Source organism: Pseudomonas sp. 2FE, assembly GCF_005503735.1.
Taxonomy (GTDB): Bacteria; Pseudomonadota; Gammaproteobacteria; order Pseudomonadales; family Pseudomonadaceae; genus Aquipseudomonas.
Window position 1 is genome coordinate 113717 of the sequence record NZ_SCMO01000006.1, and the last position, 57671, is coordinate 171387.

Consider the following 57671-nt stretch of genomic DNA (forward strand, 5'->3'; position numbering starts at 1 on the left):
AGGCGCATGCCGCGGATAACCGTCGGCATAACCGCAACTGACAGTGCCTATCCGCGATGGCCGCCGCGCGACCCAGCCGGCACCGTAGCCGACACTCTCGCCAACCGCGACGTCGCGCAGGCCGATCAGTTGCGCGGTCAGGCTCATGGCCGGGCGCAACCCCAGCTCCTTGGCCGTCAGCTCGGCAAAAGGCGTGGCGCCATAGAGCATGATGCCCGGCCGCAGCCAATCCATATGCGCCGCCGGGATGGTCAGGATGGCGGCCGAGTTGGCCAGCGAGCGCTGCTGGAAATCCAGATCGAGCAGATCGAGGAAGGCCTCCACCTGCTGCTCGGTGAGCGGATGACCGCGCTTATCGGCACAAGCGAAATGACTGAGCAGATTGAGCTCGGCGACCTGCGTCGCGCCAGCCAGACGCCCATGCCAATGTCGCAGCCGATCAGCCGTAAAACCCAGCCGGTGCATGCCGCTGTCGAGCTTGAGCCAGACATTCAGCGGCCCCGGTAGCTGCGCGGCGAGCAAGGCCTCGGCCTGCTCCGCCCCCTGCACCACCACATCCAGCGCCAGCTGCGCAGCGGCCTGGTACTCCGCCGGCTCGAAGCAGCCCTCGAGCAACAGGACCCGCGCCTCGGCATTCACCAACCGCACCTCGGCCGCCTCTTCCAGGCAGGCCACCGCAAAGCCATCGGCCTCCGGCAGGCTGCCGACCACCTCGCGCACACCATGCCCATAGGCATTCGCCTTGACCACCGCAAACGCCTCACGCCCCGGCGCGCAGCGCTTGGCGAGCGCGTAGTTATGGCGAATGGCAGCCAGATCGATGGTGGCGATTAGAGGGCGCATGGAGGGAAGTCCTTGAAACGAAGAAGACAGGATGCACTAGGTGGAATCCCGGCTCGCCGAACCGTAGCGAGCGCCACCCAGGCAAGAAGCCCGGAGCGTAGCAACCGCAGTGGACTTAATGTCCATGAGGATGACTCACTACGCTCGCCCTTCGGGCCGCCCTCTGGGCGTTCAACGGCCAGAGGCCATTGTGCGAGCACCGCGCGACACAGCCTGGGTGACGCGCAGTAGGTTCGGGCCGGTGATTACTCGTTGTCGTCGAAATTGTAGCTGCCTGGGGCAAGATTCTCGAAGCGGGTGTACTTGCCGAGAAACGCTAAGCGGATAAAGCCGATCGGGCCGTTCCGCTGTTTGCCGATGATGATTTCGGCAATGCCCTTGTGCTCGGTCTCCGGGTGATACACCTCGTCGCGGTAGACGAACATGATCACGTCGGCGTCCTGCTCGATCGCACCGGACTCACGCAAGTCGGAGTTTATCGGACGCTTGTTCGGCCGCTGCTCCAGCGAGCGGTTGAGCTGCGACAGGGCCACTACCGGGCAGTTGAACTCTTTGGCCAGGGCCTTCAAGGAGCGCGAGATCTCGGAAATCTCGTTGGTCCGGTTGTCACCGCCGGAACCCGGGATCTGCATCAGCTGCAGGTAGTCGATCATGATCAAACCCACCTCACCATGCTCGCGGACGAGCCGGCGGGTACGCGCGCGCATTTCCGAGGGGCTGATGCCGGCGGTGTCATCGATGAACAGCTTGCGGTCATTGAGCAGGTTGACGGCCGAGGTCAGGCGCGGCCAATCGTCGTCGTCCAGCTGCCCGGAACGCACCTTGGTCTGATCGATGCGCCCCAAGGAGGAGAGCATCCGCATCATCAGCGATTCGCCGGGCATCTCCAGGGAGTACACCAGCACCGCCTTGTCGCTACGCAGTACGGCGTTTTCCACCAGATTCATGGCAAAGGTGGTTTTACCCATCGACGGACGGCCGGCGACTATGATCAAGTCGGCCGGCTGCAGGCCGCTGGTTTTGTCATCGAGATCGGTGTAACCGGTGGACAGGCCCGTGATGCCGGCGCCGGTATTGAACAAGGTATCGATACGATCGATGGCCTTGGTCAGCAGAGCGTTGACGCCGACCGGGCCGCCGGTTTTCGGTCGCGCTTCGGCGATCTGGAAGATCTGCCGCTCGGCCTCGTCGAGAATCTCAGCCGCCGCCCGGCCTTGCGGATTGAAGGCGCTGTCGGCGATCTCGTTGCTGATGCCGATCAACTGGCGCAGGGTGGCCCGCTCACGGACGATCTGCGCATACGCCTTGATGTTGGCCACCGACGGGGTGTTCTTCGCCAACTCACCGAGATAAGCGAGGCCGCCGGTCTGGGAAGTCTGCCCTTCCTTGTCCAGCTGCTCGGACAAGGTCACGACGTCGAACGGCTGATTGTGGTCGGCCAGTTTGGCGATGGCGCGGAAAATCAAACGGTGGTCATGCCGATAGAAGTCACCGTCGGACACCTGGTCCAACACCCGCTCCCAGGCGTTGTTGTCGAGCATCAGGCCACCGAGCACGGCCTGTTCGGCCTCGATGGAGTGCGGCGGCACCTTGAGGGCGGCGGTTTGCAGATCGTACTGCTCGGGGGCGGAGATATCGTTCATGGCCACACGGAATCAGGGGTACAGAAAGACAAAAGGCACGACTCCGCTCACGCGGGGCCGTGCCCGATGTTAACCGCCCGGCACTCGAGGTGCTAGGCGATTGGTGTTGCTTAGGCAGCCACCACGATAACGCGGACGGTTGCTTCAACGTCGGAGTGCAGGTGCACAGCAACGTCGAACTCGCCAACATTACGGATAGTACCGTTCGGCAGACGAACTTCGCTCTTCGCCACTTCCACGCCAGAGGCGGTCAGGGCATCGGCGATGTCGTGAGTACCGATCGAACCGAACAGCTTGCCTTCGTCACCGGCGGTGGCGGTGATGGTCACCTCCAACTCAGCCAGTTGGGCGGCGCGAGCTTCAGCAGAAGCTTTCTTGTCTGCAGCCAGCTTTTCCAGCTCGGCGCGACGCACTTCGAACGCAGCAACGTTCGCAGCGGTAGCGGCGGTGGCTTTGCCTTGCGGCAGCAGGAAGTTACGGCCGTAACCGGCCTTAACGTTCACCTTGTCGCCCAGGTTGCCCAGGTTGGCGATTTTTTCCAGCAGGATGACTTCCATTTGGGTCTTACCTCTTAACTTTTAACCTTCACCGTTCGCAGGGCCGGCGCCGTTCTTGCGCGCCAGGCGTCCGCGAAAATCAATCAGACTGTCGACAATGGCCAATACCACGAGTAACGGATAGATCAACTGCATAAACAGCAGCAGGGTTACGTACAACCCGACCAGCCAGAACTTGCCTAGTCGCCCTTCAGCCACCAGCCCATGCAACAAGGCCAGCCCGGCGAACGCCAACGGCACGCTGCACAACGGTGTCAGCATCGCCAACTGCGACCCCAGACTGGGCCCCAGCAACATGCTCACCAGCAGCAACATCGCCAGCGGTGACGGCAGTCGCAGCGCGCGAAACTCGCGGCCAAAACCACCAGGGTTATACAACGCCGCCTGCCAATAACGCCCAAGCATCAGGCATAGCAGGCTGACGATCTGCAGCACAGCTGCCAACAATCCGGTCAGTACAGGCGCCAGCAAGGCATCCAGATGCGCTCGCTCATCCACCGATAACTGCTGGTGGAGCTCACCGAGTGCTTGTGGCAAGAGTTTCTGCAACTCCCCCACCAGCGCCTCGATGAATTCGCGGAACTCCGCACCCAAGACCAAGCCATACACCAGGCCTAAAGCCACGCTGCAAAGCAGCACACGAGTCCAGGACTGGCCGGCGCGCAACAACAACGCCAGCCCCAGCGACCCGAGCAGCACCAACAAGGTGCGCGGCTCGCCGAAATACCACCAGACCAAAGCCGGTAGCAGGGCCCAAACCAGGATGCCAACGGCATCGCTCAGACCGCGCCGCAGCAGCACCAGGCAACCTGCGGCAGCACTTAACCAGAACAGCAGCGGCAACGCCGCGGAACCCACCACTACGAGAGTGGCCTGCATGCGACCGCGCATGATGAACTCAGCTAAGGCGCGCATGCGATCTATCCCTTACTTCTTGTCGACCGTCCGGTCTCAGCGGCCGTGGCTGTCGGTGTAGGCCAGCAGGGCCAGGAAGCGGGCGCGCTTGATAGCGGTGGCCAGCTGACGCTGATAACGAGCCTTGGTACCGGTGATACGGCTAGGAACGATTTTGCCGGTTTCGGACACATAGGCTTTCAGAGTGTTGAGATCTTTGTAATCGATCTCCTTCACGTCTTCAGCGGTGAAACGGCAGAACTTACGACGACGGAAGAAACGTGCCATGAGAGTGGCTCCTCAATAGATCCGTGGATTACTCGTCAGCGTTATCGCTGTCGCTGTTGTCACTGTCATCGCCATCGACGGAGTCAGCGCTTTCAGGACGATCACGACGCTCGCGGCGCTCGCTACGATTTTCCTCAGCCTTGAGCATCTCGGACTGGCCGGTTACGGCTTCGTCGCGACGGATGACCAGGTTACGGATCACGGCATCGTTGTAACGGAAGTTGTCTTCCAGCTCAGCCAGGGCCTTGCCGGTGCACTCAACGTTCAGCATCACGTAGTGAGCCTTGTGAACATTGTTGATTGCGTAGGCCAGCTGACGGCGGCCCCAATCTTCCAGGCGGTGAATTTTGCCGCCGTCTTCTTCGATCAGCTTGGTGTAACGCTCAACCATGCCGCCGACTTGCTCGCTCTGGTCCGGGTGAACCAGAAAGATGATTTCGTAATGACGCATAAATGCTCCTTACGGGTTGTAGCCTGCCGCCAAAAGCGGTCAGACAAGGAGTGAATGACACTGTGTGTCTTGCCGAACTGAAAGGCACATAAGCGCCTGCCGTCACGGCAAGGGGCGCCATTCTAGAGAAGGGCCCTGGGCCGCGCAAGGCAATTGGTGATTATTTGAACAGCAGGCTCAGGCTAGACCAGGGCTTTGGAGCCGCCCTGACCTAGCCTCGAACAGACTTACTTCGGTGCCTTGGCGCGACGCTGACGCATGGCCTCGAACAGGCAGACGCCCGTGGCGACAGACACGTTGAGGCTGCTGACGCTACCGGCCATCGGCAGACGCACCAGGTAATCGCAATGATCGCGAGTCAGCCGGCGCATGCCCTTGCCTTCGGCACCCATGATCAAGACGGTCGGGCCGGTCATATCCTGCTGATAGAGCTCCTGCTCCGCCTCGCCCGCCGTACCGACCACCCACAGACCGCGCTGTTGGAGTTTTTCCAGGCTGCGCGCCAGATTGGTCACGGCCACCAGCGGGATCACCTCCGCCGCGCCACAAGCCACCTTGCGCACCGTGGGATTGAGGGTGGCCGACTTGTCTTTCGGCACGATCACCGCCAAAGCCCCCGCCGCATCGGCCGTACGCAAGCAGGCACCGAGGTTGTGCGGATCGGTCACGCCGTCCAGCACCAGCAACAACGGCGGGCCTTCGGCGCGATCCAGCAGCTCCTCGAGCATCGCCTCGCCCCACACCTGGCTGGGGCTGACCTCCGCCACCACGCCCTGATGCACACCCTCGACCCAGGCATCCAGCTCACGGCGCTCGGCCTGGCCTACCGACACACGCGATTGCGCCGCCAGCTCGATCAGCACCTGTACGCGCGGATCATTGCGACCCTCCGCCAGCCAGATCTGCTTGACCCGCTTGGGGTGATGGCGCAGCAGCGCCTCTACGGCATGCACGCCGTAGATTTTTTCCAACTGACTCATGACTTGGCCTTAGGTTTACGCGCCCCGCCGCTCTTCCCGGCGGGCGCAGAGCCGGACTTGGCCGGCCCTTTACGATGACTGCTTGGCTTGCCCGGCTTGGCTCCGTTTTTGGCTGGCGCGGCAGCACCCGCCTTAGCCTTGCCTGAGCGACCGCCGCCCTTGGCCTCGGCCAGCAGCGCCTGCTTCACCTCACGGCTTTTTCTCACATCGGTATTGGCCAGGAGCGCATCGCCCTGGGCCGAGGCGGTCTTCTCCGCCCGCTCGCGACCGCCTTTAGCGGCAGGCGCAGCGCCACGGCCCTTACGACCGATCGGCGCATCCATCACGCTTTGCGCCAGCTCGAAGTCGATCTTGCGCTCGTCCAAATCGACGCGCATCACCCGCACGTCGACACTGTCGCCCAGACGGAAGCTGCGCCCCGTACGCTCGCCAGCCAGGCGATGATGGACCGGGTCGAAGTGGTAGTAGTCGCCCGGCAACGCCGTGACATGCACCAGACCCTCGACGTAGATGTCTTTCAACTCGACGAACAGACCAAAACCGGTCACCGCGGTGATCACGCCCGGGAAGGTCTCGCCGACGCGATCTTTCATGAACTCGCATTTGAGCCAGTTCACCACATCGCGCGTGGCCTCATCCGCGCGCCGCTCGGACAACGAGCACTGCTCGCCCAGTTGCTCCAGCGCCGGCTCGTCGTAGGGGTAGATCCGCGCCTTCGGAATCGTCATCGCGCCTGCGCGCTTAACGTGTGGTGTATCGGCCTTGGAGCGAATCACGCTGCGAATCGCACGGTGGGTCAGCAAGTCCGGATAGCGGCGGATCGGCGAAGTGAAGTGGGTATAGGCCTCGTAATTCAAGCCAAAGTGGCCCTGGTTGTCGGCGCTGTACACCGCCTGGCTCAGCGAACGCAGCATCACCGTCTGAATCAGGTGATAGTCCGCACGCTCGCGAATGCTCTCGAGCAAGGCCTGGTAGTCCTTGGGCGACGGGCCTTCTTTGGCCTTGCCACGGTGCAAGGACAAGCCGAGCTCGGTCAGAAAGGCCTTCAGCTTCTCCAGGCGCTCTGGCGGCGGGCCGTCATGCACGCGATAGAGTGCGGGGATTTCGTGCTTCTTGAGGAACTCTGCGGTGGCCACGTTGGCGGCCAGCATGCACTCCTCGATCAGCTTGTGCGCATCGTTACGCGTGGTCGGACGGATTTCCGCGATCTTGCGGCCCGAGCCAAAGATGATGCGGGTTTCCTGGGTCTCGAAATCGATGGCCCCACGCTCGTGGCGCGCCGCCAGCAACACCTGATAGAGCGAATAGAGCTGCTTGAGGTGTGGCACGACGTCCGCGTACTCGCTACGCAGTTGCTTGGCTTCAGCGCTTTTCGGCTGCTCCAGGATCGCGCTGACCTTGTTGTAGGTCAGCCGCGCATGGGAGTGGATCACCGCCTCATAAAACTGATAGTCGGTCATTTTGCCGGTTTTCGAGATGGTCATCTCGCAGACCATGGCCAGCCGATCGACCTGCGGATTCAGCGAGCACAGGCCATTGGACAGCTGCTCCGGCAACATTGGCACCACGCGCTCGGGGAAATACACCGAGTTACCGCGTACCTGGGCCTCTTCATCCAGAGCCGAGGCGATTTTGACGTAGTGGGAAACGTCGGCGATGGCCACATATAAGCGCCAGCCACCGGAGAACAGGCGCCAATTGCTGCCGTTCTTCTCGCAAAACACCGCGTCGTCGAAGTCGCGCGCATCTTCACCGTCGATGGTGACAAACGGCAGATGACGCAGATCGACACGCTTCTCCTTGTCTTTCTCTTCGACCTCCGGCTTGAGCTTGGCGGCTTCTTTGAGCACGACCTCCGGCCACACATGGGGGATGTCGTAGCTACGCAGCGCGACGTCAATCTCCATCCCCGGCGCCATGTAGTTACCCACCACTTCGACCACATCACCCTGGGGCTGGAAGCGCGGGGTCGGCCAGTGGGTGATTTTCACCTCAACGAACTGACCCTGTTTGGCGTTGGCGTTACGCCCCGGCGTGACCAGCACTTCCTGCTGGATCTTCGGATTGTCGGCAACCACGAAGCCGATGCCGCTTTCTTCGTAGTAGCGACCGACGATGCTTTCATGGGCCCGGGCAATCACTTCGACAATCGCCCCCTCGCGGCGACCACGCCGATCGAGGCCGGAAACTCGCGCCAAAGCACGGTCGCCATCGAATACCAAGCGCATCTGCGCAGGGCTCAGGAACAGGTCATCGCTGCCGTCGTCGGGGATGAGGAAGCCGAAGCCATCGCGATGGCCACTGACGCGACCGAGGATCAGATCGAGCTTGTCCACCGGCGCATAGGTGCCGCGGCGGGTGTAAATCAACTGGCCATCGCGCTCCATCGCACGCAACCGACGACGCAGGGCCTCCAACTGCTCTTCAGTGGTGAGGCCAAATTCTTCCACCAGTTGCTCGCGGTTCGCCGGCGAGCCGCGATCGGCGAGGTGCTGCAGAATCAGCTCGCGACTGGGGATGGGGTTTTCGTATTTTTCCGCTTCACGGGCGGCCTCGGGATCGAGGGATTGCCAATCGGCCATTAGAGAGAGTTCGCCTTATCTATATAAAGTATTTTTGCCATGCGCCTATTGAAGCGCGAAAACGCTATCTTGGTCTGCCCGATGGCATGAATAAAGTTTTTTTTCACATCAGGGGTTTACAACCTTTCAGCTGGTCCGTATATTTCGCGCCCACAACGACGGCAAACGTTGTTGTAGTTGAAAGTAGATGAGCAATCAACGAAATCAACGCCCAGGTGGCGGAATTGGTAGACGCACATGGTTCAGGTCCATGCGGTGGCAACATCGTGGAAGTTCGAGTCTTCTCCTGGGCACCAATTACATACCAAGGATCTACCAATCCTTGGAAACAGAGAAACCGGCCTAGTGCCGGTTTTTTTGTGCCCGCGAATCGACACAGCACTTGCACACCTCCGCCGAAACGACCCTACGGCAATATCGCCCCACAAAAAACCGAGCACCTGCAAAGCCTCGCCAGCCTGCGCGACAGCCCCCTAAAACGACAAAGGGCCGCACATGGCGACCCTTTGTCAGATTACAGCACTCAGGCGAACGGATGACGCAGCACTATGGTCTCGTTGCGATCCGGGCCGGTGGAGATGATGTCGATCGGCGCGCCGACCAACTCCTCCACACGCTTGATATAGGCCCGCGCATTGGCCGGCAGCTCATCCAGGCTCTTCGCCCCCAGCGTCGACTCGCTCCAGCCCGGCACCTCCTCGTACACCGGCTGCAGGCCGATATAGCTGTCAGCATCGGTCGGCGCATCGATCACGGCACCGCGCTCATTCTTATAGCCGACACAGATGCGGATAGTCTCCAGACCATCGAGCACATCGAGCTTGGTCAGGCACAGGCCGGAAATGCTGTTGATTTCGATCGCGCGACGCAGGATGACCGCATCGAACCAGCCGCAGCGACGTGCACGGCCCGTGGTCGCACCGAACTCATGACCACGCTTGGCCAGGAAAGCGCCCACCTCGTCGAACAGCTCGGTCGGGAACGGGCCAGAACCAACCCGGGTGGTGTAGGCCTTGGTGATGCCGAGAATGTAATCCAGATACATCGGGCCAAAGCCGGAGCCGGTGGCGATGCCGCCGGCGGTGGTGTTGGAGCTGGTGACGTAGGGGTAAGTACCGTGGTCAATATCCAGCAGCGAGCCTTGAGCCCCCTCGAACATGATGTCCTTGCCGTCACGACGCAGGTCGTGAAGCACAGCCGTCACGTCAGCCATCATCGGCCTCAGCAGCTCGGCATATTCCATGCACTCATCCAGGGTTTTCTGGAAGTCGATCGCCGGCTCTTTGTAATAGTTGACCAGCACGAAATTGTGATAATCGAGCAGCTCGCCGAGTTTGGCGGCGAAACGCTCGCGGTGGAACAGATCACCGATGCGCAGGCCGCGCCGGGCCACCTTGTCCTCGTAAGCCGGGCCGATACCACGGCCGGTGGTACCGATCTTGGCTTCGCCACGGGCTTTCTCGCGCGCCTGGTCCAGCGCCACGTGATAGGACAGAATCAACGGGCAAGAAGGACTGATACGCAGGCGCTCACGCACCGGCACACCTTTTTCTTCCAGCTTGATGATCTCGCGCATCAGCGCATCCGGCGCGACTACCACGCCGTTACCGATCAAGCACTGCACGCCTTCGCGCAAAACGCCAGACGGAATCAGGTGCAGCACAGTCTTCTCGCCGTCGATCACCAGGGTATGACCCGCGTTGTGACCGCCTTGATAACGCACCACGGCAGCGGCATGCTCGGTTAGCAGATCGACGATCTTGCCTTTGCCCTCATCACCCCACTGGGTGCCCAGGACTACGACATTCTTACCCATAACACTTGTCCTCTTCGCGGAAGCTTGATGCCGGCCGCGGCCGGCGGAAAAACTTAAGAAGCCAGCGGCACGACCTGCCAGCGCCCATCATTCAGCACCAACTGACGATCACAGCCGGCCTCGTGCGCAGCAGCCACATCCTGGCCAGGCAGCGCTTGAACCACACGGGAATTCTCGCTACGCAGCCGCTGCACGGCTTTCCATAGATAGAGATCATGGTTGTCCGGCGCCCAAATACCCGCGGCCGGCTCATCCAGCTCCATTTGCCCCAGGCTCACCAGGGTTTTCAGATCAGTGGAAAAGCCTGTCGCCGGGCGCGCCCGACCGAAATCCGCACCGATATCATCATAGCGACCACCCTGAGCGATCGACTGACCGACCCCCGGCACGAATGCCGCGAACACCACGCCGGTGTGGTAGTGATAGCCACGCAGCTCGCCGAGATCAAAATACAGCGGCACTTCCGGATAACGGCGGCTCAGCGTATCGGCGATGGCGATCAGATCATCCAGCGCGGCATGCACCTCATCCGGCGCCTCGACCAGACAAGCCTGAGCCAGATCCAGCACATCGCGATCACCGCAAAGCTCTGCCAGCGCACGCAACATCTTCCTCAGTTCGGACGGTAAAGCCTCGGTCAGCGCAGCCACTTCATCGACGGCCTTGCGCTGCAGCGCATCAAACAGTTGCTGCTCGACCTCGCCAGAAAGACCGGCTGCACGCGCCAGACCGCGGTAGATACCGACATGCCCCAGATCGATATGCACCTCCGGCACGGCAGCCTGCTCGAGCATTTCCAGCAGCAGGCTGATGACTTCAACGTCACTGGCCGGACTGGCATCGCCATACAGCTCGGCGCCCAACTGGATCGGGCTGCGCGAGGTGGTCAGGGCCCGCGGCTGAGCATGCAGAACGCTCCCCGCGTAGCAGAGGCGACTCGGCCCCTCACGCCGCAAGGTATGCGCATCGATACGCGCGACCTGTGGCGTGATATCGGCACGAAAGCCCATCTGCCGACCGGTCTGCGGATCGATCACCTTAAAGGTGCGCAGATCCAGATCCTGACCGGCGCCAGTGAGCAGCGATTCGAGGTATTCGATATGCGGCGTAACGACGAACTCATAGCCCCAGCGCTGGAATAGATCCAGGACCTGGCGGCGCGCCGCTTCAATGCGCGCCGCTTCCGGCGGCAGTACTTCTTCGATGCCATCTGGCAGCAGCCAGCGGTCTACCGTTGCCATTTCGCCATTCCCCTCTTGATCCGGGCGGCGAGCCGTTAGGCTCTAGTGAAGCCAATATAGGAGGGCCGTTCCCAGCAGCATGCTGGCTAGCCCGATTAGGCGCAGGTGGCGATCAGGCAGCTGCAACAACTGCGTGAACGTCTCGCGCCAACCTCGTGGATAAAGGAAGGGCAGGATGCCTTCCAGCACCAGCAACAGACAAAACGCTATGCCGAGTTCCTGCCACATGATTCCCACAGACGCAAAAAAGCCGGGATTTTCCCGGCTGGCCTATGATAACACGTTTCCTTAATCGGTCACCCCGGCGGACGACTGGCGCCCGCCGGAGCACTGATTACGGTTTGGACTTTTCCAGGTAGCGGAAGAAGTCGCTACTCGGGTCCAGCACCAGTACATCACGCTTATCCGCAAAGCTTTCACGGTAGGCGCGCAGGCTGCGATAAAACGCATAGAACTCCTGATCCAGACCGTAAGCCTTGGCGTAGATGGCTGCCGCCTTAGCGTCACCGTCACCGCGCGTCTCTTCCGCCTCACGGTAGGCTTCAGCCAGGATCACGCGCTTCTGCCGATCGGCGTCAGCACGAATACCCTCAGCCAACTCCTTACCCTTGGCGCGATGCTCACGGGCTTCACGCTCACGCTCAGAGCCCATGCGATCGAATACGCTGCGGTTAACTTCTTTCGGCAGGTCGATGGCCTTAACCCGCACATCCACCACTTCGATACCCAGCTCGCGCTGCGCCGCTTTGTTAAGGGTCGCGGTCACGTCAGCCATCAACGCATCACGCTCACCCGACACCGACTCGTGCAGGGTGCGCTTACCAAACTGGTCACGCAGCGAGGCTTCAAGGCGGCGCGACAGCCGCTCATCCGCAATCTGCTTAAGACCAGAAGTCGCGGTATAGAAACGCTCGGCGTCCAGCACTCGCCATTTGGCGAAGGCATCGACCATCAACGCCTTCTTCTCCAGAGTCAGGAAACGCGAAGTGGAGGAGTCGAGCGTCATCAGCCGGGCATCGAACTTGCGCACCTGGTTGACGTACGGAACCTTCGCATGCAGGCCAGGTTGCACGTCTGCCTGGACGATACGACCAAACTGCAACAGCACCGCGCGCTCGGTCTGAGCGACGATATAGAAGCAATTCCAAGCGACCAGCGCGACTACCACGCCGACAATCAGGGCGATCAGCGATTTATTGCTCATCAGCGAGTCTCCCTCGAACGCAGATCACGCTGCTGCAGCTCAGCACTCACGCGTGACCCCAGATCGCCACTCGCGGCGCTCGCAGGAACACTTGGAGCGGCAGTGCCACGGCTATCGATCATCTTATCCAGCGGTAGATAGAGCAGATTGTTCTGCCCCTGCTCGCCAGTCACCAACACCTTGCTGGTATTACTCATCAGCTCTTGCATGGTATCCAGATACAGACGCTCACGCGTGACGTCCGGCGCCTTGCGGTACTCGGCAACCAACTTGCTGAAGCGGTCGGCCTCACCGGTGGCGCGGGACACCACTTCATCGCGGTAACCGCTGGCGTCTTCGATCAAGCGCTGAGCCTGACCGCGGGCCTCGGGCACCACACCATTGGCGTAGGTTTCCGCCAGATTGCGCTCGCGCTGTTCGTCTTCACGGGCACGAATCACGTCATCGAAGGCTTCCTGCACTTCACGCGGCGCCGCGGCGCTCTGCAAGTTCACCTGGGTCACGGTGATACCGGTTTTATAGGTATCCATGAAACGCTGCAGGCGCTCCTTGACCTCGCTGGCCATCAGCTCACGACCTTCGGTCAGCACCTGATCCATCGCCGTGGAACCCACCACGTGGCGCACGGAGCTGTCCGTAGCCTGCTGCAAGCTAACTTCCGGCTGGTCAACGTTAAGCACGAAGTCCTGCAAGTTGCTGATCTTGTACTGCACAGTGAGCGGGACTTCGATGATGTTTTCATCTTCGGTGAGCATCTGCCCCTGCTTGCTGTAAGCACGCTCGCGGGTGACGTTCTCCTGATACTTACGATCAATCGGCGGGAAATAGAAATTCAGGCCCGGGCCGACCGTTTCGTAGTACTTGCCGAAGCGCAGCACAACGGCCTGCTCCTGCTCATCCACGACATAAACGGCGCTATACAGCCAAACAGCAGCCAGCAACCCCAGACCGATGGCGAGCAAGCCGAAGCCACCACCACTGCCCAAGCCGTCCCCGCCGCCACGTTTCTTACCGCTGCCGAACAGCCCATTCAGGCTTTCCTGCAACTTGCGGAAGGCTTCGTCGAGATCAGGCGGCCCCTTGCGGTCGCCGCCTTTGCGCCCACCCCAGGGATCCTGATTGTTCGAGTTGCCACCCGGCTCATTCCAAGCCATAGCGCTCTCCATACTGATAAAGCAAAGACGCACCCACGGCACGCCCGCCAATGCTACAGATGCCGGTCACTAGCAGCAAAGCCGCAGTCGCAGGCTTTATTGCAAAGTGTGTTGCTCGAGAAACTCTGACGGTTGCCAGCCTTCGCGACTGATTAACCGATGTAGCTCAACCCGCGGCACGCGAATCGCCAGCAGGCTACCGCCCTCCTCGTCATGCCCTTCGCTTTGCACAACACCCAAAGCAAAAAATTGTGCCCGCAGCCTACCAAGACGCTGCGGCAAACACAGGGTGCCGACAAACAAATCCTCACCCAGCAATTCGGCAATCGCCTGACGCAACAAATCCAGCCCCCGCCCATCACGAGCCGACAGCCAGACTCGCTGCGGTTTACCTTCGGCATCACGCTGAATCTGCGGCTCTACGCCTTCGAGCAGATCCAGCTTGTTGTAGACCTCGAGAATCGGCAGAGCTTCGGCGCCGATCTCGGAGAGCACCGCCATGACCTGCTCGATCTGCTGCATGCGCTCCGGCTCATGGGCGTCGATCACATGCAACAGCAGCTCGGAGTTGCTCGACTCTTCCAGGGTAGCGCGAAAGGCCTCGACCAGCTTGTGCGGCAGATGACGGATAAAGCCCACGGTATCGGCCAACACCACCGGCCCCAGATCATCTAGCTCCAGACGACGCAGAGTGGGATCAAGCGTCGCGAAGAGCTGGTCGGCGACGTAAACCTCGGACGCGGTCAGCGCATTGAACAGCGTGGACTTGCCGGCGTTGGTGTAGCCCACCAGAGAAACCGAAGGAATATCCGCACGCTTACGCCCGCGCCGCGCCTGCTCACGCTGGCTGCGAACCCGCTCGAGCTTTTGCTTGATCTGACGGATGCGCACACGCAGCAAACGGCGGTCGGTTTCCAGCTGAGTTTCACCTGGGCCGCGCAGACCAATACCGCCTTTCTGCCGCTCCAAGTGAGTCCAGCCGCGCACCAGCCGGGTACTCATGTGATCCAACTGGGCTAACTCAACTTGCAGCTTGCCCTCATGGGTACGTGCGCGCTGAGCAAAAATATCGAGAATCAGCCCGGTGCGATCAAGCACGCGACACTCGAACACGCGTTCGAGGTTGCGTTCCTGACTGGGCGTGAGGGTGTGATTGAAAATCACCAGATCGACCTGCTCAACCTTGATCAGGTCGCGTAACTCATCGACCTTGCCACTGCCGATCAGGTATTTAGCGGTCGGCCGATGACGCGGTACGCTAATAAACGCCACCGTGTCCGCACCCGCTGAAAGCGCTAGTTCCTGAAACTCCTGCGGATCTTCGCGCGCCTCGGGATCCTGGCCGTCCAGATGAACCAGGATCGCCCGCTCACCCCCTTCATGACGCTCGAAGAACAAGGCAGCCTCCTATCAGGCGTTACCTGGCTCGGCTTCGGCTTGCTCGCCTTCAGTCGCGCTAGGCAGACGAACCGGACGGCTCGGCACTACAGTGGAAATGGCGTGCTTGTAGACCATCTGGCTGACAGTGTTCTTCAGCAAAATCACAAACTGGTCGAAGGACTCGATCTGGCCTTGTAGCTTGATGCCGTTAACCAGATAGATCGAAACCGGTACGCGTTCCTTACGCAGGGTATTGAGGTAAGGGTCTTGTAGCGAATGCCCTTTTGACATGTGCCGCACTCCTTTGTGGGTCAATAGTTGTAGTAATAAAAAGTACATGACTTATGCCGTCTCCCCCCAAGGATAGACGGCTACAAGCAAGGTCTCAGTTCAATATGGAGACCGATGCCAAGTATTTCAAGGCGCGTGGCAGATTGTCGCAAGCCAGGCTGTCCAACCAATGTAGATCAGACCAGCTACGCAGCCAGGTGAACTGCCGCTTGGCCAATTGCCGCGTGGCAATGATGCCGCGCTCGACCATCTCCGCCCGATCTAGGTTGCCATCCAGATAATCCCAGACCTGGCGATAGCCCACCGCGCGAATCGCCGGCAAGCCCGCATGCAGGTCACCGCGCTTGCGCAGGGCTTCGACCTCTTCGATAAAGCCCTGTTCCAACATCAGCTGAAATCTTTCGGCGATACGCGCATGCAGCACCTGGCGCTGCGCTGGCGCTATCGCCAAGCGCGCCACAGTATAAGGCAATTGTTCGCGGCCTGATGCGTCTAAACCGGAGTTTTGCCCAGCCTGACGCTGACGATGTGCAGTCATCGTCAAGCCGCTGACACGAAAGACTTCCAGTGCACGGGTCAGTCGCTGCGGATCATTCGGATGGATACGCGCCGCCGATTCCGGGTCGACCGCCGCCAGCTCGCGATGCAGCGCCTCCCAGCCCTCGACTGCAGCGCGCGCCTCCAGCTCGGCACGCACCTGCGGATCGGCACCCGGCATATCCGCCAAGCCTTCCTGCAACGCCTTGTAATAAAGCATGGTGCCGCCGACCAACAACGGAACCCGCCCTCTGGCCGTGATGTCCGCCATGGCCGCCAGGGCATCGGCGCGGAACTCGGCGGCCGAATAGCGCTCAGCCGGGTCACGGATATCAATCAGGCGATGAGGAAACTCCGCCAGCAGCTCTTTCGACGGTTTGGCCGTACCTATATCCATACCCCGGTAGATCAACGCCGAATCGACACTGATCAGCTCGCAGGGCAAGACGCGGCTCAGCTCGATGGCCAAATCGGTTTTGCCGGCCGCGGTCGGGCCCATCAGAAAGATCGCCGGAGGTAGGCGTTCAGCTATCAAAATTGCTCTCTAAGCGTCGTGAGCGCCGGCCAGGCAAGGCAAAAATCGGCGAGGAAGCGGAGTTTACAGCCAGTAAATGAGCATTCCGAGCCGATTTTTAACGCCGCATGGCCAAGCGCAACAGCTTAGGGAGCAATTTTAGCGACCACGCAGGAAAAGTTTGTCGAGATCGTCCATGCCCAGCTGCGTCCAGGTCGGCCGACCATGGTTGCACTGGCCGCTGCGCTCGGTGTGCTCCATATCGCGCAGCAGAGCGTTCATCTCCGGCAAGGTCAAACGCCGGTTGGCACGTACCGCGCCGTGACAGGCCATAGTGCCGAGCAGCTCATTGAGATGCGCCTGAATGCGGTCACTGGTGCCATATTCCAGCAGATCGGCCAGCACATCGTGCACCAGGCGATTGGCTTCCGCCTGCTTGAGCAATGCGGGGATCTGGCGAATCGCCAGGGTTTCCGGACCGAGACGCTGCAACTCGAAGCCCAAACGCTGGAACCAGGCGCCGTGCTCTTCGGCGCAATCCGCCTCGCGCTGGCTGACCGCAATCGACTCGGGCACCAGCAAGGGCTGACCGCTCAAGCCCTCGCTGGCCATGGCGATCTTCAAGCGTTCGTAAGTGATGCGCTCATGGGCCGCGTGCATATCGACCAGCACCAGCCCCTGGGTGTTTTCGGCGAGGATATACACGCCTTTCAGTTGGGCCAGGGCATAACCGAGTGGCGGCACATCGCCCTGGCCGTCCGGCAAAACTGCCGCAGGCGCCCCCGCCAGCGGCGAGAAAAACTCCCGGTAAGCGCCCTGCGCCTCAGCCGCCGGCAAGCTCTGACCAGGCCGCGGGGCCGAATAGCCGCCAATTGGCGCGCGCCAGGTCGACTCGGATACCGGTCGCTCCAGCACATTGGCCGCCAGGCTCATCTCGTTCTGCGGGCCGAACTCCCCTGCCGCCTGACCGGTCGGCCGCAACATGCCCGCCACGGCTGCCGGCGCCGCCAACTGATCTTCCGGGCGCACCTCGCCGAGGGCGCGATGCAAGGTGCCGTAGAGGAAGTCATGCACCATGCGCCCGTCGCGGAAGCGCACTTCATGCTTGGTCGGGTGCACGTTGACGTCGACGACCGCCGGATCGATCTCAAGAAACAGCACAAAGGTCGGATGGCGACCATTGAACAGCACATCGCGATAAGCCTGGCGCACCGCGTGGGCGACCAGCTTGTCGCGCACCATGCGGCCATTCACATAGAAATACTGTAGATCCGCCTGGCTGCGCGAGAAGGTCGGTAAGCCGACCCAGCCCCACAGGCGCAAGCCGTTACGCTCGATTTCGATCGGCAGCGCCTGCTCCAGAAAAGCCGGCCCACAGACGGCCGCCACCCGCCGCGCACGACTGGCCTCATCCGGCGCCTCGTGCAGCGCCAGCACGTTTTTACCGTTATGCCGCAGATGAAAGGCCACATCGAAGCGCGCCAGGGCCAGGCGCTTGATGACTTCCTGCAGGTGGTCGAATTCGGTTTTCTCGGCGCGCAGGAACTTGCGCCGCGCCGGGGTGTTGAAGAACAGATCGCGCACTTCCACCGAGGTGCCGACCGGGTGCGCCGCCGGCTGCACCCGTGGCGCCATGTCACGCCCTTCGGTTTCCACCTGCCAGGCCTGGTCCGCCCCGGCGGTACGCGAGGTCAGGGTCAGGCGCGCCACCGAGCTGATCGAGGCCAACGCCTCGCCCCGAAAGCCCATGCTCATCACCCGCTCGAGGTCTTCCAGCTCACGAATCTTGCTGGTGGCATGGCGCGCCAACGCCAGCGGCAGATCGTCGGCGGCAATGCCGCCACCGTCATCGCGCACCCGCAGCAACTTGCTGCCGCCCAGTTCGACATCCACCTCGATGCGCTTGGCGCCGGAATCCAGACTGTTCTCCAGCAACTCCTTGATCACCGAGGCGGGCCGTTCGACCACTTCACCGGCGGCAATCTGGTTCGCCAGCCGCGGGCTCAGCAGCTGGATACGCGCCTGCTCTTTCATCGAGGGCTCATGGCTGCTCATGGCTGCGCCGCCAATGCAGTCGCCGGGATCTGCAGATTCTGGCCGACCTTGATGCTGTCGGACTTCAGGCCATTGGCACTGCGCAACGCCGGCAGGCCGACCTGGTAGCGTTGCGCAATCAGCGCCAGGCTCTCGCCCGAGCTGACCACATGCTCGCGCGGCCCCGGGGCAATCTTGCCCTCATCACGCAACCAGGCGATGTAGGTCCCAGGTGGCGGATTTTGCTGGAAGAACTGGCGGATGCCGCTGTGAATCGAACGCGCCAAGGACTGCTGATGGCCGCCCGCCGCCAGTTTCAGGGCCTCGTTAGGGTTGGAAATAAAGCCGGTTTCCACCAGGATCGACGGAATATCCGGCGACTTCAGCACCATAAATCCGGCCTGCTCCACCCGACGCTTGTGCAGCGGGGTAACCCGGCCCAAGTTGCTCAGCACCTTCTGCCCAACGTTCAAGCTGGAGGACAACGAGGCGGTCATCGACAGATCGAGCAACACGCCAGCCAGCATGCGGTCTTTGTCGTCCAGGCTGACGTTACCGGCGCCACCGATCAGGTCGGAGCGGTTTTCACTGTCGGCCAGCCAGCGCGCGGTTTCTGACGTCGCACCACGATCGGACAAGGCGAACACCGAGGCGCCGAACGCCGAGGCACGCGGCGCGGCATCGGCATGGATGGAGACGAACAGGTCGGCACCTTTCTTGCGCGCAATCTCGGTACGCTTACGCAGCGGAATGAAGTAGTCGCCGGTGCGCACCAGCTCGGCGCGAAAGCCTTTGTCGGCATTGATCTGCCGCTGCAGCTCTTTGGCGATGGCCAGCACCACGTCTTTCTCACGCGCGCCTTTCGGGCCGAGCGCGCCAGGGTCTTCGCCGCCGTGCCCGGCGTCGATGGCGATGACGATCTCGCGCTTGCCGCTCGGCAATGGCGTCAGCTTAGGTGCCGCCTGGGTCGGCGAGACTGGCACCGCGGGCGCGCTGGCGGTCGTCGTCGAAGGCAGATTGGGCGCACTGTCGGCGCCCTGGTCGAACAGGTCGATCACCAGGCGGTCGCCGTATTGCTGATTGGGCGCCAGGCTGAAGCTTTTCGGGGTAACCGGCGCCGAGAGGTCGATCACGATGCGCAGGTCGGTCGGCGTCCGCTGCGCAGAGCGCACGCTGGTGATCGGGGTATTGGCGATAGACAGCTGTTCCAGCTTGGTCGCCAGCTGCGCCCCGTTGACATCGATGACGATGCGGTTCGGTGCGGTCAGGGTAAATACGCTGTGCTGCACCGGGCCGGACAAGTCAAATACCAGCCGAGTGTTATCCGGCGCCCGCCACAGCCGCACACCGCGGATATCCGCGGCGGCAAAAACGTCGGCGGCCAACGCCATAAGCAGCACACCCACCCCGGTAATCAGCGCGCGCATGCGCATACCCAACCCCACTCTCTTATTCATGTCCTATGGTCAAGGCGGCACACCAGGCCTCGCCGCGCACGTTTTGTGGCGCCAAGCGCAGCAAACGGCCGTCTTCTTGCGGGGTAATGGTAATGGTCAGGTCAGCCTTTGGCAAAACGCCAGCCCCTCGCTGCGGCCATTCGATCAGACAAAGAGCATCGCCCTCGAAATAATCACGGATGCCGAGAAACTCCAATTCCTCTGGATCGGCCAGCCGGTACAGATCGAAGTGAAAGGCCCGTAGATCGCCGAGTTCGTAAGGCTCGACCAGGGTGAAGGTCGGACTCTTGACCGCGCCGACATGCCCCAGACCACGAATAATCCCGCGTGACAGGGTGGTTTTACCGGCCCCCAGATCGCCGTGCAGATAAATAATCCCGCGACCACCGGTCGCCTGGGCGATTCGCGCGCCCAGCACCAGCATCGTGGCTTCGTCCGCTGCATACAGGGTTAGTTCAGACAAGGCGACTGTTCCTCTAGTAACTGACGAATGACCGCGATCAAGTCGCTGGCGGCCAGCCCGCGGCCCTGCGCCCCGAGACGCTCACCGGCCGTGGCGTGCAGCCAGACCGCCAGGCTCGCGGCCTCGAACGCCGGCAAACCCTGGGCCATCAAGGCGCCGATCAACCCGGCCAAGACATCCCCCAGGCCGGCGCCGGCCATGGCCGGATGGCCGCGATCGCACAGCCCCAGCCGCCCGTCCGGCGCGGCGATCAGGCTGCCGGCGCCTTTGAGCACCGTGACTGCCGCGTATTTTTGCGCCAGCGCCCGCGCCGCGGCGGGGCGATCGGCCTGCACCTCGGCAGTCGAAATGCCCAACAAGCGCGCCGCCTCGCCCGGATGCGGGGTGATGATACTGTCCGCGGGCATCGGCAGCGCTCCCGCCGCCAACAAGTTCAGCCCATCCGCATCCCAGACCTGTGGCCGCGCACAATTCGCCGCCACCGATAACAGACTGCGCCCCCAGGCGCCCTGGCCCAAACCGGGGCCCACCACCAGCACCTGCGCGCGCGCGGCCAGGCCCAGCAATTGATTGGCCGAAGCCACCCCCAGGCTCATCAGCTCCGGCCGCCGCGCCAGCGCGGCGGGCACATGCTCCGCCCGCGTCGCCAGGGACACCAGCCCCGCACCACTGCGCAACGCGCTTTCTGCCGCCAGCAGGGCCGCACCACCCAGCCCGTGATCGCCACCGACCACCAGCAGATGGCCAAACTGGCCCTTGTGCGCAGTACGCCGACGCGCCGCTAGCCGCGGCAGATTGCCCGGGGCTAGGCGCTGCGCCTGGGTGGGCGCCTGCGCCACGAGCTGCGGGTCCGCCTGCAAATCATCGAACACCAGCTCGCCGACCAACCCTGGCGCATCGCCGGTAAACAGGCCGATCTTCAAGCCGACAAAGCTCACCGTCAGCTCCGCGCGCACCGCCACCCCCAGTTCGCGGCCGGTATCGGCGCAGAGCCCCGAGGGCAGATCCAGCGCCAGCACCGGCAAACCGCTGGCATTCAGCAGACGGATCGCCTGGGCATACGGTTCGCGCACCGCGCCGCGCAGACCGGTGCCGAGCAAGCCGTCGACCAACACGCCGGTCAGTTCGGCGCACTCGCTCCACGGCTGAATCGTCACCCCGGCCTGGCGTGCCGCATCCCGCGCCGACGCTGCGTCGCCCGCCAGCTGCGCCGGGTCGCCAACCGCCAGCAGCTGTACGCGCCAGCCGGCACGCATGGCCAAGGCCGCCAGCAGATAAGCATCGCCGGCGTTATTGCCGCGCCCGGCTAATACCGTCACCACCTCGGCCGCCGGCCAGCGTCGGCGCAGCGCCCGCCAGGCCGCATGGGCAGCACGCTGCATCAGCTCGAAGCCGGGCGTACCGGCGGCGATCAGGCGCGCATCGAGGTCGCGCACCTGGGCGGCGCTATATAAAGCAGTCGGAAAAGCGTCGTGAGAATGCGGCATGCGTCGGTCGGCTCAGATGTCTGGCAGAATTATACCTACCTCCGCCCCGGTTTCCTGTTCGAATGTCCACCTCCCCGCTCGATCTCGCCGCGCTCGCCCAGTCGATCAAAGACTGGGGTCGAGAGCTGGGCTTTCAACAGGTCGGCATTGCCGGGCTGGATCTGGCCGAGCACCAGGCGCATCTCGAACGCTGGCTGGCCGCCGGCTATCAGGGCGAGATGGACTACATGGCCGCCCACGGCAGTAAACGCTCGCACCCGGAGGAACTGGTGCCCGGCACCTTGCGGGTGATCTCGCTGCGGATGGATTACCTGCCCGGCGACACGCTGATGGCGCAGCGTCTGGGTCAGCCGGAGACCGCCTACGTGTCGCGCTACGCGCTGGGCCGCGACTACCACAAGCTGATTCGCAAGCGCCTGCAACAACTGGCCGAGCGCATTCAGCAGGCGATTGGCCCGTTCGGTTATCGGGCCTTCGTCGACAGCGCCCCGGTGCTGGAAAAAGCCATCGCCGAACAGGCCGGGCTCGGCTGGATCGGCAAGAACACCCTGGTGCTTAACCGCCAAGCCGGCAGCTATTTCTTTCTCGGCGAGCTGTTTGTCGACCTGCCGCTACCGGTTGATCCGGCACACGGCAGCGAACATTGCGGACGCTGCAGCGCCTGCCTGGACATCTGCCCGACTGCCGCCTTTGTCGGCCCTTATGTGCTGGATGCACGGCGCTGCATCTCCTACCTGACCATCGAGCTGAAGGGCCCGATCCCAGCGGAGCTGCGCCCGCTGATCGGCAACCGGGTGTTCGGTTGCGACGACTGCCAGATCGTCTGCCCCTGGAACCGCTTCGCCCGCCCCACCAGCCAGGGCGACTTCCAGCCACGGCATAATCTGGATAACGCCGAGCTGGCCGAGCTGTTTCGCTGGAGCGAGGAGGAATTTCTCAACCGCACCGAAGGCTCACCGCTGCGCCGCGCCGGCTATGAGCGCTGGCTGCGCAACCTGGCCGTCGGCCTGGGCAATGCGCCTTCGACCATTCCGGTGCTGGAAGCTTTGGAGGCGCGCCGCGCGCACCCCTCGGAGCTGGTGCGCGAGCATGTCGAGTGGGCCCTGAGCCGGCACGGCCGCTAGACGAATCAGAATTTGATGAAGTGCTCGCGGTAGTGCTTGAGCTCGGCGATGGAGTCACGAATATCGTCCAGGGCCAGGTGCGCGCCACTCTTCTTGAAGCCGTCGTGCACCTGCGGCGCCCACCGAGTGACCAGCTCCTTCAGGGTGGAGACGTCCAGGTTGCGGTAGTGGAAGTAGGCCTCCAGCTTACCCATATGGCGATACAGAAAGCGCCGATCCTGACAGATGCTGTTGCCACAGATCGGCGACTTGCCCTTGGGCACCCACTGCTCGAGGAAGGCGATGGTTTGCGCCTCCGCCTCCGCCGCGCTGATCTTGCTCTCGCGCACCCGCCGGGTCAGGCCAGAGCCACCATGTTGCCGGGTGTTCCACTCGTCCATGCCGGCGAGAACTTCATCGCTCTGATGCACGGCGATCACCGGCCCTTCCGCCAGCACATTGAGGTTGCTGTCGGTGACGATGGTGGCCATTTCGATGATGACATCGGTGTCTGGATTCAGACCGGTCATTTCCAGGTCGATCCAGATCAAATTCTGCGGGTTTTGCATAGCGGCGCTCCTCGGCTTAGCTGCGCAGTTTAGCCTAGGGCGCGACATCTCGTCCGCCGTGGCGAACCCGGCTATCGCCAAGCCCTCTACGAACTTAAGCCAGCCGGCAGCATGCTAAACTCGCCGCCGACCGACTTATTCGCCGCCTTATCTATTCGCTGTTTTATTTATCGGAAGCCCCATGGCCAAACGCCAGCTCAACCGTCGCCAAAACTGGCGCATCGAGAAGATTCAGGGTGAGCGCGCCGCGCGCGCCGCCAAGCGCGAGTCGCAGACGCTGGATGCGCTGGAAGGCGGCGACCTCGGCCCCGAGCAGATCGGCCTGGTGATCGCCCACTTCGGCGTGCAGGTCGAGGTCGAGGCCCAGGACGGCGAGCTGGCCGGGCAAGTCTTCCGCTGCCACCTGCGCGCCAACCTGCCCACCCTGGTCACCGGTGACCGGGTGGTCTGGCGCGCCGGCAATCAAGGCATCGGGGTGATCGTCGCGCAACTGCCGCGCAACACCGAACTGTGCCGCCCGGACAGCCGCGGCCAATTGAAGCCGGTAGCGGCCAACGTCGACCTGATCGTCATCGTCTTCGCCCCGCTGCCCGAGCCGCACGCCAATCTGATCGACCGCTACCTGGTCGCCGCCGAACATGCGGGCATTCGTCCACTGCTGCTGCTGAACAAAGCCGACCTGATCGACGAGAAAAACGCCGTGGCGCTGAATGCGCTACTCGGCGTCTATCGCCAACTGGGCTACCCACTGCTGGAGGTTTCCGCCCACCAGGGCGGCGGCATGGAACAGCTGCAGGCCCTGCTGGACGGGCATGTCAGTGTCTTTGTCGGCCAGTCCGGCGTCGGCAAATCCTCGCTGGTCAACAGCCTGCTGCCGGAGGTCGACACCCGCGTCGGCCCACTGTCGGAACTCACCGGCAAAGGCACGCACACCACCACCACCGCCCGCCTGTTCCACTTCCCGGGTGGCGGCGAGCTGATCGACTCACCCGGCATCCGCGAGTTCGGCCTGGTGCACGTCAGCCGGGATGATGTCGAAGCCGGCTTCATCGAGTTCCACGACCTGCTCGGCCACTGCCGCTTCCGCGACTGCAAGCATGACCGCGAGCCCGGCTGCGCGCTGCTGCAAGCCCTGCAAGAGGGCCGCATCCAGCCGCAGCGGATGGCCAGCTACCGGCATATCCTCGCCAGCCTGCCGGAAACGGAATACTGAGACTAACAGGCCGCGATCAACCGCGGCCTGTTAGGCGTGCGGCCCCAGGGAGTCGTGGTGCGCCCTTGAACTTTCAGCTAAGCGCGAATTCGAGCCGAGCTCCAAGCGTCGCAAGAGTCGACCCGCACGCTTGCCACCCGCTACGGGCTGAACGAGAAGACCGTCGCCAAATGGCGCACCCGCGCCGAGGCCAGCGGGCAGACCTTCAGCAAAACCGTGCAATCTATTGAGCGCACCGCGGCCCGCTTTGCCGAACGCGGGCGCTAGCCTTTCCGCTACAATTCGCCCCTTTCCCTGATTCGGAGGCCTTCCATGTCCGCCTTCTCTACCTTGCCCCTGGTCATCGAACCCGCCGACCTAGCTGCGCGTCTGGCGGCTCCTGAGCTGATCCTGGTCGACCTGACCAGCGCCGCCCGCTACGCCGCCGGGCATATCCCCGGTGCGCACTTCGTCGACCCGAAACGCACCCAACTGGGTCAGCCGCCAGCGCCGGGCCTGCTACCGGCGCTGGCGCAACTGGAAGCCCTGTTCGGCGAACTGGGCCATAACCCGGAGGCGCTGTACGTGGTCTACGACGACGAAGGCGGTGGCTGGGCCGGACGCTTTATCTGGTTGCTGGACGTGATCGGCCATGGCCACTACCACTACCTGAATGGCGGCCTGCAGGCCTGGCTGGCGGAGGCTCGCGAGCTGTCCCAAGTCACCCCGGCCAGCGGCGGCGGTCCGGTTGCGCTGGAGCTGCATGACGAACCGAGCGCGACCCGCGAATACCTGCAAAGTCGTCTAGGCGCAGCCGACCTGGCCATCTGGGATGCCCGCGCACCGAGCGAGTACCGCGGCGAGAAAGTCCTCGCCGCCAAAGCCGGGCACATTCCCGGCGCGATCAATTTCGAATGGACGGCCGGCATGGACCCGGCGCGCGCCCTGCGCATCCGTGAGGATATGCCGGCGATTCTCGAGAGCCTGGGCATCAGCAAAGACAAAGAAATCATCACCCACTGTCAGACTCACCACCGCTCGGGCTTCACCTATCTGATCGCCAAGGCCCTCGGCTATCCGCGGGTAAAAGGCTATGCCGGCTCCTGGGGCGAATGGGGCAATCACCCGGACACACCGGTCGAGCTGTAAGCCCTCGTCTTTCCGAGGCTCTCCACTTTTTTAAGGACACCCATGAGACAGCGTTTGTTTATCCTCAGCCAGTACCTGCTGCCCCACCACCTGCTGTCGCGGCTGATCGGTTGCGCCGCCGAATGTCGGGCCGGCTGGCTCAAGAACCGCCTGATCACCTGGTTCGTCCAGCACTACCAGGTGAACATGAGCGAAGCCCAGGTCGAAGAGCCGACCGCCTACGAGCACTTCAACGCGTTCTTCACCCGCGCCCTGAAAGACGGCGCGCGCCCGCTGGATGACACCCCTGGGGCGATCCTCTGCCCGGCTGACGGCGCCGTCAGCCAGCTCGGGCCGATCGAACACGGGCGCTTGTTCCAGGCCAAAGGCCACGGCTTCAGCGCACTCGAACTGCTCGGCGGCGATGCCGAGCGGGCCGCGCCCTTTATGGGCGGTGAGTTCGCCACTATTTACCTCTCGCCGAAGGACTACCACCGCGTGCACATGCCGCTGGCTGGTACGCTGACGGAGATGGTTTACGTGCCGGGCCGGCTGTTCTCGGTCAACCAGAGCACCGCCGAAAATGTTCCCGAGCTGTTCGCCCGTAACGAGCGTCTGGTGTGCCTGTTCGACACCGAGCGCGGACCGATGGCCGTAGTCTTGGTCGGCGCTATGATCGTCGCCGCGATCGAAACGGTCTGGGCCGGCCTGATCACACCGCCCAAGCGCGAACTGAAGGCCACCCGCTACGATGCGGCGGCACGCGCGCCAGTTGAACTGGCGAAAGGCGCGGAGCTCGGCCGTTTCAAGTTGGGCTCCACCGCTATCGTGCTGTTTGGCCCGAACCAGGTGAAATGGTCTGAAGAGTTGCTAGCCGGCAGCGCCGTCCGCATGGGCCAGCGCCTTGGCAACGGGCAGTAACCGCTTGACTGCGCGGGCGGCCTCGGCGGCCCGCCAACCCCACAAGCGTTACGCGCGCAGCCGGCAAGTCGGCCCAGGGCGTTAAATCCGGCGCGGGCTTGCACAGCTCGACAACCCTTGAGTCACAATCAGTATCGACTGACCTCAGTGTTACTGGCCGCCCCAGAGCAACGGCACACACCATCCCGATGGTGGGCTGCGAGCACCTCAAGATACTGCTAGAGTTCGGCAAAGCCCAATGCGTAGAACCACTCGCCGCGCCCTGCGGCGTTGGAGTATCCAAGCACATGGATCAACAGAGCCCCCACCTGCTCTTACGTGTCCCGACACCCGACCAGCAGAAACTGTCCTTCTGCGACGCCAACCCTGCTGACCTGAAACGCTGGATCGCCCGACTGCCGAAGGCCAACCTGGGAGAAACCGCGCGTCAGCTCTATCAGGGCCTGGTGGAACTCAATCAGCTGGTGACCCCGGCGGAGAGTCGCCTACAGCTGCTGGAGTTGCTGCGCACGGAAGTCTATTTCGTCTGCAAGCACCTGGAACGGCACTTTCTCAACCAAGCGATAGTGCTCGATGAACGCCCGCGCAAAGTCGCCAACCTCTGTCAGGCGTTGCAGAACCATCTGGCCGCCGGCTACAAACTGATCATTGCGCAAGAGGCTCCGCGCCCGCCCCGCGAACGCGCCCAACTGCAATTGCTGACGGTCGCCTTACAGCGCGCCGCGCACAGCCTCTGCGGCCCACTGATTCGTGCCAGCCAACTGTACTGCCCGGTGCCGGAGGGGCTGTGGCTGGAGCTGCATAAGCTGTATCAGATTGCCCACCAGCGCGACCTGCACGCGATCGTGGTGCGCGACCCTATGGCGCGCCACAGCAAAGGCTTGAGCGTTGAACAAACCTACCTGATCGCCTTGTTGCTTGGCTGCGCCCGCAGCAACCAGATGCGCCAGAGCGGCATTGCCCGCCTGGCGGAAATCCTCGAGTCCTGGAGTGCATTGGTGCATCTGCAAGCGGCCGGCGAGCCCAGCAGCCTGTTCGCCGTTGCCGCGCAAGTCGATGGCCCGCCGCGCTACAAATCGTTGTTTCAACAAGGCGAACTGCACAACCTGCTGGGCATCGACCCGCAACCCCTGGTCGATGCACTCAAGGAATACCTGCTGTTACCCGCAGAAAGCCGCAACGCCGCCCGCCTGCTAGTGCCTGAGGGCTTGAGCCTGGACTTGCTGCACCATCTGAGTTCGGCCTGGGGTGATATTGCCGAGCGCACGTTCCAACGCAGTGCTGGCCAGGGCAGCCTGACCCTGAGCCTTGGCATGAGCGCAGCGCATTACTTCCTGGCCGGGCAAAAGCCCTTCAACGAAGTACTCAAACGTCCAGAAGAAGCACAAGCGGCCATTTTCAAACCAATGACCACCGATGCGCCGGACATTTGGCGCAACGCCTTCGATGCTCAGCCGACCAGCCACTGGGAAAGTGGCGCGCCCCTCGAGGAGATCCAGTACCAGCGGCCGGTCGTCGAGGGGCAAGAACCGCCGCCCAGCGTCCCCGGCGAGAACTACCCCACCTTCGAACTGGCGATCGTCAACCACAGCCCCGGCGGCTATTGCCTGAGCTGGCCGAAAGAGGTCCCCAGCCAACTCCAGGCCGGCGAACTGCTGGGCGTCCAAGACGCTCCCGAGCAGAGCTGGAGCATCGCCCTGGTGCGCTGGATTCGCCAAGTGCGCGGCGGCGGCACCCAGATAGGCATTGAGCTAATCGCCCCACACGCGCGGCCCTGCGGCCTGCAGCTGCTGCGTAAGGCCGAGCAAAACAGCCAGTACCTACGCGCCTTGTTGCTCCCGGAAATCAGCGCAATTTCTCGCCCGGCGACCCTGATCACGCCACGCCTGCCGTTCCAGGAGGGCCACAAAGTGCTGATCAACTTGAATGGCGAAGAACGGCGCGCGGTCTTGAGCCGCCGGCAGACCAGTACCGGCAGTTTCAACCAGTTCGAATACCGTATGGTCGAACAAACCCCGAGTGACCACGGGAGGCCGGTCACAACCCCGACAAGCCAGAGCAGCGGCGGGGAGGAAGACTTTGACTCACTCTGGAAGTCGCTGTAGATTGCCGGCACACCCCCTTTTGTCGCCTTTTCGCGCCCGTTCGGCGCAGTTTAAGCACACGCCATGGCCATCGAAAAGAAAACTATACGGCTGCTGATTCTTGAGGACTCGCAGAACGAAGCCGAGCGTCTCGTCAGCCTATTTCGCAATGCCGGTCACGCCACTCGCGTGCACCGCCTGACGTCCAGCGACGACCTCGCCGCAGCTCTCCAGCAGAGCTGGGACCTGCTGATTGCCGCCCCCAGCAGCGAGCTGCTTGAGCCCTGCGAAGCAATCAGCGCGATCCGCCGCCAAGCTAAAGACATTCCGCTGATCCAGTTGATCGACGGCAATGACTCCGACGCCATTACCGAAGCCTTGGCACTTGGCGCCCAGGATGCCGTGCCGCAAGGTGAGGATGAGCGCCTGATCCTGGTGGCGCACCGTGAGCTGGCCAATCTGGAGGAGCGGCGTGCCCGCCGCGCCGCCGAGGTCGCCCTGCGCGAGGCCGAAAAACGCTGCCAGCTCCTGCTCGACAGTTCGGTGGATGCCATTACCTACGTACATGACGGCATGCACATCTACGCCAACCGCGCCTACCTCGAACTCTTCGACTACGAAGATGCCGACGAACTGGAAGGCATGCCCATGATCGACCTGATCGCCAGCAGTGATCAGGGCAACTTCAAGGATTTCCTGAAGAACTATCAGAGTGCCGAAGGCGGCGCCGAACTGCTCTGTGGTGGGGTCAAGGCCGACGGCCAGAGCTTCCAGGCGCGCATGAACTTCTCGCCGGCGACTTACGACGGCGAACCCTGCATTCAGGTGGTGATCCGCGCGGAAAGCGGCAACGCCGAGCTGGAAGAGAAACTGCGCGAGATCAGCCGCCAGGACCTGGTCACCGGCCTGCATAACCGTAACCACTTCCTCGAACAGCTGGATTGCGCCGCAGAGCGCGCCGTGAATGCCGGACAACCGGCCAGCCTGGCCTACATCCGCGTCGACCGCTACACCAGTCTGCTGGCCGAAACCGGCCTCGCCGGCATCGACCTGTTGCTGACCGACCTGGCCAACCTGCTCCGCGCTCACTTTGTCGGCGAAGCGCAGCTGGCACGCTTTGGCGACGACGTTTTCACCGTACTGCAACCCGGACAAACCCCCGAGCAAACTCAAGAGGGCCTGGCTGAATTACTGAAGAAAGTCGAAAGCCATATGTTCGATGTCAGCGGCCGAACCGTGCAGACCAGCCTGTCGATCGGCATTGCCGGGCTCAACGAAAAAACCCCGAAAGCCCGGGAAGTGGTCGAACGCGCCCACCGCTGTGCCGACGAACTCAGCGAGGGCAACGCCCTCAAACTGTTCAACCCGGCGCAGGAACTGGCCGCCGCCGCCAGCCGCGGCAATATCGTCGCCATGCTGCAACAGGCGCTGGAGAGCAACAGCTTCCGCCTGCTGTTCCAGCCGATCATCAGCCTGCGCGGCGACAACCACGAACACTATGAAGTGCTGTTGCGCCTGCTCAATGCCCAGGGCGAAGAAGTGCCGCCGCGTGAGTTCCTCGGTGCCGCCAAGGAAGCCGGCCTGGCCGAGAGGATCGATCGCTGGGTCATACTCAACGCCATCAAGCTGCTCGCCGAGCACCGTGCAAAAGGCCACAACACCCGCCTGTTCATCCACCTGTCCAGCGCCAGCCTGCAGGATCAAACGCTACTGCCTTGGCTCAGTGTGGCGCTGAAGGCCGCACGCCTGCCTTCCGATGCGCTGGCCTTGCAAATCAATGAGCCCGATGCCATTGCCTACCTGAAGCAGGCCAAGGCACTGACCCAGGGACTGGCCGAACTGCATTGCAAGGTCGTCCTCAGCCAGTTCGGTTGCTCGCTCAACCCCTTCAATACCCTGAAGCACCTGAGCATCGACTTCGTCAAACTCGATGGCTCCTTCTCCCAGGATCTGTCCAAGACGGAGAATCAGGACACGCTGAAAACCTTACTGACCAGCCTGCACGCCCAGGCCAAGTTGACCATAGTGCCCTTAGTCGAGAGCACCAGCGTGTTGGCCACCCTCTGGCAAGCCGGGGTCAACTATATCCAGGGCTATTACCTACAACGGCCCAGCCAGTCGATGGATTACGACTTCTCCGCCGGCGACGAGTAACCCTCGGCAGCCCAGCTCTGCGCATGAAAAAAGCCGCCCGAGGGCGGCTTTTTTCATGCGCAGGAGCACTCAATCCTGACCATCGCGATCGCGGTAGCCCAACAAATAGAGAACCCCATCCAGGCCCAGGGTCGAGATCGCCTGCTTGGCCGACTGCTTGACCAACGGCTTGGCGCGGAACGCCACTCCTAAACCTGCAATCGCCAGCATCGGCAGATCGTTGGCGCCATCGCCGACGGCAATGGTCTGCTCCAGGCGCAAACCTTCCTGCTGCGCCAACTCTCGCAGCAAATCCGCCTTGCGCTGGGCATCGACGATCGGCTCGATCGCCACACCGGTGAGCTTGCCTGCGACGATCTGCAATTCATTGGCGAAGACGTAATCGATGCCCAGCTTGGCCTGCAACTGCTTGGCGAAGTAGCTGAAGCCGCCGGACAGGATGGCCGTTTTGTAACCCAGCCGTTTGAGCTCGGCGAACAGCGTTTCGGCGCCCTCGGTCAACCGCAGAGACGCACCGATCGCCGCCAACTCGGTCTCGGGCAAACCCTTGAGCAGCGCCAGCCGCTCTTTGAAGCTGGCACGAAAATCCAACTCGCCGCGCATGGCTCTTTCGGTGATGTCCGCGACCTGCTCACCGACGCCAGCCACCTTGGCCAGTTCGTCGATGACCTCGGCCTCGATCAGCGTGGAATCCATATCGAACACCGCCAGGCGGCGATTGCGACGAAACACCGAGTCCTGCTGGAAGGCGATATCGACGTTGAGCTCCTGCGCCACGCTGAGAAACTCGGCGCGCAGCGCCAGCGGATCAGCCGGCTCACCGCGCACGGAAAACTCGATGCAGCCCTTACTCTGCTCGGCGGGCGTGTCCAACGGCATGCGCCCGGACAGACGATCGATATGGTCGATATTCAGGCCGTACTTCGCGGTGATCGAGCTGACCCGTTGCAACTGCTCGGCGGTCACCTTGCGCGTCAGCAGGGTGACGATATGCCGCGGCTTGCCTTGACCGCCGACCCATTGCTGGTAATCGCTCTCCGAGACCGGGGTGAAGCGCACCTGCTGATCCAGCTTATACGCGGTGAACAGCACATCCTTGAGCACCATCGAGGCCTGCTCGGTGCCCGGGATCTCGACCAGAATGCCGAACGACAGGGTGTCGTGAATCACCGCTTGGCCGATGTCGAGGATGTTCACCCCACCCTGCGCCAGCACCCCAGTAATGGCAGCGGTCAGGCCGGGGCGATCTTCACCGGTGATGTTGATCAGGACGATTTCACGCAAGGCGCAGCTCCTGGGGTCTGTGGCCCATGAAAAGGCGCACATTCTAACCACTTTCGCAGCCATACGGGCACGCGCGGCGCTTTGCCCACCCCTGGCCGCTCGCTATACTGCGCGGCAACTCCATTCAAGAAGAGCCGAGCTCTGTGAACCGGCCCGCGCCCGTCAAACCCGATAATTTCTTCCTGCTGATCTTCCACGCCCTGCGTCAGCGGCGCGTGCCATTGGCCCTGCGCATCGCCAGCCACAGCCTGCTGCTGGTCGCACTGGCACTGGTGATCTACGCCTTGGTCATGGGCATGCAGTTCAAGCAGGCCATGCAGCAGCAGGCCGATGCCCTGGGGCAGAGCCTGATCACGCAGACCGCCGCGTCGGCTACCGAGCTGTTGGTGTCGAATGACATCCTCAGCCTCAACGTCCTGCTCAACAACCTGGTGAAGAACCCGCTGGTGGCCCATGCGGCCATCTATAGCGTGGATAACCGCATCCTCGCCGAAGCCGGCTCGCGGCCGACCCAGGGCATGCTGGGGGAAGCCGAAGGCCTGTACTCGACGCCGGTCGCCTTTCAGGAAGTGATCGCCGGACACCTGCGCATCAGCCTGGATATGCAGCAGTTCCAGCAGCCGATGACCATCAGCCTGCAGAGCATGGGCCTGCTCAGCCTGATCCTGCTGGCGCTGACCCTGTCCTTGAGCCTGCGCCTGGGTCGGCATGTCTCCACGCCCTTGCTGCAACTGCGCCTGTGGTTGCGCGATCCGGACGACCCGGCCCCTGGCGCCGGTCGTCAGGACGAGATTGGCGACCTGGCCCGCCAGCTCCAGGCCCGCCTGGTGCCGGAGAAGCCGCAGCCCGAACCGCCGGCGGAACCTGAATACAGCGCAGCCGACTATGCCGAAGACGGCTACTCCGAAGCAGAGTATGCCGAAGAGGATGAGGACTACCTCGACGCCAAAAGCACCGAACCGGCCTTCGAGATCCGCGACCTGCGCGACCCCAGCTTCGATGCTGATGACGAATACACCGAAGCGCCGCGCCGTCTGGCCAGCGCCGAGGAGGACGACCCGTTCGCCGACCTGCGCACCCCGCAACACGACGCCACGCCGGGCCTCGCCCCCGTCAGCAGCGAGCCGCAGCAAACCGCGGTGTTGGCCATCCAATTGGGTGCCCAGGAACAATTGCGCCGCCTGCCGCGCGCCCGCCTGATGGATCTGTTGCAACGCTACCGTGGCTGCCTCAACCAGGCCGCCGCGCTCTACCAGGGCGTACTGCATACCCTGAACGATGGCAGCAGCCTGATGCTGTTCCACAGCCAGGACAGCGGCGAAGACTACCTGACCCACGCCATCTGCTGCGGCGAGCTGATGCGTGCCCTCGGCCATGCCCTGCAAATCGAAGTCGCCGACAGCGGCATCACCCTGCAGCTCCAACTCGGCCTGACCGACGGCGAAGACTTGCTCGACCTGAGCCAGGGCGAGTTGCTGCTCAGCGATACCGCCCAGGATGCCCTGGCACTCTCCCAGCACAGCCGCAACCTGCTGCTGGTCGAGCGCAGCATTGGCGATGACCCGCTGCTGCGCCAACGCGTACGCATCCGCGCCATCGCCAGCCCGGAAGGCGCCTGCTGCGTCGAACGTCTGCTGGAGCCTTACCCCTCGCTGCTGGAGCGACAACTGGCGCGCATGCACGAGCAGCCGACACGCTCCTGACCCTCCTTATCACTCATCCGCTGCCGGTGCCGGCCTTGCGCCATGCTAGCCAGCGACACGCATAAAAAAACCCGCATTCCGCGGGCTTTTTTACTGAATCGCTAGAAGCGAAACACTTCCACATCGGTTCGTACCGGCGCCGCCTTGGGTATCTGTGGCCCGCTGGGCCGAGTACGCGCCGGGGCAGCGGGCGCCACCTTGCGTGGCTCCTCGGCCGACTGCTCGGACAACGGCTGGATAGCCATCGCCAGCTGCTCCACCAAGCGGCGCAAGACCAGGCTTTGCGCACGCACCTGATCGGCGGCGGCCCCCTGATGGGGCTCCTCCAGATGGATTAAGCGGCTGTCGCGCAACTGACCGCGCTTATCCAGCAGGCGCCACTGCGCATCCAAGACCGCCGGCTGCTGCGGCCCGGAATCCAGACGGGTGATCGAGAGCACTACCTGCACATCCGGCACAAAGCCCGCTGCGCTCGGCGCCAGCACCAGACGCTGAGTGTCCAGACGCCACGCCAGTTGGCGCAACAGCAACTGATCGATATCGGCACCCAGGCTACCGGCCCAACGTGCCTCGGTGGCCGAGGTCAGGCTACCGTCCGGCTGCCGCTGCAACAGCGTCTCGCGCTGCAGATAATCGGCAACCGAGACCGGCCCCAGCAACACGGCCAACCCCTTGCTCGACGCAGGCACGCCCGGATTGCCGCTATCCAGCTGATAGAGCGTCACCGGCGGCTGGCTGACGCAACCGACCAGGCCGAGCAAGCCGCTCAGCAACAGGACCAAGGGAAAACGCGACACCATCATTCATCTCACCCAAGCGGCAGCCCGATGGCCGCCGGCAGTCAAAACGCCGTACTGAAAGGTTCCAGGACGGCCTATCATCCGTTAATCCACCGCGCGACTCCAGCCTCTCGCTGTCCGACGCGACCGGCAGCCTCGGCTCTACGCCTCGACCAACAGCCCATCGACGCGCTGGAAGCCGCGTGGCAGCTTGTTTCCGCGCCGGCCACGCTCGCCCTTGTAGTGCTCCAGATCATCCGACTTAAGCGACAAGGTGCGCTTGCCGGCTTGCAGCACCAAGGTTGCCCCGCTCGGCACTACGGCGAGATCGGTGAGGAACTCCTCACGGCTGGCCACCCGCTCGCCGGGAATGCCGATGATCTTATTGCCTTTACCTTTACCCAGCTGCGGCAGGTCGCTGACCTTGAACAGCAGCAGGCGCCCTTCGGTCGTCACTGCAGCCAGCCAATCCTCTTCACGATTGGCCACCGGCCGTGGCAGCAGCACTTTCGCGCCGTTCGGCAGGCTCAGGAGCGCCTTGCCGGCTTTGTTCTTGGCCTGCAGATCCTCGCCTTTGACGACGAAGCCGTAACCCGCATCCGAGGCGATCACATACAGCGCCTCGTCATCCGGCAGCAGCACGCACTCGAAGCTGGCGCCCGGTGGTGGGGTCAGTCGACCGGTCAGCGGTTCGCCCTGGCCACGCGCCGACGGCAACGAATGCGCCGCCAGCGAGTAGCTGCGCCCTGTGGAGTCGATAAACACCGCGTACTGGTTCGAACGGCCCGGCGCGGCGGTCTTGAAGCCGTCGCCGGCCTTGTAGGACAGCCCCGTGGCGTCGATGTCGTGACCCTTGGCGCAGCGCACCCAACCCTTCTCCGAGATCACCACGGTCACCGGCTCGGTCGGCATCAGCTCGGTTTCCGACAGTGCCTTGGCCTCGGCCCGCGCAACGATCGGCGAGCGGCGGTCATCGCCGTAAGTCTGCGCATCGGCAAGCAACTCGGTACGCACCAGCTTGCGCAGCTTGCTTTCACTGCCGAGCAGAGCCTGCAGGCGCGCCTGCTCCTTGGCCAGCTCTTCCTGCTCGCCACGGATTTTCATCTCTTCCAGTCGCGCCAACTGGCGCAAGCGGGTGTCGAGGATATAGTCGGTCTGCTCTTCGGTCAGGCCAAAGCGCTCCATCAACACCGCTCGGGGCTGATCCTCGGTGCGGATGATGTGGATCACCTCATCCAGGTTGAGGAAGGCGATCAATAAACCTTCCAACAACCGCAGGCGCTTCTCGACCTTGTCCAGGCGGAACTGCAGGCGCCGGCGCACGGTACCGATGCGGAACACCAGCCATTCGTTGAGCAGCTCACGCAGGTTCTTCACCTGCGGCTTGCCATCCAGGCCGATGATGTTGATGTTGACCCGGTAGCTGGACTCCAGCTCGGTGGTGGCGAACAGGTGCTGCATCAGCTCATCGGCATCGACGCGGTTGGAGCGCGGGATGATGACGATGCGGCACGGGTGCTCGTGATCCGACTCATCGCGCAGGTCGGCGACCATCGGCAGCTTCTTCGCCTGCATCTGCGCGGCGATCTGCTCCAGCACCTTGGCGCCGGAGACCTGGTGCGGCAGCGCGGTGATGACGATGTCGCCATCCTCGACGCGATACACCGCGCGCATGCGCACCGAGCCACGGCCGCTTTCATAGATTTTCAGCAGGTCGGCACGCGGGGTGATGACCTCGGCTTCGGTCGGATAATCCGGCCCCAGCACATGCTCGCAGAGCTGCTCGACCGTCGCATTCGGCTCATCGAGCAGGCGCACGCAGGCACTGGCGACCTCGCGCAGGTTGTGCGGCGGCACATCGGTGGCCATGCCCACGGCGATGCCGGTGGTGCCATTGAGCAGCAGGTTGGGCAGGCGTGCCGGCAGCACGGCCGGCTCATCGAGGGTGCCGTCGAAGTTCGGCACCCAGTCCGCGGTGCCCTGGCCCAGCTCGCTGAGCAGCACCTCGGAATAACGCGACAGCCGCGCCTCGGTATAACGCATGGCGGCGAAGGACTTCGGATCGTCCGGCGCCCCCCAGTTACCCTGGCCGTCGACCAGGGTGTAGCGGTAGCTGAACGGCTGTGCCATCAGCACCATGGCCTCGTAGCAGGCCGAATCGCCATGCGGGTGGAACTTGCCGAGCACGTCGCCGACGGTACGCGCCGACTTCTTGTGCTTGGAGTCGGCATCCAGGCCCAGCTCGCTCATGGCGTAGACAATGCGCCGCTGCACCGGCTTGAGGCCGTCGCCGATATGCGGCAAGGCGCGGTCCATGATCACGTACATGGAGTAGTTGAGGTAGGCCTGCTCGGTGAAGTCGGCCAGGGAGCGTCGCTCCACGCCGTCCAGGCTCAGGTCCAGGGAGTCGCTCATGCGTGCCTCATTGAGTAGTGGTCTGGCGCAGCACCAAGGTGCCGTCGCGCTGGGTGAATTCGAGTTGTTTCAGCGCACTCATGCCAAGCAGCACTTCGTCGCCGTCCATGCCGGGGGCGACCAGTGCGCGCACATCCTGCAGGACGATATCGCCCAGTTGCAGGCGCTCGAGATGGGTGCGATAGCCGTTACTCCGGCCATTCGCGGTATTTAAGGTGACCGGTGCACCGCGCTTGAGGCCGAGACGCTTGGCCAGCCCGGCCGGAATCGCCACATCGGTGGCGCCGGTATCGAGGAGGAACACCACGGTTTCGCCGTTGATCTTCCCGCTGGAAACGAAATGCCCCTGGCCGTTACCGAGCAGCCGCACCTCGATATAGCCAGCACCCTGGGACGAGCTCGGCAACTGGTTGGGATTGTGCTGCTCGTCCTCCCACTGGCCAAAGAACCGCGTGGCCAGCAACAGGCCGGCACCCCAGGCCAGCACCAGCATCACCCGCCCGGCACGCCGACCGACGGTTTGCGCAGTCATGGCGCAGCGCCCCAACCGCCGGCGGGGGCGGCGAAACGCCAGACGATCGGCCGGGTCTCGCCATCGCCACGTGCCTTGCCGCCATTATCCACGCCGATCCAGGCGCCTTGCGCATCGACCCACAGCGCTTCGGCCGCACCATAGGGCTGGCTGTAGCGGCGCGCGTCCGTCAGCGCCGCACTGGCGAACGACCAGCAGCGCTCGACCTCGCCAGTCTCCAACTTGCGCCGGCAGATGCGCTGCGTCAGGCGCTCCAGGGTAAACAGCCGGTTCTGCAATAGCGCGACATCGGCGAAGTCGCGGCCCCGCGGCTGGCTGCCGAGCTGCGCCGGCGGCAGCTCTTTACCGCCCTCGACCAGCAGAACGCAACCGCCGCTGCAGCGCCAGCTCGACTGCTGTTGGTGCAACACCAGCAAGCCACGGCGCTCGCGCTCGGCGGCCAGCCACAGACGCTCACCCGCCGGATCGACGGCCACACCCTCGAACTGCGCATTGAAATGCAGCAACATGCCACTGGCGCGCGCCTGCCGCACCAGGCCGAGAGGCAGGTTCAACCAGCTCCCCGCACCGGCCGGCGAGACTTGCAGCACGCCGGCGTGGGCCTCGCTAAGCAGATAACGATTGCCTTTGGCGTCGCAGCTCAGGCCTTCGAAGTCCAGGGCTCCGCCACGCACCAGGCTGGCCACCCAGATGCGCATGCGCAGCCCCCAGGGTAGGCCACTGTCCGGCGGCGCCGGGGCCTGGAACAGCTCGGCTTCGGCGTGCCATACGCCAGCCTCGGCAGTGAGTCGGTACAGCCGGTCATCCTCGCGGTCGGAAACCGCCCACAGCGCATCGCCGCACCAGGCCAGCCCGGACAAATTACCGCCGAGCATGCCCTCGACCGGCTGCTCCGCCAGCAGTTGCAACTCTTCAAGTGGTTGCAACGCTTCCCGCGGTTGCGCCAGTGCCGATGTCGCCATCAGCAGCAGCGCCGCGAACAGTGTCCGCATTAAGCCAGGACCTCGGCCAGGTCGCCCTTGGACTCCAGCCAGCTCTTGCGATCACCGGCGCGCTTCTTCGCCAGCAGCATGTCCATCAGCTCCTGGGTGGCGTCGAAATCCTCCAGGGTCAACTGCACCAAACGGCGGGTGTTGGGGTCCATGGTGGTCTCGCGTAGCTGCGGCGGGTTCATTTCACCGAGGCCTTTGAACCGCGTGACTTGTGGCTTGCCGCGCTTCTTCTCGGCCACCAGGCGGTCGAGAATGCCGTCGCGTTCGCCTTCGTCGAGGGCGTAGAAAATCTCCTTGCCCAGGTCGATGCGGTACAGCGGCGGCATCGCCACATACACGTGGCCGGCATCCACCAGCGGACGGAAGTGCCGCACGAACAAGGCGCAGAGCAAGGTGGCGATGTGCAGGCCGTCGGAGTCGGCGTCGGCGAGGATGCAGATCTTGCCGTAGCGCAGCTGAGTCAGGTCGGCCGCGCCCGGGTCGACGCCGATCGCCACGGCGATGTTGTGCACTTCCTGGCTGGCCAGCACTTCGCCGCCATCGACTTCCCAGGTGTTCAGAATTTTGCCGCGCAACGGCAGGATCGCCTGAAACTCTTTATCGCGCGCTTGCTTGGCCGAGCCACCGGCGGAGTCGCCTTCGACCAGGAACAGCTCGGAACGCATCGGATCCTGGCCGGCGCAATCTGCCAGCTTGCCGGGCAAGGCCGGGCCCTGAGTGATGCGTTTGCGCTCGACCTTCTTGCCGGCCTTGAGGCGACGGCCGGCGTTGTTGATCGCCAGCTCGGCCAGTTGCAGCCCCAACTCCGGGTGCTGGTTGAGCCACAGGCTGAAGGAGTCTTTGACCACCCCGGAGACGAACGCCGCCGCCTCACGCGAGGACAGCCGTTCCTTGGTCTGCCCGGAGAATTGCGGCTCCTGCATTTTCATCGAGAGGACGAAGGCGATTCGCTCCCAGACGTCTTCCGGTGCCAGCTTGACCCCGCGCGGTAGCAGGCTGCGGAACTCGCAGAACTCGCGCATCGCGTCGAGCAGGCCTTGGCGCAGGCCGTTGACGTGGGTGCCGCCCTGGGCCGTGGGGATCAGGTTAACGTAGCTTTCCTGCACGCTCTCGCCGCCTTCCGGCAGCCACAGCAGCGCCCAATCCACCGCCTCCTTGTTACCGGCGAGGTTGCCGCAGAACGGCTCAGCGGGCAGCCGCTCGACTTCAGTGACCGCATCCACCAGATAGGAGCGCAGACCGTCTTCGTAGTACCACTCGACGCGCTCGCCGCTGGCCTTGTCCTCGAAACTGACCGCCAGGCCCGGGCAGAGCACGGCCTTGGCCTTGAGCACATGCTTGAGACGGCTGACGGAGAACTTCTGGGTGTCGAAATACTTGGGGTCCGGCCAGAAATGCACGCTGGTGCCGGTGTTGCGCTTGCCGACAGTGCCGATCACCTCCAGCTCGCTGGCCTTGAAGCCGTCGGCGAAGCACATGCGGTATTCGTTACCGTCGCGTTTGACCCGCACCTCGACGCCGGTCGACAACGCGTTGACCACTGAGATGCCGACGCCGTGCAGACCGCCGGAGAACTGGTAGTTCTTGTTGGAGAACTTACCGCCGGCGTGCAGCTTGGTGAGGATCAGCTCGACGCCTGACACCCCCTCTTCCGGGTGAATGTCCACCGGCATGCCGCGACCGTCGTCGCTGACTTCCAGCGAGTTGTCCTCATGCAGAATCACCTGCACCGATTTTGCATGGCCGGCCAGGGCTTCGTCGACGCTGTTGTCGATGACTTCCTGGGCCAGATGGTTGGGCCGGCTGGTGTCGGTGTACATGCCCGGGCGCTTGCGCACCGGGTCGAGGCCGGAGAGGACTTCGATGGCGTCTGCGTTATAGGAGCTTGCTCCGTTCTGGGCCATGGGGTCTCACATCGTCAGTCGTTAAAGGTCGGAAAAATCGAAATCGCGCCAGTTGGCGGAGGCAAAACCGGCGAAAGCCAGTAGCGCGGGCAAGCGGCGGGCAAAACCCTGAAAACCATGATCGCCACCGGCCTGGATATGCAGCGCACAACCGCGGTAGTAAGCCTCGGCCTGGCGGTAATCGAGAGTCTCGTCGGCGGTCTGCAGCCACACCTGATAACGCGCAGGGTCATTTGGCGGCGGCACTTCCAGCTCGGCCAGAGCCGCCACGTGATCGGCCGTCAGCTCCCAGCTCTCGCCGCTGTAATAATTCTGTTGCGTGCCGAGGTGGCCCTCGAACAAGCGGTGCGGGCAGACCGCCGGGTTGATCAGTACGGCCTTCAGGCCATGCCGCTCGGCCAAGTGGGTCGCATAGTAGCCGCCAAGGGAGCTGCCGACCAGCACCGGCCGGCCTAGCTCGGCTATGGCCGCCTCAAGCTGCTGGATGGCTTGTCGCGGGTGATGGTGCAGGGCCGGCACGCGCAGCTGTCCGGCCCACCCCAGGCGCTCCATCACTTGCAGTAATTGGCGGGCCTTGAGCGAAGCCGGCGAACTGTTGAGGCCGTGGATATAGAGAAGGGAGGGGGTTTCCGTGAGCACGCGGACGATTCCTAAACCGTTTGCCGCGCACTTTAGCAAAGCCTCGCGAGCCTTGGTCAGCCAACTTTAATAACGCGAGATGAGCAAACCCAGGCAATCGGCTCAATAACCTTTGACGCTGTAGTCCACCACGAAGGGAATACCGGTAACCCGCGATACACCGGTTTCCAGCCGGCCATCGGCATGCAGGCGCAGCCAACGATAGCCCGGCGCCTCCTGGTCGACCTGAAACTCCTCGCTACCTGGGGCGAACTGCACGCAGGTCGACGGCGAGGCGAGCAAACGCACGCCGTTACGCAGTTGGTCGAACTCCTGGTGGATATGCCCCCAGAGCAACGCCCGCACCTGCGGGAAGCGATCTAGCACGGCGAACAATTCATCGGGGTTGCGCAGCCCGATCGGCTCCATCCAGCGGCAGCCTATCGACACCGGATGGTGATGCAGGCAGATCAAATGGTGGCGTTCGGGGGCTTCGCTCAACGCCCGCGCAAGCAGGCTGAGTTGCTGCTCATCCAGATAACCAGGCACCGCACCGGGGATGGATGAGTCGAGCACGGTGATCCGCCAGCCGCCGAGATCCACCACCGGCTCCAACAGTTCACTCTCGACACTGGCGCTGCGCATGGCTGACAGATCATCGTGATTGCCCGGAAACCAGCGTGCAGGGGCCGCAATCACCGAGGTCAGTTGGCGAAAGCGCACATAGGACTCCAGCGAACCGTCTTGCGAGAGATCCCCGCTGGCCAGCATCAGGTCAATCTGCGGCTGTTCTTCGAGCACCCGCTCAATCACCCGCTGCAGGCTGTCCTGGGTGTCCATGCCGAGCAGTTTGCCGTGCGCGCCGGCAAACAGGTGGCTATCGGATAACTGCACCAGCAGCACTGAGGAATCAGCAGCGAGAGTGGACGAGCTCGGCAAGGGCCGTCTCCTTGAGCGGGATCGCTGGAATTATGGTGGCCCAAGCGGGTAATGGTAAAGCCGCGTTGTGGGCATAGATCACAGTTAGCAATCGGCACCGGCTGACTTTGCTAGCGCACCGGCTCCAATTCGTGGCCACAGGCCAGGCAATGGCTCAGCCACTCGCCGAGAAACAGGTTGAGCTGGGTCTTCTCATCCGGCTGGTGCATCGCCGCATTCGGGTAGGGGTAAATGCTGCGAAAACGCCGCGCATTCTCCGCACCGATCACTTCCGCCATGCGTGCATCGTGGTAGACCCGCACTTCCAGCTGCGGCACCGGCAGCCAGGGCAGGCTATGTTCCTGGCGCACTTGCAGGGTGGTGGTGTAGGGGCAGGCCTCCAACACGTCCAGCGCCAGCACACCGAGCAGGCGCTCGCCCTGACTCAAGGCCACCCGGCGCGAGCCTGGCTCGTCACGCATCGCCGGCAACAGGCGCATCAGCCGCGCGTAGTTGGCCGCACAAGCGGCTTGCAGCTCGATCAGGTCGACCCGGTAACGCTCACGCAGCAGGTTCACACCCACAGTCCCCTCACTTCGGCACGATTGAGTGCCAGCCATTGCAACGCAATGATGCTCGCCGCGTTGTCGATACGCCCATCGCGTACCGCCGCCAAGGCGTCCTCCAGCGGCAAGACATGCACGCGAATGTCCTCCCCCTCCTCGGCCAGCCCGTGCACGCCACCGGCCCCCGCACTGTCGCAGCGCCCGACAAACAGGTGGACCCGCTCGTCCGAACCGCCCGGCGACGGGTAATACTGGCTGATCGGCCACAACGCGCCAAGGGTCAAGTCGGCTTCCTCTACGGCTTCGCGGCGGGCCACGTCTTCCGGCTCTTCATCCTGCTCGATCAAGCCGGCCACCAACTCCAGCAGCCAGGGGTTCGGGCTCTTATCCAGGGCGCCGATGCGGAATTGCTCGATCAGCACCACGCAATCGCGCTGTGGGTCGTAGGGCAACACGCAGACCGCATCATGCCGCACGAACAGCTCGCGACTGATCTGCGGACCCATGCCGCCCGCGAACAGACGATGACGCAAATGCACACGATCGAGCTGGTAGAAACCGCGGAAACAATTTTCCCGTTCGACGATTTCGACCGCCTCTGGGCCTGGGATAAAAGTGCCGCTCATCGGTTCCCCACTCCTGACTGGTTCGAGCCTGAAAAGTCCTTGGCTTCACGTCATCCTAGCGCGCCTATTCAACCACCGCAGCCCCTTTCAAGATTGCCCTTGGGCTGCCAGGATATCCGGCCCATTCACTTAGCCTAGCGGCGAACTCGGCTCGCCACCGACAGTCGAACCCCGACTTTCATTGAAAACCCGGAACCGCCAAGGAATGCCATGCACCTGCTGAAAATCACCCTATTCGCCGCCCTGGCGCTCACTTTAGGCGGCTGCCAGAGCCTGTTCCAGGCAGCCCCTAACGCGCCTATCAACGCCGAGCGCTCGGCCTGGGAACACAGCCAGGCCGGCTGCCAGGGTGACGACTGCCCGCTGGTCAACATCGACACCCTGAGCTTCGCCGCAGAACCCGCGCTCGACAGCCTGATCGAGCATGAGCTGCTGGACATGACCGGCAACGCCCCGGACGCCCAGCTGCCCGCCTCGCTAAAAGCCTACGAACAGGCCTTTCTCCGCTCCGCGGAGCCCGGCTGGAGCAGCTATTTGCAGGCGAAAGTCCGCGAGCAGCATGACGGCCTGGTGATCATCGAGCTGTCCAGCTACCTGTCCACCGGCGACGCCCACGGCATGCCCGGGCGACGTTTTATCAATTACGACCGCAAGCTGCACAGGGCGCTAACCCTGCAGGACATGCTCTTGCCTGGCCAGGAGCAGGCCTTCTGGCAAGCCGCACAGCTGGCGCACCAGGGCTGGCTGGTGGCGAACCAGCTCGACCAAGACCCCGAATTCGTCAAGAGTTGGCCGTTTCAACCGACCGCGAACGTGGCCCTGACCTTCGGCGCGGTGACCCTCAAGTACGAGGTCTACAGCATCGGCCCGTACGCGTCCGGCCATCCCGAGCTGAAGATCCCCTACCCGCGCCTCAACGGCATTCTCAAGCCGCAGTATTTCCCCGGTCGGGGCTGAGCGACTTACTCTTTCGGGCGGATAGATAACCGTAGGAGCGCCCAACTCAGTGGCGGCTATTGGCTTACGACGAATAAGCCGCTTTGCGCACGCCCATGCTCCCCAGACCGAACTGCAACACGCCGGCCAGCACCAGGGCCGGCAAGGTCGCACCGACGTCCGGATAGAAATGTGCCAGCAGGTGATACATCGCCACGCCGCCGGCCCAGGCCGAGAGCGCCGCCCAGCGCAACCCGGCAGGCGCCGTGAGGCTGGCGCGGCGGCGCAGGATGAAGTGATCGACCAGCACCACACCAAACAGCGGCGCGAACACCGAGCCGATCAGCAGCAGAAAGTTCTGGTATTGCGCCAGCGGCGCGAACCAGGCGATCGAGGTGCAGAGCGCACCTATGATCAGCGCCAGGCGCTCCACCGACAGCGGCAACAGGATAGCGGTGGAGACCGCCGCCGAATGGATATCGGCGAAGGCTTTTTCCGACTCATCGAGCAGAATCAGCAGCAGCGGAATCCCCATCCCCGCCCCAGCCAGGGCCAGTAGCAGGGTATTGACGTCACCGCTCGCGGCGAACGCCAGGGTGTAGGCCACGCCCAGGCTCATCAACCAGAAGTTGCCGAGGAAGAAACCCAGCACTGTGCCGCCGAACACGCCGCCGGCACGTTTGCCGAAGCGCGAGTAATCGGCGATCAACGGCAGCCAGGACAGCGGCATGGCGATCGCGATATCGAAGCCCAGGGCGAACGGCAGCGAAGCATCGCCAGTTCGTGCCCACAGCGCCGGCAGATCGGCCTGCGCCAACAGATTCCAGGTCAACCAGACGCAGGCGGCGAGCAGCAACCAGATCCCCCAGCGGCGCAGCACCCGACGAACGAAGGCCAGTGGCCCGCTGACCGCCAGCAAGGTCGCCAGCGCGCCGAAGACCAGCGTCCACAGCGTGGGATTGGCCCACTGGCTTTCGGCACCAAAGTTGCGCGAGCCGAGCAAACTGGCGGCATCGCGCATGACGATGATTTCGAAGGCACCCCAGCCAACCAGCTGCAACAGGTTCAGCAATGCCGGCAAGGCGGCACCGCGGTTACCCAAACTGAGCTTGAGCGCCGCCATCGAGGCCAGGCCGGTATCGCTACCTATTACCCCGACCGCGGCCAGCAGCAGCACGCCGACGGCGCTGCCGAGCAGAATCGCCAGCAGCGCGCCGGCCATGCCCAGCCCCGGTGCCAGCAGGGCGCCGGTCTGCAGCACCATCAGGCCGATGCCGAGGGAGAACCACAGGGAAAACAGATCACGCAGGCCAAAGACCCGCCGCGTGAGCGGAACCGCAATGGAGGGTGCGTAAGTACTGAGAGGAGCGCTATTCACGATGGCGTACTGCCTAAAAGTGATAAATAGAACAGCCCCTCACTTGCGTGAAGGGCTGATGCTCAGCAGACCTTGAACAGGCTCTGGGCGCTACACCTGTTTGTGATCGTTCCCACGCTCCGGCGTGGGAACGATCTTATGGGTCAAACCTTCTTGTACAACTGGCTACCTTCCTGGCGGAACCGTTCGGCCTGCTCGCGCAAGCCATCCTCGACCGCCACATCGACGGCTTCGATACGCTGGTTGGCCGCGTATTCACGGACTTCCTGGGTGATCTTCATCGAACAGAACTTCGGCCCGCACATGGAGCAGAAGTGCGCGACCTTGGCCGAGTCCTTCGGCAGGGTTTCATCGTGATAAGCGCGCGCGGTGTCCGGGTCGAGGCCGAGGTTGAACTGGTCTTCCCAGCGGAACTCGAAGCGCGCCTTGGACAGCGCATTGTCACGGATCTGCGCACCCGGATGGCCCTTGGCGAGGTCGGCGGCATGGGCGGCGATCTTGTAGGTGATGATCCCGGTCTTCACATCATCCTTGTTCGGCAGGCCGAGGTGCTCCTTGGGCGTCACGTAGCAAAGCATGGCGCAACCGAACCAGCCGATCATCGCCGCCCCTATGCCGGAGGTGATGTGGTCGTAACCGGGCGCGATATCGGTGGTCAGCGGGCCGAGGGTGTAGAACGGCGCCTCGTCGCAGCATTCCAGCTGCTTGTCCATGTTCTCCTTGATCAACTGCATCGGCACGTGGCCGGGGCCTTCGATCATGGTCTGCACGTCGTGCTTCCAGGCGATCTTGGTCAGCTCGCCGAGGGTTTCCAGTTCGCCGAATTGCGCCGCGTCGTTGGCGTCGGCAATCGAGCCCGGGCGCAGGCCATCGCCCAGCGAGAAGCTGACGTCGTAGGCCTTCATGATTTCGCAGATGTCTTCGAAATGGGTGTAGAGGAAGTTCTCTTTATGGTGCGCCAGGCACCACTTGGCCATGATCGAACCGCCACGGGAGACGATGCCGGTGACGCGTTTGGCGGTCAGCGGCACATAGCGCAGCAAGACGCCGGCGTGGATGGTGAAGTAGTCCACGCCCTGCTCGGCCTGCTCGATCAGGGTGTCGCGGAACAGCTCCCAGGTCAGGTCCTCGGCGGCGCCACCGACCTTTTCCAGTGCCTGATAGATCGGCACTGTGCCGATCGGCACCGGCGAGTTGCGGATGATCCACTCGCGGGTCTCGTGGATGTGTTTGCCGGTCGACAGGTCCATCACAGTGTCCGAGCCCCAGCGGATGCCCCAGGTCAGCTTGGCCACTTCTTCCTCGATGGAGGAGCCGAGGGCGCTGTTGCCGATGTTGCCGTTGATCTTCACCAGGAAGTTGCGGCCGATGATCATCGGCTCCAGCTCCACGTGGTTGATGTTGGCCGGGATGATGGCGCGGCCGCGGGCGATCTCCTCGCGGACGAACTCGGCGGTGATCTCCTTCGGAATGCTGGCGCCGAAGCTATGGCCGACATGCTGCTGATCGAGCAGACCGGCGGCGCGGGCTTCCTGCAGCTTCATGTTTTCGCGGATCGCGACGAACTCCATCTCCGGCGTGATGATGCCTTGGCGGGCGTAATGCATCTGGCTGACGTTGGCGCCGGCGCGGGCCTTGCGCGGGTTGCGCACATGGGCGAAGCGCATGGCGGTCAGCTCGGGATTGCTCAGACGCTCCTGGCCGAAGTGCGAACTCAGGCCGGCAAGCCGCTCGGTATCGCCACGCGCCTCGATCCACGCTGAACGGATATCCGCCAGGCCCTTGCGCACATCGATCTGCACGGCCGGGTCGGTGTAGGGGCCGGAGGTGTCGTAGACCAGGACCGGGGCATTGATCTCGCCGCCGAAGTCGGTCGGCGTGACGTCCAGGCTGATCTCGCGCATCGGCACCAGGATGTCCGGGCGCGAGCCTTCGACGTAGATCTTCTGCGAGCGCGTGAAGGGTTGTACCGATTGCTGGTCGACCTGAGCGCTTTCGCTCAAGTTCTTTTGTTGTTGTACCGTCATCATGGCTCTCCAAACATCATCCAGGGCGAGGATTGTCGGAGCGAGCCTGATCGGGCGGGGGCGTTGGCGCACCAGGGCTGGTGCTAGAGGACTCGCCGGGGAGGCGAGAAATCTTGTTCCCTACGCAGGCGCTAACCTGATCAGGTTCAACGGAATCCGGAATTATCCGATCTCAGCCTTCAACTCAAGGCACCCCGACAAGAACCTGGCCAGTCTAATCAAGCCGCGCCGAGAAAACCAACCCACAAGTCAAAAAACCCTGACCAGCCCGTCGGAAAGTGACGCGCGATAACGGCGCAGCCGATTGTTCCCGCGGCGCAACATAGCTTGTTGCAAACTACACTCACGCCGCTATCTGCGCGCTTGACCCCCTTGACGGCGCCCCTTAGCCTTGCCTATCACCGCCCCCATCACCATCCCACAGGGGCCAAACAATTAGGATGATTAGCATGCTGCGCAGACTCTCACTGGCACTCGCCGTGGCCTCCGCTTCCAGCGGACTGGCCTGGGCAGAGGAAGCCCCCCTGTCAGCCAAGACCGACCTGGTCAGCGTCTACCAAGAAGCCGTGAACAATAACGCCGATCTGGCCGCCGCTCGGGCCGATTACCAGGCGCGTAAAGAAGTGGTGCCGCAAGCCCGCTCTGGCCTGCTACCGAACCTGTCTGCCGGCGCCGACTTGAGCGACACCCGCACCCAACTGGATCAGCCGTCCAGCACGGCCAACCGCAGCGGCACGGTGTATCAAGCCACCCTGAGCCAGCCGATTTTCCGCGCCGATCGCTGGTTCCAGCTGCAAGCCGCCGAGGCCACCAACGAGCAGGCGGCTCTGGAGCTGTCGGCCACCGAACAGAACCTGATTCTGCAGAGCGCCGAAACCTACTTCTCCGTACTCCGTGCCCAGGACACCCTGGCCTCGACCAAGGCCGAGGAAGCGGCCTTCAAGCGCCAACTGGATCAAGCCAACGAGCGCTTCGATGTCGGCCTGTCGGACAAGACCGACGTCCTCGAAGCCCAGGCCAGTTACGACACCGCACGGGCCAACCGCATCCTCGCGCAACGCGCGGTGGATGATGCGTTCCAGGCCCTGGTCACCCTGACCAACCGCGACTACAACGCCGTCGAGGGGATCAAACACACCCTGCCGGTGCTGGCGCCGACGCCGAATGATGCCAAGGCCTGGGTCGATACCGCGGCGCAGCAGAACCTCAACCTGCAAGCCAGCAACTATGCGGTCGATGCCGCCGAAGAGACCTTGCGCCAGCGCAAGGCCGGCCACGCGCCGACCCTGGATGCGGTCGCGCAATACCAGCGCGGCGACAATGACAGCCTCGGCTTCAGCAACACTGAGAATACGCTGCCGGGTCAGGAACCCTTCGGCGGCGACGTGGAGCAACGCAGCATCGGCCTGCAGCTGAACATCCCGATCTACAGCGGCGGGCTGACCAGCTCCCAGGTGCGCGAGTCCTATCAGCGCCTGAACCAGGCCGAGCAACTGCGCGAAAGCCTGCGCCGGCAGGTGGTCGAGAGCACCCGCAACCTGCACCGTGCCGTCAATAGCGACGTGGAAACCGTCCAGGCCCGTAAGCAGTCGATCATCTCCAACCAGAGCGCCCTGGAAGCCACGGAAATCGGCTATCAGGTCGGTACGCGGAACATCGTCGACGTGCTCGACGCCCAGCGTCAGCTCTACAGCTCGGTGCGCAACTACAACGACGCGCGTTACGACTACATCCTCGACAACCTGCGCCTGAAACAAGCCGCCGGCACTCTCAGCCCGGCAGACCTGGAAGCCCTGGCGCGCTTCCTCAAGGCCGATTACAACCCGGACCAGGACTTCCTGCCGCCGGACTTGGCCAAAGCCGCCGAAACCAACCTGCGCTCCAACCCGGAATATTGAGTTAGCACCACGCGCAGGGCGGACTCAGGAGCGCAGCGAACAGTCCGCCGCCTGCAATGGCATACTGCTGCGCGAGTACGCCCTACCGCTGCAGGGCTTCGCTGAGCTCAGCCCAAGCTACGGCGCAGCAGCGCTGGCCAGCAGACGCGCCAAGCCCTCGAGCAGACGCGCCAGCGCACCCTGGTTACGCTCCAACACCGCCAGCCCCGCAGCGCGCATCCGTTCGGCCGTCTGCGGCTCGTGCCACAGCGCGGCAACCTGTTGCGCCAGCTGCGCGGCGTCCATCACTTCCAGCAGCGCGCCGGCCTCACGCAGTTGCGCGGCGATCTCGAGGAAGTTGAACAGGTGCGGCCCCGCCAGCACCGGCTTACCCAGGGCCGCCGGCTCCAGCAGGTTATGCCCGCCATTGGGCACCAGGCTGCCGCCGACCAGGGCCACATCGGCCAAGGCATAGAGAAACAGCAACTCGCCCATGCTGTCGCCCAGCAGCACGGCCGTCTCGGCCGTCGGCGCAGCCGCACTGGAGCGGCGCACGGTGGTCATGCCGGATTTTTTACACAGTTCGAAAACGCTGTCGAAGCGCTCGGGATGGCGCGGCACCAGGATCAGCAGCGCGTCGGGATCACTCTGGCGCAGCTGTCGATGCGCGGCGAGGACCAGCTCATCTTCGCCGGCATGGGTGCTGGCGGCGATCCACACCGGCCGCGCAGTGGCCTGCCAGTCCGCGCGCAAAGCCGCCGCGCGCAGCAACAGTTCGGGGTCGATGCTCAGGTCGAACTTGATCGAGCCGGTCACCGTCACGCACTCCGCTCGCGCGCCCAGCGCCCGGAAGCGCTCGGCCTCGGCTTCGGTCTGCACCGCCAGCCAGCTCATCTGCGCCAGCATCGGTGCCGTCAGCCCGGCGAAGCGTGCATAACCGCGGGCCGAACGCTCGGACAGCCGCGCATTGGCCAACACCACGGGAATCTTGCGCAGCGCGCATTGGTGAATGTGATTGGGCCACAACTCGGTTTCCATGATCACCGCCAGCTTCGGCCGAACCCGCTCGAGGAAACGCGCGGCCGCCCACGGCAAGTCATAGGGCAGATAGCAATGCTGCACACGGTCGCCGAACAGCGCCCAGATACGCTCGGAGCCGGTCGGTGTCATGCAGGTCACGGTGATCGGCAACTGCGGGTAACGCAGCAGCAGCTCGCGGATCAGCGGCGCGGCGGCAATGCTCTCGCCCACCGATACCGCATGCACCCAGATCCCGCCCGCTTTGAGTGGCGGCAGATTGCAGGCAAAGCGCTCGCCGATGCGTTTGGCATAGGCCGGCGCGTTGCGCGCACGCAACGCCAGACGCGCGCCGATCAGTGGCAGGCCGAGATGAAACAGGACGCTATAGAGGCTTCGATTCATGGGGGCGGAGGATACCAGAGGCCCATCACGTGCGGGCCCATCCACCATGGGAAAAGGTCCGCGCCAGGGCGCTGCGCAGGAACTGCGCCGCCGGCCCTAAGGGGCGGTCGCGGCGCCAGACCAGTTCGACGCCCAGCGACGGATAGGCCGGCAATTCGCCGCGCAGCTCCACCAGGCGCTCGCGATACATCGGGTAGTGCGCCACATCCCGCGGAATCACCGCCCAGCCCAGACCGGACATGGCCAGCTCGGCGATCGCATAGAAGCTGTCGGCGCGCCAGACCGTCGGGCTCAGACGCTCCACCTCATGGCGTTGCTGGGCCCGCGCGGCGCTCGGCTGTTGCTGGTTCGTGCGCGCGGCGATCAGCAATTGCCGATGGGCAGCCAGGGCGCGGCGGTCGACCTGCTCGAGTTGGGCCAACGGGTGTTGCTGACCGCACACCAGCACCAGCGGCATCTCGCCCAGCGCCGCCTGCTCCAGGCCGGCCGGCGTGTGCTCCTGCTGGAATAGCACGCCCAGATCGGCCTGACCCTCACTGACCCAACCGGAGATATCGCCCTGGGTGCCATAGGCCAGCGTCAGCTCGAGAAAGGCAAAGCGCTCGGCTAGATCGACCAGCGCACCGGCCAGGGTGCTACAGGTAAAGGCTTCGTCCACCACCAGACGCAGATGCTGCTCCTCACCGCCGCCCAGCGCCAAGGCGCGGCGCTCCAGGCGCTGGCACTGGCGCAACACCTCGCGCGCTTCGTGCAACAGGGTCTCGCCGGCCGGGGTCGGTTTGGGCAGGCGCCCGCCGCTGCGCTCGAACAGGCGCACGCCCAGATCATCCTCCAAGAGCGCCACCGCCTGGCTCACCGCCGACTGCACCCGGCGCAGATCGCGGGCCGCGGCGGAAAAGGAACCATGCTCGCAGACCGCGACGAAGGCCGACAGTTGATCCAGATTCCACTGCATGGACTCACCCTCACTTATCTCTAAAGCAGATAGGATCTAACTTGAAGCCATCATTAAAGACTCTAGAATCGCCCCCAGTCAAAGGCCCTTATCCGCAGGAGGATGCAGCCATGTCGGGTTATCTCTATCTGGGAGTCGCCATCGCCGCCGAAGTGGTGGCGACCACCTCGATGAAAGCCATCGACGGCGTGAACAAACCGCTGCCCTTGCTGCTAGTCATCGCGGGTTATGCCATCGCGTTCTGGATGCTGACGATAGTGGTACGCACGATTCCGGTGGGCGTGGCCTACGCCGTCTGGGCGGGGCTGGGCATCGTATTGGTGAGCATCGCCGCGGTGTTTATCTATGGGCAAAAACTCGACCTGCCCGCCGTACTCGGCATGGCCCTGATCGTCGTCGGGGTGGTGGTGATCCAGCTGTTTTCCGCCAGCACCGGCCACTAGTGGACTGAGAACCTGTTCATGATCTGCTGCGCGTCGGCCATGCCGCGTTGAAATCGGGCTCAAAATGCTCATTTACTACTTGTAAACTGCGCTTTTTCGCCCGATTTCGCCTTGCCTGACCTTAGCTCGCGAGATCGTGAACAGGCTCTGAGCGGTTGCTTCGTTTGCCTATCGCGGTATCTGTAGGCTGGCGTAGAGCGAAGCAGGTAGGGTGGATTAGCCGCGCAGCGGCGTAATCCACCAGCCCGGGCAAACAATCAACGGCTAGCACAAGGCGAGGCGCTCGGGCGATCCGAAGCCACGGGTTATACTGCCCGCCAGTTTTCCGACCAAGGCAGTTCGCTCCATGTCCCAGGCCCTTTCCACTGACGTGTTGATTGTCGGCGGCGGCATCGCCGGCCTCTGGCTGAATGCCCGTCTGCGCCGTCAAGGCTTCGCCACCCTGCTGGTGGAAACTGCCAGCCTCGGCGGCGGGCAGAGCGTGAAGTCGCAAGGGATCATCCATGGCGGCGCCAAATACGCCCTGCATGGCGCCCTGACTGGCGCCTCGGAAGCCATCGCCGACATGCCAAGGCGCTGGCGCGAGGCGTTGGCCGGCAGCGGTGAAGTGGATCTGAGCGGCGTGCGCCTGCTCTCCGCGGCGCATTACCTATGGTCGCCCGGCACCTTGGCCGGCAACCTGACCAGCTTCTTCGCCAGCAAAGCGGTGCGCACCCGCGTCGACCAGGTCAAAGGTGCCGACCTGCCGCCGGCCCTGCAACACCCGCAATTCAAGGGCAAGGTCTATCGCTTGAGCGAACTGGTGCTCGACGTTCCGAGCCTGATCGAGCGGCTGGCCGAGCTGGCCGGTGACAGCCTGCTGGCCGCCGAACGGCTTGAACCCTTGCACGAGAACGGCGAATTGGTCGGCCTGCAGGTCGACGGCCGCGAGATCCGCGCGCAACGCATCGTCCTCAGCGCCGGCGCCGGCAATGCTGCATTGCTCAGTGCCCTCGGCCTGTCGCAACCGGCCATGCAGCGTCGTCCCTTGCATATGGTGCTGGTCAAGGCGCCGAGCCTGAAACCCCTGTACGCCCACTGCCTCGGCGGCGGACCGAAGCCGCGCGTCACAGTCACCAGCCACCCGGCGGCCGATGGCCAATGGGTCTGGTATCTCGGCGGCGACCTGGCCGAAGCCGACGGCGTGGCCCGCGACGAGGCGGCACAAATCGCCGCCGCGCAAAAAGAGCTGGGCAACCTGCTGCCCTGGGTCGACCTCAGCCAGGCGCGCTGGGCCACTTTGCGGGTCGATCGCGCCGAGCCGGCACAATCCGGGCTGGTGCGCCCGGACAACGCCTTCCTCGCCGAGCAAAACAACGTGCTGGTCGGCTGGCCGACCAAGCTGGCGCTGGCGCCGGACTTCGCCGACCGGGTGCTGACGGCGTTGACGCGCGACGGCATCCAACCCCGCACGCACCCCGCGCTGCCGGCCCTGCCGCGCCCGCCCGTTGCGCCGGCGGTCTGGGAGGCGCTACTGCCATGAACACCTTGCACGACCTGCACCGCCCGCTGGGCAGCACTGGACTATGGGTCTCGCCGCTCGGCCTCGGCACGGTCAAGCTCGGCCGCGACCAAGGGGTGAAATACCCCAACGGCTTCAGCATTCCCGATGACTCCGCCGCGCGGCAACTGCTCAAGCTGGCGCGCGAACTCGGCATCAACCTGATCGACACCGCGCCGGCCTACGGCAACAGCGAAGAGCGCCTCGGCCCACTGCTGCGCGGGCAACGCGAGGATTGGGTGATCGTCAGCAAGGTCGGCGAAGAGTTTGAAAACGGCCGGTCACGCTTCGACTTTTCCGCCGCACACACGCGCTTCTCCGTCGAACGCAGCCTCAAGCGCTTGCAAACCGAAGTGATCGATCTGGTGCTGGTGCACTCGGACGGCAACGATCTGGCGATCCTGCGGGACGGCGGCGTGTATCAGACCCTGGCGGACCTGAAACGCGAAGGGAAAATCCGCGGTTTCGGCCTCTCCGGCAAAACCGTCGCGGGTGGCCTGCTGGCGCTGGAGCAAGGCGACTGCGCGATGGTCACCTACAACCTCAATGAACAACATGAGCGCCCCGTGCTGGATTACGCCGCCAGCCACGGCAAGGGCATCCTGATCAAGAAGGCCCTGGCCAGTGGCCACGTCTGCCTGGATCCGGGCGTCGACCCGGTGCGCGCCAGCTTCGAGCTGATCTTCGCCCACCCCGCGGTAACCAGCGCGATAGTCGGCACCATCAACCCGCTGCATCTGTCCCATAATGTTTCGACCGCCGCCAGCGTGATCCGCGAACTGTCCTAGCCTGCGGCCGACCCCGACGCAAGAAGGAGCCGAGATGCCGCGCACCCTCGTCCGCAAGGACCCCAGCAGCTTTCAGACCCAAGCACTGTTCGTCGAGGCCACTCCTACCGGGCTGAGCTACCAGGGCCTCGGGCGGCCGCTGAACTTCGGCCAGATGCTCGAACGCCGCCAGCCGATTGCTATCGCCAGTAGTGAGTGTTTTGCCGTGGAGCTGGCCAACCTCGGGGTCTCGGTGCGCCTGACCCTCAGTTGGCAAGGCCACGACTACTGGGTGCTGGTGCGGCAGCGGCGCCAGGATCGCGGCGACACGGTGCTGAAATTGATCTCCGGTTACGTGCCGGCCCAGGAACTGAACCTGCCCTTGCTCACGGCGATTCAGGAAGTTGCCGAAGAATGCTTGCTGGAAACTCCACAGGGTTGGCTCGGCGGGCGCTTCGGCGACACCTGGCTGCCGACGCCCTATCAAGGCCCCCTGCACTATCGCGAGGCCATCAGCTTCAGCCTGAGCCCGCTGTCTGGCGCCGCGCGCCCGACACGTTGCGGCAACCTGACCTTGCTCGAGCGGCCACGGACCTATGTCCATCTACCCACCGCCTCGCTGCAACTGGTCTACGACCTGCGCCTGGAACTGCCGAAAGAAGCCAAACGACTCAGTTTGTTTCATGTCGATGAGCGCCTGGAAAACGGCCAACTGGTCGCCCGCCTCGATCGCCGCCGCCCGGATCTGTACCTGATCCCGCTGGAGCAAGGCCGGCCCTGCGCCGAACTACTGACCCTGAAGAAAGGCAACCTGCAACCCGCCAGCAGCCGCGGCATCTGGCTGGCAGAAAGCTTCGCGCCGCAAGAAGGCTGGCTGGTGCGCGATGAACGGATTCGCTGGAAGGACTGGCTGGCGCAACAGCATCTCACTCAGCCGGCCGCCAAAAAGCCCCAACAGACTGGGGCTAGATCGGCTTGCCGATGAGTGGAGTGGCTATTTGAGCTCGCTGGAACTTTTACCCAGCAGGCGACGGGCGACGATCAACAACTGGATCTGCTGGGTGCCCTCGAAGATGTCGAGGATCTTCGAATCCCGCGCCCACTTCTCCAGCAGTTCGTCCTCGGCATAACCCAAGGCGCCCACCAGTTCCACGCATTTGAGCGTGACTTCGTTGGCCACCCGTCCGGCTTTGGCCTTGGCGACCGACGCCTCTTTCGAGTTGGGCAGTTGGTTGTCGGCCATCCAGGCCGCCTTCAGGGTCAGCAGACGCGCGGCTTCCCACTCGGCTTCCAGACGGTACAAGGTCGCCTCGGCATGGCTAACCGCCAGCAAGGGCTTGGCGTAGTCGAGTCGGCAGACTTTCTGCAACAGTTCACGGGTGCGATCCAGCGCCGCCTTGGCCACCCCGATCGCCATCCCCGCCACCAGCGGCCGGGTGTTGTCGAAGGTTTCCATGACCCCGGCAAAGCCTTTCTGCACATCGATCTGCGGGTTGCCGAGCAAGTTGGCGGCCGGCACCCGGCAGTCGCTGAAACTGATCGAGGCGGTGTCGGAGGCCTTGATCCCGAGCTTCTTCTCCAGCCGGCTCACCGTCATCCCAGATGTGCCGTGCTCGACCACGAAGGACTTGATCGCCGCGCGGCCGAGGCCTTTATCCAGGGTCGCCCAGACCACCACCGCATCGGCGCGCTCGCCCGAGGTGACGAAAATCTTCTCGCCATTGAGGATGTAGTGCTCGCCTTCCTTGCGCGCCGTGGTGCGGATCGCCGCCGAATCGGAGCCACAGCCCGGCTCGGTGATCGCCATCGCCGCCCAGGTTCCGCCGAAGCGTTCGAGCTGCTCATCATTGGCCACCGCCGCGATCGCCGCATTGCCCAGCCCCTGCCGCGGCATGGCCAGCAGCAGGCCGACGTCGCCCCAGCACAACTCGATCACGCCCAGGCAGGCCGACAGGTTGCCGCCGTTCTTGATCCCGCTTTCCACCGACGTCGCGGCGCGGCGCTTGCTGGCCGAGGTCGCGCCGATGGCTTCCGGCGAGCCGGCGTTCATGCCATCGAGCAGCGCCGCGAGCAGATCCAGCTCTTTCGGGTAGGCATGCTCGGCCTTGTCATACTTGCGCGAAATCGGCCGAAAATAATTGGCCGCCACCTGGTGCGCCTGATTGACCAGCCCGGTGAATTTCTTCGGGGTTTCCAGATTCATCGTTCCTCCTCGAAGTGGAATTCAGCGCGTCGTGAGCGCAGGACGGGCAAGGCAGCGCCCGCTCCCGGCGGGCAAGCTGCATTCACCACATCCTTGTGGATCGCGGGTACGGACGAGAAAGCGCAGTTTACGAATGAGTAGATGAGCATTTCGAGTCCGTTCCCAACACTGCCGGCACAAGCGCAACAGCGCTGAAACCGCTTCACAGTTGTAGGCCGCCGGCCATGATCGCCACGGCACGCAGGTCGCGGTACCAGCGTTCGGCTGGATGCTCTTTGGTAAAACCGTGGCCGCCGAGCAGCTGCACGGCATCGGTACCGATCTTCATCGCCTTCTCGGCACACAGCAGGCGCGCCAGGTACGCCTCGCGATGGAATGGCAGACCCTGCTCGGAGCGGGCACAGGCGCGCCAGACCATCAGACGCATGGCGTCCAGCTCAACGGCGATGTCCGCGACGATAAAGGCCACGCCCTGGCGGTGGCTGATCGGCTCACCGAAGGCCAGCCGCTCGTTGCAGTAGCCGACCACATAATCCAGCGCCGTCTGCGCCGTACCTACGGCCAACGCACACCAGGCCAGCGCGGCGTGGTCGAGGAAGCTCTGGTAATCGAAATGCTCCGCCGCCAGCCTATGCTCGACCGCGACTTTGACGTTCTTCAACTTAAGCCGCGCGGTCGCGCCAGCCTTCAGCCCCATGGCCGGCTCCGGATGCCGCTCAAGCCCCTTGGTGCCGGCCTCGACAACGAATAACGCGGGGCCGTCCTCGGCCTGCGCCGCGACGATCAACTGACTGGCATCCAGCCCGCGCAGCACCAGGC

General features: G+C 63.5%; 50 protein-coding genes, 1 tRNA gene, 1 pseudogene and 1 riboswitch (2 of these 53 running past the window's edge). Of the genes and pseudogenes, 15 read left to right on the top strand and 37 right to left on the bottom strand.

Annotated features, from left to right (window positions below):
• From alr to rnr, 8 genes are all read right to left on the bottom strand, one after another.
• Positions 1 to 843, bottom strand: the 5' portion of a protein-coding gene (gene alr / locus FFS12_RS12130) for an alanine racemase (protein WP_137887055.1). 231 nt of this gene lie to the left of the window's left edge; the window shows 843 of its 1074 coding nt (coding positions 1–843); the start codon lies at positions 841 to 843; the stop codon falls past the left edge of the window.
• Positions 844 to 1088: 245 nt separating this feature from the next.
• Entirely contained in the window at positions 1089 to 2486 is a 1398-nt protein-coding gene (gene dnaB, locus FFS12_RS12135; protein WP_137887056.1) for a replicative DNA helicase, read from the bottom strand.
• 110 nt (positions 2487 to 2596) lie between these two features.
• Positions 2597 to 3043: a 50S ribosomal protein L9 gene (gene rplI / locus FFS12_RS12140; RefSeq protein ID WP_137887057.1), complete on the bottom strand. Its 447-nt coding sequence runs from the start codon at positions 3041 to 3043 to the stop codon at positions 2597 to 2599.
• Positions 3044 to 3064: 21 nt separating this feature from the next.
• Positions 3065 to 3958, bottom strand: a complete 894-nt coding sequence (locus FFS12_RS12145; protein ID WP_137887058.1) for a hypothetical protein — start codon at positions 3956 to 3958, stop codon at positions 3065 to 3067.
• A gap of 36 nt (positions 3959 to 3994) precedes the next feature.
• Positions 3995 to 4225 (bottom strand): 30S ribosomal protein S18, encoded by a 231-nt coding sequence (rpsR, locus tag FFS12_RS12150; protein ID WP_002551829.1) that lies wholly within the window; start codon positions 4223 to 4225, stop codon positions 3995 to 3997.
• Positions 4226 to 4253: 28 nt separating this feature from the next.
• Positions 4254 to 4676, bottom strand: coding sequence for a 30S ribosomal protein S6 (gene rpsF, locus FFS12_RS12155; protein WP_137818578.1), 423 nt, complete (start codon positions 4674 to 4676; stop codon positions 4254 to 4256).
• 227 nt (positions 4677 to 4903) lie between these two features.
• Complete coding sequence (rlmB, locus tag FFS12_RS12160) at positions 4904 to 5656, bottom strand: 23S rRNA (guanosine(2251)-2'-O)-methyltransferase RlmB (protein WP_137818579.1); 753 nt, start codon at positions 5654 to 5656, stop codon at positions 4904 to 4906.
• A complete protein-coding gene (gene rnr / locus FFS12_RS12165; protein WP_137887059.1) occupies positions 5653 to 8238 on the bottom strand; it encodes a ribonuclease R in 2586 nt (861 codons plus the stop codon). Before rnr ends, rlmB begins: the two co-directional genes overlap by 4 nt.
• Positions 8239 to 8447: 209 nt before the next feature.
• On the opposite strand from rnr, the gene FFS12_RS12170 reads away from it, so the two are divergent.
• Positions 8448 to 8534, top strand: a tRNA-Leu gene (locus FFS12_RS12170).
• 227 nt (positions 8535 to 8761) lie between these two features.
• Here FFS12_RS12170 and FFS12_RS12175 read toward each other — a convergent pair.
• The 12 genes from FFS12_RS12175 to FFS12_RS12230 all read right to left on the bottom strand — a co-directional run bounded on the left by FFS12_RS12175 (position 8762) and on the right by FFS12_RS12230 (position 21816).
• Positions 8762 to 10054: an adenylosuccinate synthase gene (locus FFS12_RS12175; RefSeq protein ID WP_137887060.1), complete on the bottom strand. Its 1293-nt coding sequence runs from the start codon at positions 10052 to 10054 to the stop codon at positions 8762 to 8764.
• 53 nt (positions 10055 to 10107) lie between these two features.
• Positions 10108 to 11295 carry an ATP phosphoribosyltransferase regulatory subunit gene (locus FFS12_RS12180; RefSeq protein ID WP_137887061.1) on the bottom strand — a complete coding sequence of 396 codons (1188 nt, stop codon included), beginning with the start codon at positions 11293 to 11295 and terminating at the stop codon, positions 10108 to 10110.
• Positions 11296 to 11337: 42 nt separating this feature from the next.
• A complete protein-coding gene (locus FFS12_RS12185; RefSeq protein WP_137818583.1) occupies positions 11338 to 11523 on the bottom strand; it encodes a DUF2065 domain-containing protein in 186 nt (61 codons plus the stop codon).
• Between the two features lie 106 nt (positions 11524 to 11629).
• A complete protein-coding gene (gene hflC, locus FFS12_RS12190; protein ID WP_137818584.1) occupies positions 11630 to 12499 on the bottom strand; it encodes a protease modulator HflC in 870 nt (289 codons plus the stop codon).
• Positions 12499 to 13653 carry an FtsH protease activity modulator HflK gene (gene hflK, locus FFS12_RS12195; protein WP_137887062.1) on the bottom strand — a complete coding sequence of 385 codons (1155 nt, stop codon included), beginning with the start codon at positions 13651 to 13653 and terminating at the stop codon, positions 12499 to 12501. The genes hflC and hflK overlap by 1 nt, the downstream gene beginning before the upstream one ends.
• 96 nt (positions 13654 to 13749) lie before the next feature.
• The gene (gene hflX, locus FFS12_RS12200; RefSeq protein WP_137887063.1) at positions 13750 to 15051 is read right to left on the bottom strand and encodes a ribosome rescue GTPase HflX; all 1302 of its coding nucleotides are present in this window, start codon (positions 15049 to 15051) and stop codon (positions 13750 to 13752) included.
• Between the two features lie 12 nt (positions 15052 to 15063).
• On the bottom strand, positions 15064 to 15324 hold the full coding sequence (hfq, locus tag FFS12_RS12205) for an RNA chaperone Hfq (RefSeq protein WP_137818587.1): 261 nt from the start codon (positions 15322 to 15324) through the stop codon (positions 15064 to 15066).
• A gap of 94 nt (positions 15325 to 15418) precedes the next feature.
• The gene (gene miaA / locus FFS12_RS12210; RefSeq protein WP_218568976.1) at positions 15419 to 16360 is read right to left on the bottom strand and encodes a tRNA (adenosine(37)-N6)-dimethylallyltransferase MiaA; all 942 of its coding nucleotides are present in this window, start codon (positions 16358 to 16360) and stop codon (positions 15419 to 15421) included.
• Between the two features lie 174 nt (positions 16361 to 16534).
• The gene (gene mutL, locus FFS12_RS12215) at positions 16535 to 18409 is read right to left on the bottom strand and encodes a DNA mismatch repair endonuclease MutL (protein WP_137887123.1); all 1875 of its coding nucleotides are present in this window, start codon (positions 18407 to 18409) and stop codon (positions 16535 to 16537) included.
• Between the two features lie 17 nt (positions 18410 to 18426).
• Complete coding sequence (locus FFS12_RS12220) at positions 18427 to 19854, bottom strand: N-acetylmuramoyl-L-alanine amidase (protein ID WP_171011869.1); 1428 nt, start codon at positions 19852 to 19854, stop codon at positions 18427 to 18429.
• A 4-nt stretch (positions 19855 to 19858) separates the two neighbouring features.
• Positions 19859 to 20329: a tRNA (adenosine(37)-N6)-threonylcarbamoyltransferase complex ATPase subunit type 1 TsaE gene (gene tsaE / locus FFS12_RS12225; RefSeq protein WP_137887064.1), complete on the bottom strand. Its 471-nt coding sequence runs from the start codon at positions 20327 to 20329 to the stop codon at positions 19859 to 19861.
• Entirely contained in the window at positions 20317 to 21816 is a 1500-nt protein-coding gene (locus FFS12_RS12230; protein ID WP_137887065.1) for an NAD(P)H-hydrate dehydratase, read from the bottom strand. Before FFS12_RS12230 ends, tsaE begins: the two co-directional genes overlap by 13 nt.
• Positions 21817 to 21878: 62 nt before the next feature.
• Here FFS12_RS12230 and queG point away from each other — a divergent pair, with 62 nt between their 5' ends.
• On the top strand, positions 21879 to 22940 hold the full coding sequence (gene queG, locus FFS12_RS12235) for a tRNA epoxyqueuosine(34) reductase QueG (protein ID WP_137887066.1): 1062 nt from the start codon (positions 21879 to 21881) through the stop codon (positions 22938 to 22940).
• 5 nt (positions 22941 to 22945) lie between these two features.
• On the opposite strand, the gene orn is transcribed toward queG, so the two are convergent.
• Positions 22946 to 23488, bottom strand: coding sequence for an oligoribonuclease (gene orn, locus FFS12_RS12240; protein WP_137887067.1), 543 nt, complete (start codon positions 23486 to 23488; stop codon positions 22946 to 22948).
• A 181-nt stretch (positions 23489 to 23669) separates the two neighbouring features.
• Here orn and rsgA point away from each other — a divergent pair, with 181 nt between their 5' ends.
• The 6 genes and pseudogenes from rsgA (at position 23670) to FFS12_RS12270 (ending at position 30967) form a co-directional block, all read left to right on the top strand.
• Positions 23670 to 24701 carry a small ribosomal subunit biogenesis GTPase RsgA gene (rsgA, locus tag FFS12_RS12245; protein ID WP_137818593.1) on the top strand — a complete coding sequence of 344 codons (1032 nt, stop codon included), beginning with the start codon at positions 23670 to 23672 and terminating at the stop codon, positions 24699 to 24701.
• Between the two features lie 87 nt (positions 24702 to 24788).
• Positions 24789 to 24887: pseudogene (locus FFS12_RS12250) on the top strand (IS481 family transposase); the annotation flags it as partial.
• 126 nt (positions 24888 to 25013) lie between these two features.
• Positions 25014 to 25829 (top strand): thiosulfate sulfurtransferase, encoded by an 816-nt coding sequence (rhdA, locus tag FFS12_RS12255; RefSeq protein ID WP_137887068.1) that lies wholly within the window; start codon positions 25014 to 25016, stop codon positions 25827 to 25829.
• A 42-nt stretch (positions 25830 to 25871) separates the two neighbouring features.
• Positions 25872 to 26729 carry an archaetidylserine decarboxylase gene (gene asd / locus FFS12_RS12260; protein ID WP_137887069.1) on the top strand — a complete coding sequence of 286 codons (858 nt, stop codon included), beginning with the start codon at positions 25872 to 25874 and terminating at the stop codon, positions 26727 to 26729.
• 287 nt (positions 26730 to 27016) lie between these two features.
• Positions 27017 to 28834 (top strand): molecular chaperone, encoded by a 1818-nt coding sequence (locus FFS12_RS12265; RefSeq protein WP_137887070.1) that lies wholly within the window; start codon positions 27017 to 27019, stop codon positions 28832 to 28834.
• A 63-nt stretch (positions 28835 to 28897) separates the two neighbouring features.
• Positions 28898 to 30967 (top strand): EAL domain-containing protein, encoded by a 2070-nt coding sequence (locus FFS12_RS12270; protein ID WP_137887071.1) that lies wholly within the window; start codon positions 28898 to 28900, stop codon positions 30965 to 30967.
• A gap of 69 nt (positions 30968 to 31036) precedes the next feature.
• On the opposite strand, the gene serB is transcribed toward FFS12_RS12270, so the two are convergent.
• On the bottom strand, positions 31037 to 32251 hold the full coding sequence (serB, locus tag FFS12_RS12275) for a phosphoserine phosphatase SerB (RefSeq protein ID WP_137887072.1): 1215 nt from the start codon (positions 32249 to 32251) through the stop codon (positions 31037 to 31039).
• Between the two features lie 143 nt (positions 32252 to 32394).
• On the opposite strand from serB, the gene FFS12_RS12280 reads away from it, so the two are divergent.
• Positions 32395 to 33954, top strand: coding sequence for an AhpA/YtjB family protein (locus tag FFS12_RS12280; RefSeq protein ID WP_137887073.1), 1560 nt, complete (start codon positions 32395 to 32397; stop codon positions 33952 to 33954).
• Positions 33955 to 34055: 101 nt separating this feature from the next.
• On the opposite strand, the gene FFS12_RS12285 is transcribed toward FFS12_RS12280, so the two are convergent.
• From FFS12_RS12285 to nudF, 9 genes are all read right to left on the bottom strand, one after another.
• A complete protein-coding gene (locus FFS12_RS12285) occupies positions 34056 to 34757 on the bottom strand; it encodes a membrane integrity-associated transporter subunit PqiC (protein ID WP_137887074.1) in 702 nt (233 codons plus the stop codon).
• Between the two features lie 138 nt (positions 34758 to 34895).
• A complete protein-coding gene (gene parC, locus FFS12_RS12290) occupies positions 34896 to 37148 on the bottom strand; it encodes a DNA topoisomerase IV subunit A (protein ID WP_137887075.1) in 2253 nt (750 codons plus the stop codon).
• A 7-nt stretch (positions 37149 to 37155) separates the two neighbouring features.
• Complete coding sequence (locus FFS12_RS12295) at positions 37156 to 37680, bottom strand: TIGR02281 family clan AA aspartic protease (protein ID WP_137887076.1); 525 nt, start codon at positions 37678 to 37680, stop codon at positions 37156 to 37158.
• The gene (locus FFS12_RS12300) at positions 37677 to 38672 is read right to left on the bottom strand and encodes an esterase-like activity of phytase family protein (protein ID WP_137887077.1); all 996 of its coding nucleotides are present in this window, start codon (positions 38670 to 38672) and stop codon (positions 37677 to 37679) included. Before FFS12_RS12300 ends, FFS12_RS12295 begins: the two co-directional genes overlap by 4 nt.
• On the bottom strand, positions 38672 to 40576 hold the full coding sequence (parE, locus tag FFS12_RS12305; protein WP_137887078.1) for a DNA topoisomerase IV subunit B: 1905 nt from the start codon (positions 40574 to 40576) through the stop codon (positions 38672 to 38674). The genes FFS12_RS12300 and parE overlap by 1 nt, the downstream gene beginning before the upstream one ends.
• A 21-nt stretch (positions 40577 to 40597) precedes the next feature.
• Complete coding sequence (locus FFS12_RS12310) at positions 40598 to 41215, bottom strand: YqiA/YcfP family alpha/beta fold hydrolase (RefSeq protein ID WP_137887079.1); 618 nt, start codon at positions 41213 to 41215, stop codon at positions 40598 to 40600.
• A gap of 102 nt (positions 41216 to 41317) precedes the next feature.
• On the bottom strand, positions 41318 to 42133 hold the full coding sequence (cpdA, locus tag FFS12_RS12315; protein WP_137887080.1) for a 3',5'-cyclic-AMP phosphodiesterase: 816 nt from the start codon (positions 42131 to 42133) through the stop codon (positions 41318 to 41320).
• 110 nt (positions 42134 to 42243) lie between these two features.
• Positions 42244 to 42696, bottom strand: coding sequence for a DUF1249 domain-containing protein (locus FFS12_RS12320; protein ID WP_137887081.1), 453 nt, complete (start codon positions 42694 to 42696; stop codon positions 42244 to 42246).
• Entirely contained in the window at positions 42687 to 43304 is a 618-nt protein-coding gene (gene nudF / locus FFS12_RS12325; RefSeq protein ID WP_137887082.1) for an ADP-ribose diphosphatase, read from the bottom strand. Before nudF ends, FFS12_RS12320 begins: the two co-directional genes overlap by 10 nt.
• A 210-nt stretch (positions 43305 to 43514) precedes the next feature.
• Here nudF and FFS12_RS12330 point away from each other — a divergent pair, with 210 nt between their 5' ends.
• On the top strand, positions 43515 to 44261 hold the full coding sequence (locus FFS12_RS12330) for an RsiV family protein (RefSeq protein WP_137887083.1): 747 nt from the start codon (positions 43515 to 43517) through the stop codon (positions 44259 to 44261).
• 64 nt (positions 44262 to 44325) lie between these two features.
• On the opposite strand, the gene cytX is transcribed toward FFS12_RS12330, so the two are convergent.
• Together cytX and thiC are read right to left on the bottom strand one after the other, a co-directional pair.
• The gene (cytX, locus tag FFS12_RS12335) at positions 44326 to 45618 is read right to left on the bottom strand and encodes a putative hydroxymethylpyrimidine transporter CytX (RefSeq protein WP_137887084.1); all 1293 of its coding nucleotides are present in this window, start codon (positions 45616 to 45618) and stop codon (positions 44326 to 44328) included.
• A gap of 143 nt (positions 45619 to 45761) precedes the next feature.
• On the bottom strand, positions 45762 to 47645 hold the full coding sequence (gene thiC, locus FFS12_RS12340; RefSeq protein WP_137887085.1) for a phosphomethylpyrimidine synthase ThiC: 1884 nt from the start codon (positions 47643 to 47645) through the stop codon (positions 45762 to 45764).
• Between the two features lie 100 nt (positions 47646 to 47745).
• Positions 47746 to 47852: riboswitch (TPP riboswitch) on the bottom strand.
• 242 nt (positions 47853 to 48094) lie between these two features.
• On the opposite strand from thiC, the gene FFS12_RS12345 reads away from it, so the two are divergent.
• Complete coding sequence (locus FFS12_RS12345; RefSeq protein ID WP_137887086.1) at positions 48095 to 49543, top strand: TolC family outer membrane protein; 1449 nt, start codon at positions 48095 to 48097, stop codon at positions 49541 to 49543.
• Between the two features lie 117 nt (positions 49544 to 49660).
• Here FFS12_RS12345 and waaA read toward each other — a convergent pair whose 3' ends face one another.
• Entirely contained in the window at positions 49661 to 50944 is a 1284-nt protein-coding gene (gene waaA / locus FFS12_RS12350; protein ID WP_137887087.1) for a lipid IV(A) 3-deoxy-D-manno-octulosonic acid transferase, read from the bottom strand.
• Positions 50945 to 50969: 25 nt separating this feature from the next.
• The gene (locus FFS12_RS12355) at positions 50970 to 51899 is read right to left on the bottom strand and encodes a LysR family transcriptional regulator (RefSeq protein WP_137887088.1); all 930 of its coding nucleotides are present in this window, start codon (positions 51897 to 51899) and stop codon (positions 50970 to 50972) included.
• Positions 51900 to 52009: 110 nt separating this feature from the next.
• Here FFS12_RS12355 and FFS12_RS12360 point away from each other — a divergent pair, with 110 nt between their 5' ends.
• From FFS12_RS12360 to FFS12_RS12375, 4 genes are all read left to right on the top strand, one after another.
• Positions 52010 to 52342 carry a multidrug efflux SMR transporter gene (locus tag FFS12_RS12360; RefSeq protein WP_137887089.1) on the top strand — a complete coding sequence of 111 codons (333 nt, stop codon included), beginning with the start codon at positions 52010 to 52012 and terminating at the stop codon, positions 52340 to 52342.
• Positions 52343 to 52688: 346 nt separating this feature from the next.
• On the top strand, positions 52689 to 53864 hold the full coding sequence (locus FFS12_RS12365; RefSeq protein ID WP_137887090.1) for an FAD-binding oxidoreductase: 1176 nt from the start codon (positions 52689 to 52691) through the stop codon (positions 53862 to 53864).
• Positions 53861 to 54670: an aldo/keto reductase gene (locus FFS12_RS12370; RefSeq protein WP_137887091.1), complete on the top strand. Its 810-nt coding sequence runs from the start codon at positions 53861 to 53863 to the stop codon at positions 54668 to 54670. The genes FFS12_RS12365 and FFS12_RS12370 overlap by 4 nt, the downstream gene beginning before the upstream one ends.
• Positions 54671 to 54704: 34 nt before the next feature.
• Positions 54705 to 55634 (top strand): metal ABC transporter ATPase, encoded by a 930-nt coding sequence (locus FFS12_RS12375; RefSeq protein WP_137887092.1) that lies wholly within the window; start codon positions 54705 to 54707, stop codon positions 55632 to 55634.
• Between the two features lie 9 nt (positions 55635 to 55643).
• Here the strand turns inward: FFS12_RS12375 and FFS12_RS12380 are convergent, their stop codons facing one another.
• Both FFS12_RS12380 and FFS12_RS12385 read right to left on the bottom strand, forming a co-directional pair.
• On the bottom strand, positions 55644 to 56852 hold the full coding sequence (locus FFS12_RS12380) for an acyl-CoA dehydrogenase family protein (RefSeq protein WP_137887093.1): 1209 nt from the start codon (positions 56850 to 56852) through the stop codon (positions 55644 to 55646).
• Positions 56853 to 57054: 202 nt separating this feature from the next.
• On the bottom strand, positions 57055 to 57671 hold the 3' end of the coding sequence (locus FFS12_RS12385) for an acyl-CoA dehydrogenase family protein (RefSeq protein ID WP_137887094.1). 673 nt of this gene lie beyond the right edge of the window; only the last 617 of its 1290 coding nucleotides appear in the window; its start codon lies beyond the right edge, outside the window; it ends in the stop codon at positions 57055 to 57057.

Coding starts and splice junctions, on each gene's coding strand:
- hflK (WP_137887062.1), bottom strand. CDS start 13,653: ATGGCTTGGAATGAGCCGGGTGGCAACTCGAACAATCAGGATCCCTGG.
- orn (WP_137887067.1), bottom strand. CDS start 23,488: ATGCAAAACCCGCAGAATTTGATCTGGATCGACCTGGAAATGACCGGT.
- FFS12_RS12355 (WP_137887088.1), bottom strand. CDS start 51,899: ATGCAGTGGAATCTGGATCAACTGTCGGCCTTCGTCGCGGTCTGCGAG.
- thiC (WP_137887085.1), bottom strand. CDS start 47,645: ATGACGGTACAACAACAAAAGAACTTGAGCGAAAGCGCTCAGGTCGAC.
- queG (WP_137887066.1), top strand. CDS start 21,879: ATGTCCACCTCCCCGCTCGATCTCGCCGCGCTCGCCCAGTCGATCAAA.
- parE (WP_137887078.1), bottom strand. CDS start 40,576: ATGGCCCAGAACGGAGCAAGCTCCTATAACGCAGACGCCATCGAAGTC.
- rpsF (WP_137818578.1), bottom strand. CDS start 4,676: ATGCGTCATTACGAAATCATCTTTCTGGTTCACCCGGACCAGAGCGAG.
- FFS12_RS12345 (WP_137887086.1), top strand. CDS start 48,095: ATGCTGCGCAGACTCTCACTGGCACTCGCCGTGGCCTCCGCTTCCAGC.
- rlmB (WP_137818579.1), bottom strand. CDS start 5,656: ATGAGTCAGTTGGAAAAAATCTACGGCGTGCATGCCGTAGAGGCGCTG.
- FFS12_RS12270 (WP_137887071.1), top strand. CDS start 28,898: ATGGCCATCGAAAAGAAAACTATACGGCTGCTGATTCTTGAGGACTCG.
- parC (WP_137887075.1), bottom strand. CDS start 37,148: ATGAGCGACTCCCTGGACCTGAGCCTGGACGGCGTGGAGCGACGCTCC.
- FFS12_RS12380 (WP_137887093.1), bottom strand. CDS start 56,852: ATGAATCTGGAAACCCCGAAGAAATTCACCGGGCTGGTCAATCAGGCG.
- rplI (WP_137887057.1), bottom strand. CDS start 3,043: ATGGAAGTCATCCTGCTGGAAAAAATCGCCAACCTGGGCAACCTGGGC.
- hflC (WP_137818584.1), bottom strand. CDS start 12,499: ATGAGCAATAAATCGCTGATCGCCCTGATTGTCGGCGTGGTAGTCGCG.
- FFS12_RS12295 (WP_137887076.1), bottom strand. CDS start 37,680: ATGACTGCGCAAACCGTCGGTCGGCGTGCCGGGCGGGTGATGCTGGTG.
- dnaB (WP_137887056.1), bottom strand. CDS start 2,486: ATGAACGATATCTCCGCCCCCGAGCAGTACGATCTGCAAACCGCCGCC.
- rhdA (WP_137887068.1), top strand. CDS start 25,014: ATGTCCGCCTTCTCTACCTTGCCCCTGGTCATCGAACCCGCCGACCTA.
- FFS12_RS12145 (WP_137887058.1), bottom strand. CDS start 3,958: ATGCGCGCCTTAGCTGAGTTCATCATGCGCGGTCGCATGCAGGCCACT.
- rsgA (WP_137818593.1), top strand. CDS start 23,670: ATGGCCAAACGCCAGCTCAACCGTCGCCAAAACTGGCGCATCGAGAAG.
- mutL (WP_137887123.1), bottom strand. CDS start 18,409: ATGAAAGAGCAGGCGCGTATCCAGCTGCTGAGCCCGCGGCTGGCGAAC.
- waaA (WP_137887087.1), bottom strand. CDS start 50,944: ATGAATCGAAGCCTCTATAGCGTCCTGTTTCATCTCGGCCTGCCACTG.
- FFS12_RS12360 (WP_137887089.1), top strand. CDS start 52,010: ATGTCGGGTTATCTCTATCTGGGAGTCGCCATCGCCGCCGAAGTGGTG.
- FFS12_RS12285 (WP_137887074.1), bottom strand. CDS start 34,757: ATGATGGTGTCGCGTTTTCCCTTGGTCCTGTTGCTGAGCGGCTTGCTC.
- miaA (WP_218568976.1), bottom strand. CDS start 16,360: ATGGGCCCGACCGCGGCCGGCAAAACCGATTTGGCCATCGAGCTGAGC.
- rnr (WP_137887059.1), bottom strand. CDS start 8,238: ATGGCCGATTGGCAATCCCTCGATCCCGAGGCCGCCCGTGAAGCGGAA.
- FFS12_RS12180 (WP_137887061.1), bottom strand. CDS start 11,295: ATGGCAACGGTAGACCGCTGGCTGCTGCCAGATGGCATCGAAGAAGTA.
- FFS12_RS12330 (WP_137887083.1), top strand. CDS start 43,515: ATGCACCTGCTGAAAATCACCCTATTCGCCGCCCTGGCGCTCACTTTA.
- FFS12_RS12365 (WP_137887090.1), top strand. CDS start 52,689: ATGTCCCAGGCCCTTTCCACTGACGTGTTGATTGTCGGCGGCGGCATC.
- FFS12_RS12230 (WP_137887065.1), bottom strand. CDS start 21,816: ATGCCGCATTCTCACGACGCTTTTCCGACTGCTTTATATAGCGCCGCC.
- rpsR (WP_002551829.1), bottom strand. CDS start 4,225: ATGGCACGTTTCTTCCGTCGTCGTAAGTTCTGCCGTTTCACCGCTGAA.
- FFS12_RS12175 (WP_137887060.1), bottom strand. CDS start 10,054: ATGGGTAAGAATGTCGTAGTCCTGGGCACCCAGTGGGGTGATGAGGGC.
- hfq (WP_137818587.1), bottom strand. CDS start 15,324: ATGTCAAAAGGGCATTCGCTACAAGACCCTTACCTCAATACCCTGCGT.
- FFS12_RS12185 (WP_137818583.1), bottom strand. CDS start 11,523: ATGTGGCAGGAACTCGGCATAGCGTTTTGTCTGTTGCTGGTGCTGGAA.
- FFS12_RS12300 (WP_137887077.1), bottom strand. CDS start 38,672: ATGCGGACACTGTTCGCGGCGCTGCTGCTGATGGCGACATCGGCACTG.
- asd (WP_137887069.1), top strand. CDS start 25,872: ATGAGACAGCGTTTGTTTATCCTCAGCCAGTACCTGCTGCCCCACCAC.
- FFS12_RS12265 (WP_137887070.1), top strand. CDS start 27,017: ATGGATCAACAGAGCCCCCACCTGCTCTTACGTGTCCCGACACCCGAC.
- FFS12_RS12375 (WP_137887092.1), top strand. CDS start 54,705: ATGCCGCGCACCCTCGTCCGCAAGGACCCCAGCAGCTTTCAGACCCAA.
- nudF (WP_137887082.1), bottom strand. CDS start 43,304: ATGAGCGGCACTTTTATCCCAGGCCCAGAGGCGGTCGAAATCGTCGAA.
- FFS12_RS12370 (WP_137887091.1), top strand. CDS start 53,861: ATGAACACCTTGCACGACCTGCACCGCCCGCTGGGCAGCACTGGACTA.